We start from the raw sequence: 56,773 nt of genomic DNA, 5'->3' as shown, positions 1-56,773 counted from the left end.
TGCTGTTCTATTCCGGGGACGACGCTGCGGCTAAGGCCGAGGTGCACGCGCTCATCGACGCGATGGGCTTTGCGCCGGTGGACCTCGGATCGCTCGATGTCGGCGGGACGCTTGCATCGCTGCCTTTCGGCTCGCTTTCTGCCCAGAACTTCGTAAAGCTTTGACCACAAGGCGCCAGGTTGCGGGTGGATGGAACCTCTGTTCCATCCACCCGCACTGCTTTTGCAACCGATGAAGAGCGGCTAACACCACGTAGCGAGCAGTCGTCAGTGGGTGTGAACGGCGCGCTCCGAACCGGCGTGTACGCGTGGACTATGCCGCACCGAGCACCGAGCACCGAGCACCGGCCGCGCCCGCCTGGCGGTGAGCATGGTCGTTTTTTAGCTGCGCTAAAGTCAAAGCGGGAATGCTCAAGCCTCTGGTCGCTTGGCGCACGCCTTGTCACGAAGGTGCGCGGTGCTGCGCTTCGCTCTTTCCAACACCTTAGCCAGCACTCGCTAATGGCGCTGTGCTGGCATGCGATGCCCCCAATGAGCGGCATCTCAGCGCACGAGTAACACCATCTTGGTCAATTCCCCTCTATACGCGGCACGGATAGGAGGCGAATGATCGCTCCATATCGTGTGCGCTATGTCTTATGCGTACCGACTTGGAGTTGGCCTACAGCGGCATCCGCAACGATGACGGATCAACGCCCACATCCGCTCCACATCGGTGTAAAGGATGCTTGACACGCCCCAAATCTGCGCGCACTCTGCGTGTCAAGGGAACTTGACACAGGGGTGTGGGGTGAACAGCAGCGCAAACATGTCGCCGGTGCACGCATTGCCTTGCAGTGCTGTGATGCTCAAGGAATCTGCTTGTACTGCCATGCAGTGCACAGCGATCCACGCGCAGGCGGCCACGACATCGCTGGGCGCACCATGAGCGCCAAGACAGTGGCGCTGCGTGTACTGCCGGTCTGCAGCGTTGTCCTGATTCTGCTGGGTGCCTTGCGGCGCTGGCTGCCATGGCAGGTGAGCGATTACGCCCAGGGGCTGCTGATCGGCGTCGGCCTGGGCGGCTTGCTGGTGGCGCTGATGCTGCACGTCTCGTGCGGCAGCTTTCGCGACAGTGCGCCACCTGCGTTGGTCCGCCGGTATCACACGGAGCTTGCGCCGCCGATGCTGGCCTACGTCGTGGTCATGCTGTGTTGGCGGCATCTGCTGGCCAGTGTGGACGCCAACTGGATGCGTGTGCTGATTGCGCTGCTGCCTGCCTTGCTGCTGATGTTCGTGGTCCGTGCGGTGGCGCGTTTTGTACATGATTCGGATGAAATGCAACGCCGCATCGAGCTGGAATCGATCGCCATTGCCGCAGGTCTGGTGAGCCTGGCGTACATGACCGCCGGCTTCCTGCAATCGGCGCAGCTGATCGCGGTGCCGGCAGCGGCGGCGATGATCTGGGTGTTTCCGGTGCTGTGCATCACCTATGGCTTCACCAAGGCCATCAATGCACGCCGCTATCAATGAAGAGTCGGGTACGTGCATTGCGCGAAGCCAGCGGCTGGTCGCAAGGCGAGTTGGCCGAGCAGCTGGGCGTGTCGCGGCAAACCATCAATGCGCTGGAGACCGGCAAGTACGATCCCAGCCTGCCATTGGCGTTTCGCATTGCACGCTTGTTCGGCGAACCGATCGAGCACGTGTTTCTGTATGACGATGATCAGTAGTTGCGGTGGTCACAACCGACCGTCGGCAACGTCAGGGAATGGGCACTAGGAGAGGATGGACATGCTGAAGCAACTGAATGTGGCCGCCGCCATGCTGGCCGCGCTGCTGGCCGCAGGATGCCAACGCGCAGAGATGCCTGCTGCAGGCAACGCCGGCGCATCCGGGCCGGGCAAAACGCAGCCGCGCGCTGCAAAAACGCATCAAGACACTGCGACCGGCAATCGCTATGGCAGCCTGCAATTCGCACCATGCACGCTGAGTTCCGGCAGCGCGGCAGGCAATATCGAAGCGCAGTGCGCACAGCTGAAAGTGCCGGAAAATCCGGCTGCGCCACATGGGCGCATGCTCGACTTGAAGATCGCCTGGCTGGAAAGCAATGCTGGCGCGGGCAGCACTCCGGACCCGGTGTTCTTCATTGCCGGTGGCCCAGGCCAGTCGGCCACGCAGGTGGCTGCGATCGTGGACATGGGCTTGCGCGAGGTGCGCAAACAGCGCGATCTTTTTCTGGTCGATCAGCGCGGCACCGGTGGGTCGCATCCGCTGCAATGCCGCGATGGCGCCGGTAAGCCATTGGAGATGCCAGGTGGCGCCGCCGCCAGCGTGACACAGCTCACCGACTATGCGCGGCAGTGCGCGGACGGCTTGCGCAACGACGCCGACCCACGCTACTTCACGACGACCGAGGCCATCGCCGATCTGGATGCGGTACGCGCGGCCTTGGGTGTGCAGCAGCTCAATCTGATCGGCGGCTCCTACGGCACGCGCGTGGCGCAGCAGTACGCGATGCATTATCCGCAGCACACCCGCAGCGTGGTGCTCGATGGCGTGGCGCCCAACGATCTGGTGATCGGCGGCGAATTTGCGCGCACCTTCGAAGATGCGATTGCGCTGCAGGCCAAGCAATGCGCGTCCACGCCGGCATGCGCCAAACGCTTCACGGTCGATACCCGCACCCAGCTGCGGCAGGTGGTCGAGCGTTTGCGGCAGGCGCCGGTGGCAGTGGACTACCGCGACCCGCGCACCGGCGCGCTGCGCCACGAACAGGTGACCGCCGATACGGTGGTGGGGCTGGCGTTTGGATTTTCGTATGCACCGGAAACCGCCTCCCTGCTGCCGTTGGTGCTGGACGAAGCCGCCGCAGGCCGCTATGCGTCGTTGATGGCGTTGGCGCAGATGAGTGCGTCGGACATGTCCGATCAGATGAATCGCGCGATGCAATGGTCGGTGTTGTGCAGCGAGGACGCCGGGCGTTACCGCGCACCCACGGACAAGGACACCACGCTGCTGGGCAATGAGGTGGCCGAGATGTTCTTCGCCCCGTGCAAGGTCTGGCCCGCCAAGCCGGCACCGGCCGATGCAGCCAAGCCGTTCACATCGACGCTGCCGGTGCTGCTGCTGTCGGGCGAGCTCGATCCGGTGACACCGCCGCGCTACGCGCAACGCGTGTTGCAGGGTCTGCCCAACGGCCGCCACATCATCGCGCCGGGGCAGGGGCATGGCGTGTTCCGGCTCGGCTGCATGCCCAAGGTGCTGAGCCAGTTTCTGCAGACCACCGACGCCAAGGCGCTGGATGCCAGCTGCGTGGCCAGCCTCAACAACGTGCCAGCGTTTACCTCGTTCAACGGATGGGAACCATGAGCCGCATCGACCACGCCACGGAGGCGCACGCATGATCGTCGTCGAGAATCTGCACAAATCGTTCAAGACCAAGACCGGGCTGGTCAATGCGGTCGATGGAGTCAGTTTCAGCGCCGCCGACGGCCAGATCACCGGCTTGCTCGGCCCAAATGGCGCCGGCAAGACCACCACCTTGCGCATGCTCTACACCTTGATGTCGCCGGACCAGGGGCGCGTCACCGTGGATGGCGTGGACGCCGCGCGCGACCCGGTCACGGTACGCCGTGCGCTGGGCGTGTTGCCGGATGCGCGCGGCGTGTACAAGCGCTTGAGCGCACGCGAAAACATCGCCTATTTCGGCGAGTTGCACGGCATGTCGCGCAGCCAGATCGCCGAGCGCACGCGCGTGTTGTCCAGCGCATTGGACATGGACGATATTCTCGATCGCCAGACCGAAGGCTTCAGCCAGGGCCAGCGCACCAAGACCGCGATTGCACGCGCGCTGGTGCACGACCCGCGCAACGTGATTCTGGACGAGCCCACCAATGGCCTGGATGTGATGACCACGCGCGCGATGCGTGGCTTCCTGCAGCAGCTGCGTGCGGAAGGGCGCTGCGTGATCTTTTCCAGTCACATCATGCAAGAGGTGGCGGCGCTGTGCGATCGCATCGTCATCATCGCCAAGGGCACGGTGGTGGCGTCCGGCAGCGCCGACGAACTGCGTGCCGCCACCGGTGAAGACAACCTGGAAGACGCCTTCGTCAAGTCGATCGGCTCGGAAGAAGGACTGCACGCATGAGCAAGCGTTCCCTGTTGGCCACTTGGTGGACGGTGCTGCGCAAGGAACTGCGCGACATCTCGCGCGACCGCCGCACCCTGGCATTGGCGTTGCTGCTGTCGCCATTGCTGTATCCGATCCTGATCCTGGGCATGGGCGCCTTGAGCGAAAGCCGCGTGCGCACACAGATCGACAAGCCGCTGGACATCCCCACGCTCGGCCGCGAACACGCACCCAATCTGGTGCGGTTTCTCGCCGCGCAGGGACTCAACGCCGTGGACGCGCCAGCCGACCTGACGACGGCCATTCGCAACCAGGATGTGGACGTGGCGCTGCGCATCAGCGACAGCTATGCCGACGATTGGCGCGAAGGCCGTCCGGCGCTGGTGGAAATCATCAAGGACAGCACCCGCCGCGAGGCCGACGTGCCCAGCCTGCGCTTGCAGGCAGCATTGAGCGGCTACAGCCAGCAGGTCGGCGCATTGCGTCTGTTGGCGCGTGGCATCGATGCGCAGGTGAGCCGGCCACTGGAAATCGCCGCGCAGGACCTGGCCACTGCCGAAGCCAAGCGCGGACAGATGATGGCGATGCTGTTGCCGGTGCTGCTTGTGATCACCTCGTTCCTTGGGGGCGCGTCGTTGATTCTGGACGCCACTGCCGGCGAGCGTGAGCGGCAGTCGCTGGAACCGCTGCTGGCAACGCCCGCACCACGCAGTGCGATTGTCAGCGGCAAGATCGCCGCCGCCTGCGTGATCGGCATGGTGTCGTTGTTGCTGACCTTGCTGGCCTTCAAGTTGAGCGCGCAGTTGTCCTCGTCCAATCTGGGGCGCCAGCTCAATGTGGGTTTCGTGCCGATGCTGCAGATGCTCTTCATCTTGGTGCCGATGCTGTTTGTCGGCACCTCGCTGCTGACCTATCTGGCCGCCGCGGCCAAAAGCATGAAGGAAGCGCAGGCGCACATGACCTGGTTGCTGCTGCTGCCGATGCTGCCCGGCTACGCATTGATGGCGTATCCGCTGAAGACGCAGCTATGGCATTTTGCGGTGCCGTTTTTGGCGCAGAACCAGATGTTGCTCAAAGTGATCCGCCACGAAACCATCAACGCGCAGACCTGGGCGGTGTATCTGCTGGCCGGCTTCGGCGTGGCTGGGCTGTTGTGGTACGCGGCGGTACGTCGTTATCACCAGGAGCGCTTGGCGATTTCGGGGTAAGTGGCTCGACAAGCGGGCAGTGGCAGCGATGGTCTGCGCGCCGCGCGTTTGGCTTAGAGCGGCGAATACAACTACGGCGTGGCCACCAGGCGGGCGCGGCCGGTGGCCGGAATCGGGACGGGCTAGTCGCATACTCCGGTTATGGGCGGGCCGTCCGCACCCGCCTGACGGCTGTTCGTTACGTTTTGTTGGTCGCTCTTGGTGTGTCGTGCGTAGCGAGTGGATGACGGCACGCACATGATGGCGAACGACTGGCTGTTCGGCGGGCATGGTTGGTGAGGTTGCTGATCGGCTGGCCGCTGCGTGGATTTGGTGACACCGTACCCTCACCCCAACCCCTCTCCCGACGGGAGAGGGGCATGGGCGGTCACGTGATCGGTGGCTTGCGATGGCAGGCGCGGCGTTTCTGATCGAGCCAAGCAGTTTCCTCTGTCATCGAAAGGTGCTGCTTCGTTCTCACATTGAACGAAGCAGCTCTCTTCTCACACAAAGCCAAGCAGCTCTCTTCTCCCATCGAACGAAGCAGCTCCCTTCTCCCATCGGGAGAAGGTGGCGCGTAGCGCCGGATGAGGGTACGGCCAGCACGCCCCAGTAACGCTCTCGATGATTGACGTCGCTGTCGCATATCCACGTGCAGTCACGCACGCTCCACAACGCAAAAGCCCGCATCGCTGCGGGCTTTTGCATTTCCAATAGTTGTTGCTTCAATCAGCAGCGGCGAAGTGCGGAAGCGCGCGCCGGTTGCAGTCCTATACGCCTGTGATCCAGGTGCGGGCGATCTCCGATCCCGCAACGTCCCGTGCCGATACCGGCGCGCTCCTAGTGCAGCGCGCCGGTATCGAGGGGCGTGGGATCCAGGGTGGCGTCGGCAAGCAGCGACGCCTTCCCCAGCGCGGGCTCAACCGCCCGGATTGAACGACAGCGTGCGGCGGGTGGTGACCGGTGCGGCAACCGGCTCGAAGCGCCAGCGCTTCACGGCGTTGAGCGCTTCGCGATCGAACACGCGCGGAGGGTTGGCGCGCAGCACGCGGGAGGCGGTGATCGAGCCATCCGTGCCCACGGTGAGCTCCACCAGCACTTCGCCGGAGGTGCCGGCGCGCAGCGCTTCGGGTGGGTAGCGCGGTGCCGGGGTGCTGATCGGACGCAGCGACTGTGCAGCGGGCGCTGCTGCTGCGGCGGCTGCCGGTGCCGGGCGTGGTGCGGCCGGGGCCGGGGCCTCCGCCTGACGACGGGCAGCGGCCTGGCGCTCGGCTTCGGCGGTCTGCTGGCGGGCGGCTTCCTGCTGGGCGGCAATCTGCTGGGCAGCGGCGGCTTCGCGGGTCTGCTGTTCGGCCAGACGCTTCTGCTCGGCGGCCTGCTTGGCCTTGTCCTCGACCAGCTTCTTGGCCTGCTCGGCATCCTGCTCGGAGCGGTTGGCGGCGGTCTTCATGCCCGTCTCCAGGCCCGACTTCAGGCGCGGCAGTGCCGGTGCCTTGGGGTCGACCTTTTCGATCAGTGCGATCAGGCGCTGTGCCTCGGGGAACTCTTCGCGGCTGATGCCTTGTTCGGCGGCGATCAGCGTGTACGGCAGCAGGTCGGTCAGCGCGCTGTTGACGGTGGCGTCCTGCGGCTGCTTCTCACGCAGGGCCAGGTAGTACTCCACCGCGTTGTCGCCAACCGGGGCGTACATGCGGTTGTCCTGCAGCGCCTTGGTGGCCGATTCGCGCAACTGATCGGCGGCCATCGATTGCACCTGCGGCGACACCGCGGTGGCGGGCGTCGGTGCCGCAGCCGATGCTGCCGGCGTAGCGCCGGTGGCTGGCGCGGTGGTTGCGGCCTTGTCTTCCTGCTTGGAGCAGGCAGCCAGGCCAACCAGCAAAATGACCGGCGCGATCCGGCGTGCCATACGGCCCTGTGTCAGATCCAACATGCGTCCCCCTTACCCCGAGTGCGAAAGATAACGTTGCTACGGCGAGCGCCGCCCATTGTTCCCGCAATGGACGGCAATGCCGCAATCTAGCATTGCTGGGGCGGTGTAAGCCAAGGGTTGCCGCAGCCGGATGCGAAATTCATCCTGCCGGGGCCGCCAGCGCCGCATCGGACGGCGCGCGGGCGGCCGGGTTGGGCAGCGGCGGGGCCGGGCAGTGGTGACGCAGGAAGTCCGCATGCGGCGGCAACGTGGCCACGGTCGCGTCCACGCGCTGGCGGATGCTCTCCAGAAAATGGCGCAGCTCCGCATCGCCCATCAGGTCGGCGACCGGGTGGTGCTGCTGGGGGGTGATGCCCTGGCCCAGCATCACCTGCACCCAGGAGTTCTCTGCAAACAACTCGTTGCCCTGATGGAACACGCGCCCGCTCTGGCGGAACAGCTCCATGCGGTGGCGTAGCGAGTCGGGAATGTCCATCGCTGCGCAGTCGCGCCAGAACGGCGTGTCGCGGCGATCGGTGGCGTGGTAATGCAGGATCACGAAATCGCGGATATGCGCGATTTCATCGGCCGCCTGGCGGTTGTACTCGGCGATGTCGACCGCGTTGATCGTCTGCGGAAAGGTCTGCAGCAAGCGGACGATGCCGCGCTGGATCAGATGGATATTGGTCGACTCGATCGGCTCCAGAAACCCGCTGGCCAGCCCCAAGGCGACGCAGTTCTTTTCCCACACGCGGTGGCGCTGATTGGGTGTGAAGCGCAGCGCCCGCGGTTCGGTCAGCGCACGTCCTTGCAGGTTGCGCTCCAGCACCGCTCGGGCGCTGTCCTGATCGGTATACCGGCTGGAATACACGATGCCGTTGCCCACGCGGTGCTGCAGCGGAATGCGCCACATCCAGCCCGATTGATCCGCGCGCGACCGCGTATAGGTCACCGGCGGGCCCACCGATTCGGTCTGCACCGCCAGTGCGCTGTCGGCAAACAACCAGCGCGACCAATCGTCGCTGCCCACGCCCAGCGTCTTGCCGATCAGCAACCCCGCAAAACCGGTGCAATCGATGAACAGGTCGCCTTCCACGCGCGTGCCGTCCTGCAGCGTCAGCGCGGTGAGATAGCCGCTGTCCGGGTCGGTCTGCACCTCGCCGATGCGCCCTTCGATGCGCTGCACCCCAAAGCCTTCGCTGAAGCGGCGCAGGAAGCGCGCATACAGGCCCGCATCCAGGTGGTAGGCGTAGTTCATGCCACCGTTGGGCAGATGCGCAAAGCGGCCTTCCTGGGCGGCGCGCAACTCCAGACAGTAGTCGCCGAAGTCGCGTGCCACACCGCGCTGGCGGCCTTTCAACCAGAAGTGGTGAAACCCCGCGCTCCAGTGATCGGTGCCGGTGTGGCCGAAGGAGTGGATGTAGTGCTTGTCCACATCGCGCCAATGCTCGAAGCCGATGCCGAGTTTGAAGGTGGCCTGGGTGGCGGCCATGAACGCCGCTTCGTCGATCTCCAGCAGCCGATGGAAGGTAACCAGGCTGGGGATGGTGGCTTCGCCCACGCCGACCGTGCCGATCTCATCCGACTCCACCAGGGTGATCTGCAACTGCCGGCCCAGCAGCTTGGACAGTGCGGCGGCAGCCATCCAGCCGGCGGTGCCGCCACCGGCGATGACCACGCGCCGCACCGGGCGCTGCTGGGGATCCAAGGGGGCGGTGTACGACATGCGTCAATCCTCAGCGGTTCAAGCGTTGCAGCAAGCGTGCACGCAGGCTGCGGGCACGGTTGTCGTCCATCGGGGCCAGCACACCGCGTGCCGCGTCGGGCACGTGCGCGGCAGTGCTCTCATCGGCTTCGAACACGTAATGCCGGAACACCTCCTGCCAGGTGGCGCGTTGTTCCGGCGGCAGGTCGCGCATGGTGAGCAACGCCAGCATCAGCGCGTTCATCGGCGAATCCATGTAGGCCGGGCTTTGCCGCCACCAGAAATTGACCAGCACGTTGAAGCTTTCCAGCGCTTCTACGTGGTGCCACCACATGCTGGGAATGAACAGCGCATCGCCCGGTTCCAGCTCGGCGACCACGGCATGTTCCAGCGCCTGCGCATAGTGCGGAAAGCGCTGCAGATCCGGCGCGGCGATATCCACCAGGCTGACCGGCTGCCCGGCCGGGGTCAGATCCAGCGGGCCGATGTACAGATTGCTCAACTGCTCGGGCGGAAACAGCATAAAGCGGCGGCGCCCGGCGACCACGCAGGCCAGGTTGTCCGGCAGGTCCTGATGCGCGGCGATCCGCGTGCGGTTGCCGATCCAGATGCTGGCCAGCGGCTCTGCCTGCGGTAGCGCGATGGGATTGGCCGCGCGCAGGCCGGGTAGGTAGGTGTCCAGCGTGGTGGAGCCGACATAGATCGCCGGCGGCTGCGCGTTGTGCAGGTCGCGCAACAAAGTGTCCAGCACCACCGCCAGCGGCACGCGCTCGGGGCGGAAGTTGAAGCCGCTCATGTCCGCGTTGTAGAAGAACCGCCCGCCGATCTCCGGTGGCCCGACTTGCGCCACCACCGCTTCGCCGCGATCGAATCCACGCAGATACGCGGCGGCCGCCTGCGCGGACTGCGCACCGGCTTGCGCCAACGGCCAGTCGCGCACCAGCCCGCGCAGGACCAGCGGCGTGGTCGAACGCAGCAGCGCAGGATCCAGCTGTTGCGGATCCAGGCCGTGGCGTTCGTCGATGGCGCGCGGCTCAGCCGGCATGGCGGCGATTCAGGCGTTCGAGCAGGTGGCGGAATTGCGCGACCGAAGCCACCGCCATGTACAGCGGCTCCAGATCGCCATGCCGGTGCAGGTCCAGCAGCGCCGTCTTGCCGAGCGCGCGCAGGCGTTCTTCGTGCACGGTGTGCAGGCCGGCCAGCCGGCAGTCCAGGCCGTTATCCAGGGTGGCTTCGAACACGAACGGTTCCAGCAACTCGTAGCGCAGCAGGCGCTCGACGAAGGCGTCGCTCGCCGCCAGCCCATCGTGCAGCGTGCGCAGCAATTGGCTGATGTGATACAGAAAATCGGTGGTGCCGCCGTGTTCGCGGAACAGCAGTTCGCCGTCCTGGGTGCTGATGCGTGGGCTGTCCAGGTCCACGTGCACCATCGGCCCTTCCGGTTGCTGGCCGATCAGAAACGGTTGGCGCTGGATCGCCATTGGCACATACGGCGCATCCCAGCGCGCGCCATCCAGAAACAGGTTTTCGCCCAGGCGTAATCCCAGCAGGGCCAGCGGTTGAAACCGCCCGCTGTCGTTGCGGTGGAACACGATCGGGTATTGGCCTTGCAGCTGGCGGAATTCCTGCGGAAACGTCGCCGCCGACATCACGTCATCGCCATAGGCGGCGCCATAGGCGGTGATCACGCGCAGATCGCGGTGATCGAGATTGTTCAACAACACAGCATTGGTCATGGGGGTCGCCACATCACGCGGGGGCGCGTGGCCCATGCTTGGACAGTTACCCCTCGCGCGGCAAGTGCCGCTGTCGTGCTGCACCTGTCGCAGGAAGGTCGTGCAAGCGTCCCGGCAGACGCGCTGCCGGGACGCTCGGTACCGCAATTACATCACCAGAACTTGTAGCGCAGGCCCAGCATGTAGCGCGGTCCGGTCTGGGTGGCATAGACGATCTGGTTCTTCTGCCGGCCGTGCTGACGCTGCACTTCGTCGGTGAGGTTGATCGCCTCCAGGCTCAGCGACAGGTTCTCGTTCCACTGGTAGCCGATGCTCAGATCCAGCTGGCCGTAGGCTTCGGTGTAGACCGGGTTGGGCTGGCCGCTGCCGTCGAAACGCGCGGCCAGGAATTCGTCGCGCCAGTTGTAGGCCGCACGCACCTGCCACTTGTCCTTGTCGTAGAAGCCGACCACGTTGGCCGAATCGCTCAGGCCTTCCAGCGCGAACTGCTCGCCGATCACCGCGTTGTTGTAGGTCAACCCGGAGTCGACCATGGTGTAGTTGGCCGACACGCCGAAACCGCTGACGCCGAACATGTGCTGCAGGTTGAATTCCCAACCGTCCAGCGACGCCGAGCGCTGGTTGGCCGGCGCGGTAATGGCGAAGTTGGCCACCGGGTCGCCCGGCTGCCCGCTGATCACGCCGGTGGCGTTGCCGTTGGCATCGTCGGCTCCGCGCACCACGCCGGGCGCGCCGCCGCGGTTGCGGAAGATGTAGTTGCGGATACAGGTCAGGTCGGCCGAGGCGCAGCCGTTGCCCAGCGCTTCGTTCCAGTACGCACCGCCCACCGGGGTGTTCAATCCCAGCGCGGTGTCGTTGCGCGTGGTCACACCGATGTAGTTGTCGATGTTCTTGCGGAAGAAGCCCACCGAGGCGTAGCTGGCATCGCTGTAGTACCACTCCAGCGAAACATCGATGTTGTGCGAGAGCAGCGGCTTCAGGCCGGGGTTGCCTTCCTGGCCGGTGCCGCCTTCCAGGCGTGCGATCTGGTTGAGCGTCTGCCCGCCCTGAATGTCGCCCCAGCCGGGACGGCCGATGGTTTCGCCGTAGCTGCCGCGCAGCACCAGGTCGTCGGTGAGCTTGAAGCTCAGGTCCAGGCTGGGCAGCCAGTATTCGTACTTGCCGCTGCCGCCGGCGAAGGCCGAGTCGGCCAGACGGATCGGCAACTCGTTGTTGGCGACCCAATCGATGCCGACCGCCACCGGCACCAGTGCCTGCGCGTCCACCTTGGTTTCTTCGTAACGCACACCGGCGGCCAGGCTGATCGGCACGCGCAGATCGTCCCAGCTGTTATTCCACTGCAGATAGGCGTTCTTGGATTTTTCAGTCACGCGGCGGTCGGTGTTGAACACCGGCGAGATGCGGTACAGCGCGTCATCGCCCGCAGCTTGCGCGGCGGCCTGACGTGCGCGCTCGAAGTCGAACAGGAACAACTGGTTGAACTGCGCCGGGTTGCCGCTGCCGCCGATCGCATCGAAATACTGTGCGAACGAGCTCGGAATCCACAGATCGTCCGGATAATCAGCCGCGGTGCCGTTGCCGCCCCAGGTATCGCGCTGCACGTTGGAGAACGCCGAACGATTCTTCACTTCGGTGCTGCCGATACCGAACTTCAACTGCGAATAATTTTCGAACGTGAAGTCACCGTTGACCTGCGCCTGGTCGATCTCCGACTTCATGTAGCTGTTGCGGAACGCCGAGCCGGTGACCAGCGTGCGCGAGGGGTCAAGCCCGTTCAGGCCAAAGCCCAGCTGCTGCTGCAACACCGGGAAGTCCTTGCTGAAATCCACCACCGAGGTGCCGCGGTAGAAGCCGGACACGCCCAGCGAATTGCTCGACCCGTACGGGCTGTCCGCGCCGGCTTCGGCGGTGGAGCGGTGGATATCGAAGTTGAGCTTGAACTGATCGTTCACCGCCCAATCCACGTTGAAGCCCAGCGACTTGTTCTGGTTGCGAGTCGCAGCGTTGGAGCCGGCGGTAGCCAGATCGCTGGTAGCCGGGTTGACGATTTCCGAGTAGGTGATCGGACCTGCCACCGGACCATTGGTCCAGGCGCTGGCCGAGGGGCCGTAGTTGAACCACACCGACATTTCGTTGCGCTGCTGCTGGATCTTGTTTTCCGAGTACGTGTAATCCAGCGTGGTGGTGATGTTGTCCAGCGGCTTGTACTGCAGCACCAGCTGGCCATTGGTGCGCTGGCGCTCAACGCCGACCACGCGGTAGTTGAGGTTCTGCGGCACCGAGTAGATATCGTTCGGGCCGGGGCGGTTGACGATGTTCTCCGAGCCCGGCGTGCCCGGCTGCGGGATGGTGCCGTAGGCGGTGGAATCGCCACGGAACGAGCGCCAGCCGTTGGGCACGCCGACCTGGCTGTAGCCAAAGTCGCGTTCCTGGTAGCTGCCGCTCAAGGACACGCCAAAGCGTCCATCGGCCGAGGTGGTGCTGAAGATGCCGGAGATTTCCGGCGTCAGCGAATCGCCCTGCAGGCGGCCGGGCAGGTTCTCGTTGGACGCATCGTGCACGCCCTTGAGGCCCACGTTGGCATGCATGCCCGGGTTGTCCAGCGGCCGGGCCGTCTTGATGTTGATGGTGGCACCGATGCCGCCGGTGGGCGTGCTGGCGCGGCTGGTCTTGAACACCTCGATGCCGGAGATCGACTCGGACGCCAGGTTGGCGAAGTCGAACGCACGCGAGTTGGAGGCATTGGATTCTTCGATGCTGGCGCCCGGCATCTGCCGGCCGTTCAACAGCACCAGGTTGAAGTCGGGGCCGACGCCACGCACGGTGACGCGCGAGCCTTCGCCCAGCGAACGGTCGATCGACACGCCGCTGATGCGCTGCAGCGACTCGGCCAGGTTGGTATCGGGGAACTTGCCGATGTCCTCGGCCACGATGCCGTCGACGATGCCCTGCGCGTCGCGCTTGACGTTCATCGACGAGGTGAGGCTGCCGCGGATACCGCTGACCTGCACGGTATCGAGCGTGGCAGGGTCGGCCTGGCTGGAGCCGGGGACGGTCGAGGCCGACTGCGGCGCCGGCGCGGTTTGCGCTGCCAGCGGCGTCGACAATGCGAACAACAAGGCAGACGTCAAGCGCCGCGTGCGCGGCAGGGTGCGTAGCTCTCTCACGATGATTCCATCCCCAAGCAAAGAAAGCCGGCCCCAAGCGGGACAGGCAAAGGTCGAACAGCAATCGCGCATTTGTTAGTGCCGGCTTAACAAAGTCAATTTGCAGTGCAGCATCGGCCGCAAGCCAATGGCGTCACACATCGTTCCAATACGCGCATCGCTTGATGCAGCCGCACTCGATCGCTTGGTCGTACCATCGGGCGTCGATGACACAGTGGCAGCTATTCCAGGGCGACCGACGTGGCGACTGCGCACATCCAGCCGAGCGGAGTTGGCGCGTAGGTTCGGCATGGCGGGGGCGGGTGGCGACCTCGGCGCCTTGCAGGCCTGCCGACCACTTGCCTGCCGTGGTCCCATCGTCAGTCGCGCTGCTCACCCTTTACGCACCGGAGCGAACCAATGATCGATCTGTACTACTGGCCCACCCCCAACGGCCACAAAGTCACCTTGTTCCTGGAAGAGGCCGGGCTGGACTACACGCTCAAGCCGGTCAACATCGGCAAGGGCGACCAGTTCGAGCCGGCATTCTTGAAGATTTCGCCCAACAACAAGATGCCGGCCATCGTCGACCATGCCCCGGCCGATGGCGGCGCGCCGCAGGCGGTGTTCGAGTCCGGCGCGATCCTGCTGTATCTGGCCGAGAAGACCGGCCGCTTCTTGCCGCGCGACGCCCGCGGCCGCATCGCCGCACTGGAGTGGTTGTTCTGGCAGATGGGCGGGTTGGGCCCGATGACCGGCCAGATGGGCCACTTCAACGTCTACGCACCCGAAAAGATTGCCTACGCCATCGATCGCTACAACGCCGAAGTCCGCCGCCTGCATGGCGTGCTCGACAAGCGCCTGGCCGAGCATGCGTTTTTGGCCGGCAACGATTACGGCATCGCCGACATGGCCAGCTATCCCTGGCTGCAGGTGTATGGCGACCTCAAGCCCGACTTCGAAGCGTTTCCGAATCTGCACCGCTGGCACACCGCCATCGCCGCCCGCCCGGCCACCCAACGTGCGTATGCGCTCAAGGAGCAGGTCAACCCCAACGCCGGCAAGCCGCTCAGCGACGAAGAGCGCAAGCACCTGTTCGGCAAGCGCTGAGGCAACGCGGTAGCAGCAGTTGCGCAGCAGTACGCGTGGCGATCGCGGCGACTGTTGCAACTGCGCAGCAACAGCAAACGCAAGCAGCATCAGCAAACAACGACAGCAAGCAGCAAGAGCTAGCAGCAAGAGCTAGCAGCAAGAGCTAGCAGCAAGAGCAAGCAGCAAGAGCAAGCAGCAAGAGCAAGCAGCAAGAGCAAGCAGCAGCAAGAGTTAGCAGCGGCATTCGCGCACATCAACCGCACGCGACAAATCGAACGCGGCTGATCGAGCCCCTCTCCCCCCGGGAGAGGGGTTGGGGTGAGGGTACGCAGTTAGCGGCAGACCTACCGCGCGCCGCAATCTGCTTCGCATGCAATGCGCATGCACCATCGGCAGCGCGCCAACTTCAACCGCCAGCCCAAACACACTCCTGCTCGCCCAAAGCAGAACGATCACACCCCCCAGCACAGCCCTGCAGCACACGCACACAACCACGCGCGCACCATCCCGTGGCGAGCACACACCATCGCCACGCTTCTCAAACACCCCACGTGCCCGCATCCTGTGCGCTGTCTTCAGACAGGATCTTCGATGCGCGCCCTGTTCGCCGCCCTTGCCCTCATGCTCAGCACCGTCCCCATGGCCCACGCCGAAAAACTTACCCTGGAGGCCATCACCGGCCCGTTGCCGCTGTCGGGGCCGACATTGCTCAAGCCCAAGGTGGCCCCGGACGGCTCGCGCGTGACCTTCCTGCGCGGCAAGGACAGCGACCGCAACCAGCTGGATCTGTGGGAATACGACATCGCCAGCCGCCAGACCCGCCTGCTGGTCGATTCCAAAGTGGTGTTGCCCGGCACCGAAACGCTCAGCGATGTGGAAAAGGCCCGCCGCGAGCGCCAACGCATCGCCGCGCTCACCGGCATCGTCGATTACCAATGGGCGCCGGATGCGCAGGCGCTGTTGTTCCCGCTGGGTGGCGAGTTGTATCTGTACGACCTGCGCAAGACCGGCGCCGCCGCAGTGCGCCAGCTGACCCACGGCGAAGGCTTCACCACCGACGCCAAGCTCTCGCCCAAGGGCGGTTTTGTCAGCTTCGTGCGCGAGCGCAACCTGTGGGTGATCGACCTGGCCAGCGGTAAACAGCTGCAGCTCACTCGCGACGGCAGCGAGACCATCGGCAACGGCGTGGCCGAATTCGTCGCAGACGAAGAAATGGATCGCCACACCGGTTACTGGTGGGCGCCGGACGATTCGGCGATCGCCTTCGCGCGCATCGACGAAGCGCAGGTGCCGGTGCAAAAACGCCCGGAGGTCTATGCCGACCACACCGGGGTGATCAGTCAGCGCTACCCGCAGGCCGGGCAACCGAACGTCGCCGTGCAGCTGGGCGTGATCGCACCGCGCGCCGCCGCCGTACCGACGTGGATCGATCTGGGCAAGCAGCCGGACATCTACCTGGCACGCGTGGATTGGCGCGATGCGCAGCGGCTGACCTTTCAGCGTCAATCGCGCGATCAAAAAAGGCTCGAGCTGATTGAAACCACGTTGGCCAGCGGCAAGCAACGCACGCTGATCACCGAGAGCTCGCCGACCTGGGTGCCGCTCACCAACGATCTGCGTTTTCTCAAGGACGGCCGCTTTGTCTGGAATTCCGAGCGCAGTGGTTACGAACATCTGTACCTCGCCTCCGAAGACGGCGCCACGCTCACGCCGCTAACGTCCGGCACCTGGGTGGTGGACGCGCTGCTGGCCGTCGACGAGCAGGCTGGCCTGGTGTACTTCGCCGGCAGCAAGGACTCGCCCACGCAGACCCAGCTCTATGCAGTGCCGCTAGCCGGCGGCGCCATCGAAAAACGCTCGACATCCAATGGCACGCATGCGGCCAGCTTCGCCAACAACGCCAGCGTGTATGTCGACACCTGGTCCAACACCACCATACCGCCGCAGATCGAGCTGTTTCGCGCCAATGGCGAAAAAATCGCCACCTTGCTCAAGAACGACTTGGCCGATCCGCACCATCCGTATGCCAAGTACCGCGACGCGCAGCGCCTGATCGATTTCGGCACGCTCACCGCCGCCGATGGCAAGACACCCTTGCACTACCGGCTGACCAAGCCGGACAACTTCGATGCGAGCAAGCGTTACCCGGTCATCGTCTATGTCTATGGCGGCCCCGCTGCACAAACCGTGCTCGATGCGTGGCCCAGCCGTGGCGATGCGTTGTTCGATCAATATCTTGCGCAGCGCGGCTACGTGGTGTTTTCGCTGGATAACCGCGGCACCCCGCGACGCGGCCGCGACTTCGGTGGCGCGCTGTACGGCAAGCAGGGCACGGTGGAAGTGGACGACCAGCTGCAAGGCGTTGCCTGGCTCAAGACCCAGCGCTGGGTGGATCCGGCGCGCATCGGCGTGCAGGGCTGGTCCAACGGCGGCTACATGACGCTGATGCTGCTGGCCAAACACAGCGACGCCTATGCCTGCGGCGTAGCCGGTGCACCGGTGACCGATTGGGGTCTGTACGACACCCACTACACCGAGCGTTACATGGACCTGCCGGCCGGCAACGCCGATGGCTATCGCAACGCGCGCGTCACCACCCACCTGGATGGCCTGCACGCCAAGCTGCTGCTGATCCACGGCATGGCCGACGACAATGTGCTGTTCACCAATTCCACCGCGTTGATGAGCGAGCTGCAGCAGCGCGGTAGGCCGTTCGAGTTGATGACGTACCCAGGCGCAAAGCACGGTCTGTCCGGCAGCACTGCATTGCACCGTTACAAGACCGCCGAGGCGTTTTTGCAGCGCTGCCTGATGCCGTCGCAGCAGTAGACGGTTGCCGCTGCGTTAGACGTATCGCCTGTCGGTTTCCCTTGCGTTCGCACACGGAGTGCCATGTCGCTGCCGCCGCCCATTCCCGTTGTATCGCCGCATCGTTTGCGCTCTGTCGAGTTCTGGAGCCGGCATTGGAAGTGGGTCGTTCCCGGCATCGGCCTGGCGCTATTCCTGCTGCTGGCATTGGTGATCGGCGCGTTGATCTACGTGATTACCGCGGCAGTGAAATCCAGCGATGTGTACCGCGACGCGCTGCGCATCGCCAAGGCCGACACGCATGTCGTGCAGACCCTAGGCACTCCCATCACCGAAGCGTTTCTGCCCGATGGCAGCATCAGTTATGTCGGCGACATCGGCGAGGCGCATTTCAGCGTGGGCCTGCACGGGCCGCGCGGTAGCGGCAACGTGCAAGTAGATGCCACGCGCAGCCACGGCCGTTGGACCTACCAGACCCTGACGTTTGCCGGTCCACACGGCGACCCGATCAACCTGTCGCCAGCGACGTCTGCAACTCCCGCGCAGCCGCAGCCCCGTACGCCATGACTTAAGGCGGATTGCCGCCGCCGCTGCGGATGCGTAGGGTCGCGCTACTCAATTCGCGGATCTGCCTCATGAAGCCACTCGTTCTCGCCGTTGCGCTGGCGCTCGGTTCTTCGTTGCCGTTGCAGGCACAGACCGGCAAGACCGCGCCCACACAACCCGCCAGCCCGGCCTGGGTGCAGACCAGCAACGGATATGCGCAGATCCTGCTCAATGCGCAGGCGCCGTTCCAGCCCGAATACGCCAGCTTCTTCGGGGTGCCCGGCTACGACGATCAGGTTGTCGACCTGGGGCCGGACAACGCCGCGCGTTATCGCGATGCCATGCGCAAGGCGCGCGCCACGCTGCAAACCAAGCTCGCCACCGAGCGCGATGCCAATGTGCGCCAGGACCTGCAGATCATGATCGGCGCTGCCGAGCAGAACATCGAAGGCAGCGAACTCAACGAGCGTTATCTGCTGCCCTGGAGCGACGCGCCTGAGGCGGTCTTCAGTGGCCTCAACGGTCTGCTGTCCGACCAGACCGTGCCCGAGCGCCGCGCCAAAGCGCTGGACCGCCTCAAGCGTTATGTCGGCCTGGCGCCGGGGAGTACGCCCACTACCACGCTAGCGCGGCAGCGCTACGAGGAAAAGCTGAGCAACAAGGCGTTGCTGCAGCCCACCCAGCGCGAAGTGGAACAGGCGCTGGCCAACGTGGACACCTACATCGCAGGCATCGGCGAGTTGTTCGCCAAGTACAAGATCGCTGGCACCGACGAAGCGCTCAAGGCCATGTCCACCCAGCTCAAGGATTACGCCAGCTGGACCCGCACCAACGTGCTGCCCAAGGCGCGCAAGGACACTCGCCTGCCCGAGCCGCTGTATGCGTTTCAGCTCAAGCAGGTCGGCATCGATATCGCCCCGCAGGTGCTGATCCAGCGCGCGCAGCTGGAATTCATGGAAACGCGCTCGGCCATGCGCCAGCTCGCCCCGCTGGTGGCCAAGGCCAAGGGCGTGCAGGGTAGCGATTATGTGCAGGTGATCCGTGCGCTCAAGGGCAACACCATCGCCGACGACCAACTGGAAACCTACTACCGCGGCGTGATCGACCAGATCGATCCGATCATTCGTCAGCAGCGCATCGTCGATGTGCCCAACCGCCCGATGCAGATGCGCCTGGGCAGTGCCGCCGAAAGCGCTGCGCAACCGGCACCGCACTTCCTGCCCGCACCGCTGATCGGCAACACCGGCCAGCAAGGCCAGTTCGTGCTGCCGTTGGGCAACCCGGCCGCCGACGGCGGCAAGAAGGAGCAGTACGACGACTTCAACTTCGGCTCGGCCGCCTGGACGCTCAGCGCCCACGAAGGCCGTCCCGGTCACGAGCTGCAATTCACCGCCATGGTCGAACGCGGCGTCTCGCTGGCGCGCAGCATGTTCGCGTTCAACTCGGTCAACGTCGAAGGCTGGGCGCTGTATGCCGAAGCCGAAATGGTCCCGTACGAGCCCCTCGACGGGCAGCTGATCGCCCTGCAGTTCCGCCTGCTGCGCGCCGCCCGCGCCATGCTTGACCCCATGCTCAACCTGGGCCTGATCGACCGCGAACGCGCGCGCCAGGTACTGGAAGACGACGTCGGCCTCTCGCCCGCCATGACTCGCCAGGAACTGGACCGCTACACCGTCCGCGCCCCCGGCCAGGCCGGTAGTTACTTCTACGGCTACACCCGCATCCTCGAACTGCGCATGCGCACCGAACTGGCGCTAGGCAAAAAGTTCGACCGCCTGGCCTTCAACAACTTCCTGCTCGACCAAGGTCTGCTGCCACCGGATCAGCTAGCCAAGGCGGTGGAGACGCAGTTCGTTCCGGCACAGCAGAACAAGCGCTGAGCACAAGGCGCACACAGGCATGCGGCAGCGGTCGTCAGCCGCCTCATGCCTGCGTTGTTTAAAGCCGTTGGACGATTAGCGCGCTGGAGGTGGTGCGTCCGGCATGGCGCCAGTTTCGGCCCCCGCCGGCACCCAGATCGCCATACCGGCCGCGCGCTTTTGCGTGGTCGGTATGCCGATCCCCAAACCGCCGCCGACGCGGCCGCCGTAGCTGCCACCGCCTACCGACAGGCCGCCGCCGGAGCGCTCGGAGCCGACGCCGACGATGACCACGCCGTTGGCGCCAAGTTTGGCGGCTTCGCGTTTGAGCCGTTGCACGGCGGCATCGGTCTGGCCCTGGGTGCCGAAGCCGGCGGCGCTGGTGGATTCGAGCTGGGCGATCTCCATCGAGCCGACCGGAGCGTGCGAATAGACCTGCACCTTGGTGGGGTCGATCGGCGCGCGCGCCTGGCCGAGCATCACCTTGGAGCTGCTGGCGCAGCCGGCCAGCAGCAGGGCCAGTGCAGCGCCGACGACGAAATGCCTGTTCATGATGTGGCCCCCTGAATGTTGGTGATGACGGCGATGATCCGGCGCCCGGACTGAAGAGTGGCTAACACGAGGTAACAAACCGCCGTCAGATGGGTGCTGGCGACGCGGACGAACCACTGTGTACGGGCGGTCCAGTCCGCACCGAGCGCCCGCCGCGGCACCTGGCGGCGGCTGCCCAATGGGTTTGTCAGTCGCACTGGATCGCTCCGTGCCTCGTCACACCCTAGCCACGCCCATGTGAGGCTGCTGCCAAGCCGCCATTGGTCAGGGTGACCACCCGCCCACGGCGTGTTGGCAGCCGCCCCGTTAAGCTCGGTGTTTCTTCGATAGACGAGGTGGCACGTGGGATTGATTAGCCTGCTCTGGGGCATTGTGGCGCTGCTGTGGATGGTGCTGGCCTTCATCCCGTTGCTGGGATGGGGTAACTGGTTCCTGATTCCGTTCGCGGCAATGGGTGCGCTGATCGCGGCGATCGCGCTGTTGTTCACCTCGGCCGGCAACCGCGGCCGGGCCAAGACCGGCTTGCTGCTCAACGGGTTGGTGATCGTGGTTGGAGTGATCCGCCTGAGCCTGGGTGGCGGGGTGATCTAGGGCGCTTTCGACAAGGCGCTGATGCACATGTGCGTCGGCGTGTGTGTCGACGCACGCATCGGGCAGGGTTTGCATCCCCAGCCTTGGCAGCGCTGCCCGACCTGCAGATAGGCCGCGCCGATAGCGGCCTGCCATGCCGTTGCAGCGCTGCGACACTGCGTCGCAGCGCGTCCTGCGCGCGATTGCGGGCGTAAACTGACGCGCTATCTCAAGGAGCCGCGTCATGGCCCATCCGCACTATCGCCCCCGTCGCATGCGCCACGATGCGTTTTCGCGTCGGTTGATGCGCGAAAACACGCTGACAACCGATGACCTGATCTGGCCGGTGTTCGTGCATGAATTATCCGGCCGCGCGCCCATCGCCTCGATGCCGGGCGTGGAGCGGCTGTCGCTGGACGAGCTGCTGCGTGAGGCGGAAAACGCGCTGGAACTGGGCATTCCGGTGATCGATCTGTTCCCGGTGATCGACCCGGCGGGCAAGAGTCTGGATGCCGCCGAAGCCTGGAATCCGGACGGTCTGGCGCAGCGTGCGGTGCGCGCGCTCAAATCGCGCTTTCCGGAGCTGGGGATCATGACCGACGTGGCGCTGGACCCGTACACCACGCACGGCCAGGACGGCATCATCGATCACACCGGCTATGTGCTCAACGAGATCACCGTCGAGGCGCTGGTTAAGCAATCGCTGTCGCATGCGCAGGCCGGCGTAGACATCATTTCGCCCTCGGACATGATGGATGGCCGCATCGGCGCGATTCGCCGCGCGCTCGATGCCGACGACCATCTCAACGTACGCATCATGGCGTATTCGGCCAAGTACGCCTCGGCGTTCTACGGCCCGTTCCGCGATGCGGTGGGCAGCGCCGGCAACCTGGGCAAGGCGGACAAGACCACCTATCAGATGGACCCGGCCAATAGCGACGAGGCCATGCGCGAGATCGCGCTGGACCTGGAAGAAGGCGCGGACATGGTGATGGTCAAGCCGGGCATGCCGTACCTGGATGTGGTGCGCCGGGTGAAGGAAGAATTCCGCGTGCCGACCTTTGCGTATCAGGTCAGCGGCGAGTACGCGATGCTCAAGGCGGCCGCCGCCAACGGCTGGCTGGACGAACGCAAGTGCGTGCTGGAAGCGCTGATGGCTTTCAAGCGCGCCGGCGCCGATGGCGTGCTGACGTACTTCGCGCCGCAAGTGGCGCGCTGGTTGCGCGAAGGCTGAGCGCGTCCAGACGTGCTGCGTGGAGCGGCGCTGTGGTGGCATCTTTCGTGGATGCCGCTGCAGGTGGGTGCGATGTAGTGAAGCCGGCATTCGATGGTTTTGGTCGGAGCTTCCGCGTGTTTGCACGGACCGGTACGGCCGGCCCGCTTCGCGCTGCAGCGATTTGATCTGATTCCATGCGATCAACTGCCGCTATCTGACACATCGCCGGCCTGGAGCCGCAGGCCAACAACCAGGCGTCTGATTGCGATGCGAAAGCATCGCGATCTCGGCCAGGCTTGCCTACGAGACCACGCAACCGCGATCGAACCAAGTGCGTCATCTGCGATAACGATTCTCATCTACAATGGCGAGCCCTGCTGCTTCAGGTTGTTCGCGCGTGTTCAAGACGGTTCTGTTCCAACTGCACTGGCTGCTCGGCATCACCGCCGGTCTGGTGCTGTCGGTGATGGGCGTGACCGGCGCGCTGATGTCCTTCGAGAACGAAATCGTGCGGCTGGCCAACCCGGCCATCGCGCAGTTGGCGGTGCGGCATGCCGCCGGCGAGCGTGCGTTGCCGGTGGATGTGTTGCTGCAGCGCCTCGACCTGCTGCCGCGCGACGCAGGAAAACAGCAGGCGGTGACACGCATGCTGATCGACCCCACCGGCGCGCGGCCATCCACCGCACGTCTGGCGGGCAAGGGCGGCGGGCGCGTGTACTTCGATCCTTACACCGGCGCGCGTGTCGCCGCACCGCGCCTGAGCGGGGCGTTTGCGTTTATCGAGGACCTGCACCGCAATCTGACCGCGGGTAAGCGCGGCCAGGCAGTGACCGGGGCGTGCGCCTTGATCCTGCTGTTTTTCTGCGCGTCCGGGCTGTATCTGCGTTGGCCGCGGCGCTGGTGGAGCCTGCGGACCTGGTGGGTGGTGGAATGGCGGCGGCAGGGGCGCAGTTTTCTGTGGAGCCTGCACGCGGTGTTCGGCACCTGGTGTCTGCTGGTCTATCTGCTGGTCGCGCTGACCGGGCTGACCTGGTCCTACGATTGGTACCGCGACGGCATGGTGGCCTTGCTCGGCAAGGAGCCGGCCATGCGCGGCGACGGGGGCGACCATCGGCCGGCGACGGTGGATTTCGCACGTGTGCAGCGCACCTTGGACGGTATCCCTGGGACCTATCACGCCGCGCTGGATCTGCGGGTGCCCACCCGTGCCGGGCAGCCGATGAGCGTGCGATTTTTGCCGGATCGGCCCGACCACGACCGCGCCTACGACAATCTGGAAATCGACGCGGCCAGCGGCGCCTTGCTGCAGCGCCAGGACTACGCGCGGTTGCCGCGCGGCCAGCAATGGCTGGTGAGCATGTTTCCTCTGCATTCGGGCAGTTTCTTCGGCTTGCCGGGGCGCATCGTGGTGATGCTGGCGAGCCTCGGCATGTCGGTGTTCTTCATCAGCGGCTGGATGCTGTACCTGGATCGCCGCCGCAAGAAGCGCGAGCTGCGCGCCGCACGCGTGGTGCTGCAGAACGCACCGCCGGCCTCGCAGGCCGAGCCATGGTTGATCGCTTTCGCCAGCCAGAGCGGCTTTGCCGAACGGCTGGCCTGGCAGGCGGCCGGGCACCTGCAAGCGGCCGGCCTGCCGGTGCAGGTGCGCGCACTGGCGCAGGTGGATGTGCAGCAACTGCAGGCCACCCGGCACGCCTTGCTGGTGATCAGCACGTTCGGCGATGGCGAGCCGCCGGATGCGGCGCGTGGGTTCGAGCGCGAACTGATGCGCCAACGCATCGGCTTGCCGCAGCTGGCCTACGCGGTGCTGGCATTGGGCGACCGCCAATATGCGCAGTTTTGCGGGTTTTCGCGGCGCATCGAGCAGTGGTTGGACGCGCAGGGTGCACGCGCGTTGTTTCCCACAGTGGAAATGGACAACGCCGATCCGCAGGCGCTGGCGCAATGGCATACGCAGCTGGCGCAGATTGCCGGCGCGCCGCTGGCCGCGGTTGCGTTGACGCGTCCGCGCCTGAGCCAGTGGGCGCTGTCGTCGCGCACCCATCTCAACCCGGGCAGCGAGGGCGCGCCGATCTGGCGCATCGACCTGCAGCCACCGCTTGAGGCGCACTGGCAGGCGGGCGATATCCTCGAAGTACAGCCTGCGCACGCCGATGCGCAGGTGCGTGCGTGTCTGGCAGCGTGGGGCCTGTCGTCCGATGCGTTGGTGCATGTCGATGCGCAGTTGCTGCCGCTACATCAGGCCGCTGCCGAGCGTGTGCTGCCGCCCGCGCCCGCGACGCCGCCCGCGCCGTGTCCGGATCCACAGGCCTGGCTGGATGCCTGCGACTGGTTGCCCACGCGCGACTACTCGCTGGCCAGCGTGCCGGCCGATGGCGTGGCCACGGCGGTGGTGCGCCTGACCACCCGTAGCGATGGCAGTCCAGGGCTGGGCTCGGGCTGGTTGATCTGTCATGCGCCGATTGGGGCGGCAGTGCGCGCGCGGCTGCGCACCAATCCCGGCTTCCATCGCATCGAAGCGGCGCCGATGGTGTTGATCGGCAACGGCACCGGCATCGCCGGGTTGCGCGCCTTGTTGCGCGAGGCCGAGCTGGCCGGCGTACACGGTCATTGGCTGCTGTTCGGCGAACGCCACGCCGCACACGACCGGCTGTTGTCCGACGAACTGCAGGCCTGGCAGGCAAGCGGTCATCTGCAACAACTGGACTGGGTGTTCTCGCGCGATCAGCCGCACAAGCGCTACGTGCAGCATCAATTGCGCGATGCCGGCGACGCGCTACGGCACTGGATCGATCGCGGTGCGGTGATCCATGTCTGCGGCAGCCTGGACAGCATGGCGCGCGCGGTCGACGTCACCTTGCGCGAACTGCTGGGCGACACCCGCGTGGACGCGCTGACGGCAGCGGGCCGCTATCGGCGCGATGTGTACTGAGCACAGTCATGACCACTGCGTCGCAGCCTTGGGGGGGGGGGGCTAACAACACGTCAAAGGCTGGTAGGTCGAGTGCGCGGCGCCCTCACCGCTCGCGGGACACGCCGTGCATCCGTCCGTGGAGGCTGGGTGGCAGCATCCATGCCGCCACACGGTCCCGCACGCGGGGAGGACGCCGCACCAGGGAGTTGCTCAGTGGTCGCGTGAAAAGCCTCTTTCTCGCAAGGTGCATCGGTATTGGGTTGGTACGCCATTATCCAAAATGCATGTCACGCGCTGCTCTTGACCGTGCACACCGACCATCTCGACGTGTCCTTGCCCGCCTACCGGCGCGGGACGGTACGCAGCATGGATACCGCGTAAGCGCTGACAAGGACGTACTTGCAGCGTGTCCCGCGATGGTAGGCGGGTGGGCCCTGCAGCCGAGCTGCAAGTCAGCGCTCTGTAGCCCTGCAGCCGAGCCGCGAGTCAGCGCTCTGTAGCCCTGCAGCCGAGCCGCGAGTCAGCGCTCTGTAGCGCCGCAACCAAGCCGCAAGTCAGCAGCTCTACAACCAGGCCGCAGCGCAGCTGCCCTGCATTGAAGACCCACAATCCTCTTCTTTGAAATAGACCAGCGCGAGGTGCTTTGCCAGCCGCTCTTAGTTTGACTTCGCGCATCCATCCACCCTCAGCGGCAGCTGGTATCGCCCTCTATCGCCGGCGCCTTCATCCGGTAGAGATCCAGCTGGCCCGCGCGTGGTGCACGTGCGCTGCCGGTCACCAGCAGTTCGCCCGGTTTGGATGCATCCACCACCGCCGCAAACGTGCGCTCCTGCGGCCCGTTGAACGACAGCGGCAACGGCTGGCCCTGGGCGTAGTGCCCGTTGTTGCATGCGGCCAGCAGCAACTGGCTGGGGCCATCGACTGCGCCGCGTGCCCACACCAGGCCACGCCCGTCGCCGAGCCAGGCCGCATCCAGTTCGTCGGCCGCGGTGTTGATGTCGCGCAGTGGCGCAGGCGCGGTGAATGCGCGCCCGTCCCAGCGCGCCACAAACACGTCCAGGCCGCCGGCACCGCCGTGGCCATCGCTGGCGAACAGCAGGCGCGTGCCGTCCAGCGACAGGCTCGGTGCGCGCTCGTCGTCGCGGCTGTTGATCGCCGCGCCCAGTGATTGCACCGCGCCCAGGCCGCCTTGCGCATCCACCGGCACGCGGTACAGATCGCTGTCACCGGCGCCGCCGGGCCGCGACGAGGCGAACAGCAGCCAGCGTCCATCGGCACTGAACAGCGGCGTGATCTCGTCCTGGGCGGTGTTGAGCGGCAGCGGCTGCGCGTCCTGCCAACGCCCGCCGCGCAGCTGCGCCTGCCACAGGTCCCAACCCCCGGCACCGCCTGCGCGGTCGCTGGCCCAGACGATGCGCTGCCCGTCCGGGCTGAGCGTGGCGTGCGCCTCGTTGGCCGGCGTGGACACCACACCCATCCCTTCGATGCCGAACTCGGCAAGTCCCGACGCGGACGGGACGAAGAGTAAACTCGCCGCCAGCGCGAGCGGCGTCCATCGAAGTTGCATGCGGTGGTCCTGCTCCAAGTCGCGCACAGTCTAGTCAACCAGAGAGCGTTTCATGCCCGTATCCCGTTATGCCGTGTTCGGTCACCCTGTCGCCCATTCGCTGTCGCCGGCCATCCATGCCGACTTCGGCAAGCAGACCGGCATCGCGCTGGACTACACCGCCATCGATGCGCCGCCGGACGCGTTCGCCAGCACGCTGCAGCGCTTCGCCGACGAAGGCGGCAAGGGCGCAAACGTCACCCTGCCGTTGAAGGAGGCCGCCTTTGCGCTGGCCGCCAGCCTGAGCGATCGCGCGCAGCTGGCCGGAGCGGTGAACACGCTGGTGCGTAACGACGGCCAATGGCAGGGCGACAACACCGACGGCGTCGGCCTGGTGCGTGACCTCACCGATCGCCACGGCCTGGATCTGCGCGGTCGCCGCGTGTTGCTGCTGGGCGCCGGCGGCGCCGCACGCGGGGTGGCACCGGCGCTGCTGGATGCCGGCATCACCGAGATGGTGGTGGTGAACCGCTCGCCCGAGCGCGCCGATGCGCTGTGCGATGCGCTGGGCGAACCCGGCCGGGTGGTGTCGCGCTACATCGAAGACCTGCGCGAACTGGGCGACTTCGAGCTGATCGTCAACGCCACTGCCGCCGGGCGCGACCGCGACGCCGGTGCGTTCTCGCTGCCGTTGGGCCTGGTCAACAGCCTGACCGCCGCGGTGGATCTCAACTACGGCGAAACCGCCATCGCGTTCCTGGCCTGGGCACGCGCCGCGCACTGTCGTTACGCCATCGACGGCCTGGGCATGCTGGTGGAGCAGGCCGCAGAAAGTTTCGCGTTGTGGCATGGCGTGCGTCCGGACACCGACCCGGTGTACGCGGCGCTGCGCGCGCGCGACGCCGTGCTGGTCAGCGCGGACTGAGCCGTTGCCCATGACCACCACCGACATCCTGCTCAGCCTGATCACCAGCCTGCTGTCGCGGGTGCCGATGCTGATCGCCTTGTTGCTGGGGCTGGTGCTGCTGTGGCGGGCCCCGCACGGGCCGCTGCGGCGTGCCGCGCTGGCCGGGCTGTGGCTGCTGCTGGGCTGTGTGCTGGCCGAGGTGGCCTTGCAGTCGATTCCGATGCTGTTGCTGCAGCAGGGCAACGTGCGCCAGATTGGTCTGGTGATGGGCGTCGGCCGCTTCGTGCTGACCGCCGTGCAAGGCGTCGGCATTGGCGTGCTGGTGTGGACTCTGGCGCGTAGCCTGCAACGGCTGCCGCCTGCTGCGGGTCCGCGCGCATGATCCCGCTCAAGGCGTTGGCGCTCGTCCTGGTCGGGCTGATCTGTGCAGGGCAGGGCGGTTGGACGTTGCTGCATCCGCAGGCGCTGGCCACCGTCAACCGGGGCGGACTGCTGTACGAACGCTTCGGTCCGGCCGGTGTGGGCATCGGCATGCTGGCGATGGGCGTGGCCATGGCCGTGATCGGCGTGGTTTGGGCGCGCTACGCCTGGCCGCGACGCGGTTGATCCAACATTCCACGGAGTCCAGCTGTGGGTTGTCCGCGGCGGTTGCCGGTCTTCGAGCACCGCCAACGCATCTCTGAGTGATCCCAGAAGGACCGGGGTTGATCGAAAGCGGCAAGCGCAGCGTGCACGCAGATCCCGCGTGCAGTATTCGCCGCCATTTGCCGACGTGCGCGCTTGCGTCATCCGCTCCGGACATCGGTCGCCAAACCGTGCAAGGGCATCCGGCAAACAGGTTCAGCTGCCGCGCGTATCGTTCGCAGGCGCTGCGCCGGTCCGTGCGAAAATAGCGCGATGAGTGACCTTGCCCCACCGGCTGCGCCGTCCGCGCCCGTCCCCGCCCAGCGTGTGCTGACCGACCCGATCAAGGCCGGCATCCGCGACGCTTACGCCAAGCTGCAGGCCAATACGCCCGGTTTTGCCACCCGTCGCGCGCAGAGTCAGATGATCGGTCTGGTCTCGCGTGCGCTGGCCACCTCCGGCGGCATCGGCATCGCCGAGGCGCCCACCGGGGTGGGCAAGAGCCTGGGCTATCTCACCGCTGGCGTGCCGATCGCCCTGGCGACCAAGAAGAAGCTGGTGATCAGCACCGGCACCGTGGCGCTGCAGTCGCAGTTGGTGGAGCGCGACATCCCGGCCTTCCTCAAAGCCACCGGGCTGGAAGCGACCGTGGCATTGGCCAAGGGCCGCACCCGCTATCTGTGCACGCGCAATGCCGCCGAGCTGGAAGGCGACACCAGCCAGAACGCCATGTTCGAAGACGAGCAGGCGCTCTACGATCGCCCGCTCAGCCCCGTCGATGCCGATCTGGCCAAACGGCTGGCCAAGGCCTACGCCGCACGCACCTGGAGCGGCGACCTGGACGATGCCCCCGAGCAGGTCTCGGTGCCGTTGCGCATGCGCATCACCACGCCCGCCTCCGGCTGTGCGGGGCGCCGCTGCAGTTATGCCGCGCAATGCCCGGTGCTCAAGGCACGCACCGATGTGCGCGAAGCGCAGATCGTGGTCACCAACCACGCCTTGCTGCTGTCCTCGCTGTCGCTGGGCGATGCCGAAAACGGCCAGCCGCTGATCGCGCCGCCATCGGACATGTTGCTGGTGCTCGACGAAGGCCATCACATCGCCGGCGTGGCCATCGACCAGGGCGCGGCCAATCTGCCGCTGGACGAGATGGCCAAGCGCACTGGCCGCATGCAGATTCTCATTGCCGCCGCGTACCGCGCGGTGGACAAGGACAAGATCGGCAACCTGCTGCCCAACGAAGCCATTGAGGTGGCCGCGCGGGTGTCCAAACTGCTCAAGGCCTTCCATGCCGAAGTCGAGCGCGTGTGGAAGCCCGAGCCTGGCGAGCGCGATCCGTTGTGGCGTGCTGCCAACGGCAAGTTGCCGCCGCAGTGGGGCCCGGCCATCGAAGAACTGGGCGAAGAAACCCGCGCGCTGTTCAACTGGGTACATGCCGCACATGGCGCAGTGGCTAAGGGCAAGCAGGACGATGCCGCACGCGAACGCCTGCAACGCAACCTGGGCCTGGCGCTGGAAATGGCCGAGCAGCAACACAATCTGTGGAGCGGCTGGCGGCGCGAAGACAAGGAAGGCCAGCCGCCGATGGCGCGCTGGATCACCCTCTCGCGCGAGGGTGATCTGATCTGCCACTGCTCTCCCGTGTCGGCCGCGCAAGTGCTGCGCACGATGATCTGGAACGAAGTGGATTCGGTGGTGATGACCTCGGCCACGCTCACCGGCGGTGGCGATTTCCAATCCTTCGCCATCGACAACGGCTTGCCCGATCACGCCGAAATGGCCTCGCTGGCCTCGCCATTCGACCTGCCCAATCAGGCCGAACTGATCGTGCCCAATTTTCCGGTCACCCCGGACGACCGCGAAGGGCATCCCAAGGAAGTGGCCAAGTATCTGGTGCGCGAACTGGATTGGAACGCCAAGGGCAGCATCGTGCTGTTCACCTCGCGCTGGAAGATGGAAAAGGTCGCCGACCTGATGCCGCTGGCGCAGCGCAACCGTGTGCTGGTGCAGGGCGAAGGCAACAAGTCGCAATTGATCACCGAACACATGCGCCGCATTGCTGCTGGCGAAGGCTCGGTGTTGTTCGGTTTGAATTCTTTTGGCGAAGGCCTGGACCTGCCCGGCGATGCCTGCACCACGGTGGTCATCACCCAGGTGCCATTCGCGGTGCCGACCGACCCGCAGACCTCGACCTTGAGCGAGTGGCTGGAAAGCCGCGGCCACAATGCGTTCAACCTGATTGCGATTCCGCATGCGCTACGCACACTCACCCAGTTTGCAGGGCGGCTGATCCGCAGCTCCAATGACCACGGCCGCGTCATCATTCTCGACTCTCGCCTGCTGACGCGTCGCTACGGCAAACGCATCATCGACGCGTTGCCACCGTTCAAGCGGGTGATCGGGCGCTGAGTGCGTCGGCACATGGTGTGCCAATGCAGCGCTCAGTGATCTTGAGCGATCAGCGATGTTGACCGCCTGGTCTCGGTCGACAAGGTTGTACTCGAGCACTGCATAGCGACTGCCACGCATGGCAGCGTCGTCATCCGGCATGCCGCCGCGAGCGATCATGCGCAGCCTGTGTCACCTCATGCATGCGGGCGCAGTTGCTTGTCAGGCATCGCGTTGGTTGCTGCAGATGCAGTGTTTTTTCGCATGGCATCGCCTTGCAGTGCAGCATCGGTCTACGTGTTTCGGTAATGACGTCATGCGATGCGAATGCAGACGAGACGCTTGAAGCCGAAACAGTCGCGTTATCTGCAACACGCTGCCACACGAAAAGCGATGCATATCACGCAACGCAGTCATCATCATGTTCGCCTATCGCTGCGATCATAACTAATGACTTTTCACACTTCGGCCCGCTCGCCATGATTCAGGTCCTTCAACACGAGCTGACGCCATGCGCCCTGGATCCCTCATGGTGCTAGCCCTGCTAGCCCCCACGCTGATCGCTCCGCCGGTCTTCGCCCAATCTGTACTGACCCGCGACAACGGCGCCAAGGTTGGCGACAACCAGAATTCGCAGACGGCAGGTGCCAACGGCCCGACCTTGCTGCAGGACGTGCAGCTGATCCAGAAGCTGCAGCGCTTCGATCGCGAGCGCATTCCCGAGCGCGTCGTGCATGCGCGCGGTACCGGCGTCAAAGGCGAGTTCACCGCCACTGCCGATCTGTCCACCCTGACCAAGGCCAAGGTATTCAGCGCCGGCGAAAAGACTCCGGTGTTCGTGCGCTTTTCGTCCGTTGTGCATGGCAATCACTCGCCTGAAACGCTGCGCGACCCGCACGGGTTCGCCACCAAGTTCTACACCAGCGAAGGCAACTGGGATCTGGTCGGCAACAACTTCCCCACCTTCTTCATCCGCGATGCGATCAAGTTCCCCGACATGGTCCACGCATTCAAGCCGGACCCGCGCACCAATCTTGACGACGACTCGCGTCGCTTCGATTTCTTCTCGCACGTGCCCGAAGGTACGCGCACGCTGACGCTGCTGTACTCCAACGAAGGCACGCCTGCCGGCTATCGCTTCATGGATGGCAACGGCGTGCACGCCTACAAGCTGGTCAACGCGCAGGGCGAAGTGCACTACGTCAAGTTCCATTGGAAAACGCTGCAAGGCATTAAGAACCTCGATCCCAAGCAGGTTGCCGCCGTCCAGTCCAAGGACTACAGCCACCTGACCAACGATCTGGTCGGCGCGATCAAGAAGGGCGATTACCCGAAGTGGGACCTGTATGTGCAGGTGCTCAAGCCGGAAGACCTGGCCAAGTTCGATTTCGACCCGCTCGATGCCACCAAGATCTGGCCGGACGTGCCGGAACAGAAGGTCGGCCAGATGGTGTTGAACAAGAACGTCGACAACTTCTTCCAGGAGACCGAGCAGGTCGCGATGGCGCCGGCCAATTTGGTGCCGGGTATCGAACCGTCTGAAGACCGCCTGTTGCAGGGCCGTATCTTCTCCTACGCCGACACCCAGTTGTATCGCATCGGTGCCAACGGCCTGAGCCTGCCGGTCAACCGCCCACGCGTAGCCGTCAATAACGGCAACCAGGATGGTCAGGGCAACATCGGTCAGACCAGCAGTGGCGTGAACTACGAGCCGAGCCGCCTGGAGCCGCGTCCGCAGGACACCGCCGCGCGCTACAGCGAACTGCCGCTGTCCGGTACCACCCAGCAGGCCAAGATCACCCGCGAACAGAACTTCAAGCAGGCCGGTGAGTTGTACCGCTCCTACGGCAAGAAGGATCGTGCAGATCTGGTGCAGAGCTTCGGCGAGTCGCTGTCCAACACCGACACCGAGAGCAAGCACATCATCCTGTCGTTCCTGTACAAAGCCGACCCGGAGTACGGCACTGGTGTGGCCCGTGTTGCCAAGGGCGACCTGGCCCGCGTCAAGCAGCTGGCCTCCAGCCTGCAGGACTGATCCATCCGACGGCATCGCGGCCACGCCGCGGTGCCGTCCCCGTCTTGGGAGAGCGATATGCGCACTCTGCTATTGATCATGCTGAGCGCCCTATGTGCGCCAGCCATCGCTGCCTCGCCGTCTGCCACGCCCGCAGCGACTACCCCATCCACGTCCAGCCCCGAGCAGATCAAGCTGCAGCTACGTGAGTACTTCTTCGATGCCGCGCGCGAAGGCCGCCAGGAGATGCTGGCCGAGTTCATCCGCTCGCATTACGACCTCAACGCCCGCGATGAGAAGGGCTATACCGCGCTGATCCTGGCCGCCTACCACGGCCAACGCCCGGCGGTAGAGCAGCTGCTGAGCGCAGGAGCCGACCCCTGCGCGCAGGACAAACGCGGCAACACTGCGCTGATGGGCGCGATCTTCAAAGGCGAGCTCGGCATCGCCAAGCGTCTGATGCAGGCCGATTGCGCACCCGACCAACGTAACAACGCCGGCCAGACCGCGGCGATGTATGCAGCGCTGTTCCAGCGGACAGACGTGCTCAAGGACCTGGCCGCCAAGGGCGCAGACCTCAGCCTCAAGGACGGGCAGGGCAACGATGTGACCAAGTTGCAGCGCGGCGAATTCGCCACCGCCCCGGCACGCTGAGCGTGTTCGGTGACGTGACCTGCGGCCGTGCATGTTCCGCAAGTTGCGCGCCTGCGTAAGCTGTTCTTGAGAGTGCACCACAGGCCGGAGCGCGCACAGTAGTCCGCAGCAACATTTGCCAGGCGTGTTTTGCCATCACGCTACCAATGCTCCGAACGACAGCGACCTTGGCGCGCGCAAGCGGCCAACAAGGCCATCGCCCAGCCACCGCCGCGAAGCCTTCCAGGCCGGCGCGGCCGGATGCCCCAATTCGGCATCGACCACGCGGACGCTGCGTTAGCTGCGTAGCGTCCGCGTCTACTCGATCCTTGGTCGCTAGCGTTGTCAGCCAGTCATAGGGCTTTCGATAGCGCTCGATGGCCGCGCTCGGCACGCGGTCAACGCATGAGATTACGTAGGCAGGTTTAGCGCAGCTCACCAAACGATGGTGCAGCCGCCAGGCGGCGCGCACGTTGCTCAGCGCGGCGTGGCCACATTCGTCCACTCCGGCTCTGAGCGTGGCGTCCACCCCCACCTGACGACTGCGCGCCAGTGGTGTTAACCGCTCTTGGTCCCCGCGCTTGTTGTGGACAGACCACGAGTAGGGCATCCAGCCCAGAGCACCGACGCGTCCGGATGGCTCCGCATGGCACTGGCCGCGATGTCTCACGGTTCCGGCAAGCGCGCAGACAAGCACGTCTTCGACCGGGCTGCTGCCTGCATCTGGGGGCTGCCCGGCGCGATCACCTCCGTGTGTCGCGCGCAAATCAGCAGGGCAACGACAGCACACGATCGTGACGTAAGCGACCTGGATGCGGCCACGCCAAACCGTGATGGCCATCTCGTCGGTTTTCCGCCACACCTGCGTTGGAAGTCTGGCGGTGGTGATGATTTTTCCGCCATCCCGTCAGGAGATTTCTGACGTCGAAACCCTTGTGCGCCAAGGCTTTGACATAAAACTGAGCGCGCGCTGACTTGCTTAAAATTGGTTCGAAAAAAGCGCAAAAAACAGTTCAAGAACGAGCCAGGAACGCCGATGCTGGAGCTATCGCACCTTGGAACCCCCGGCCATGAAGCTCGATCCCTCCATCCCTTTTCTGATGTCCCTGCTCGCCATGGTGCTGTGCACCGCCACCGCCGTCGTCGCGCTGGTGTTCGGCCAGGTGCATGTACTGGCCACCTCGTGGAGCTTCTATGCGGTGATGGGCACGTCCCTGATCACCCTGGCTGCCTCTTACCACGCCCTCGGCAAGCCGCTGAGCGCCGAAGAGCGTGTGGGCTTCCGCAACCCGTAATCGCACCTACGTCCGGAAACGCGCGCAGCGTTACGCCAGTACCGGATCAAAGAAGCTGCGCTCGTCATTGACGATGCACCGCGTTCGCTCCATATAGGCGAACGCCGACAGACACCCCGCATCCTGCAGCGATGCCACCCGAGAGCGCTCGCACTTGGCGAGCGAGGGAAACGAAAACAGCGCCAACGCGATGTTGTTCGCCCTTTCCGACGGCAGAAAATAGCCGTGATGCTGGCCGCCGAAGCGCGCCACCAGCGGGATCCGCAACCGCGCGTCGTGTTCGAATGCGGCCAGTTGATAGCGGTCGGTCACCTAGCGCAGCAAGCAGGTGATCGTGCGGCCTGGTCCGGCATCACGCTGCATCAGCATGCCAGGCCGCACTGCCGCAGATTCATCGACGCCCGTGTAAGCTATTGATCCTGCTTCGCATTCCAATGGCCGCTCGCTGCGGCCAACCGTCGATGACCGCTTCTGCTGATCGCTACACCGCCTCCCTACGCCTGTCCGTTGCCCCGATGATGGACTGGACCGACCGGCATTGCCGGGTGTTCCACCGCCTGCTGGCGCCGTCCGCACGTTTGTATACCGAGATGGTGCATGCCAACGCGGTGATCCATGGTGATCGCACGCGGCTGATCGGTTTCGATCCAGTCGAGCACCCGCTGGCGCTGCAGCTCGGCGGCAGCGATCCGGCCCTGCTCGCGCAGGCGGCCGGCATCGCGCAGGAATGGGGCTATGACGAAATCAACCTCAACTGCGGCTGCCCGTCCGATCGCGTGCAGGCGGGGCGCTTCGGCGCCTGTCTGATGCGCGAGCCGGCGCTGGTCGCCGAGTGCGTCGCCGCCATGTGCGCGGCCACCCAGCTGCCGATCACGGTCAAATGCCGCCTGGGTGTGGACGATGACGACGACTACGCCGTGTTCGCCCGCTTTGTCGATCAAGTCATCGCGGCCGGCGCGGCGATGGTGGTAGTGCACGCCCGCAATGCCTGGCTCAAGGGCCTGTCGCCGAAGGAAAATCGCGAGGTGCCGCCGCTGCGCTACGACTGGGCATATCGCCTCAGGCAGGAGCGTCCCAACGTGCCGGTGGTGCTCAATGGCGGCATCGCCGCCGTCGACGCCGCGCTGGCGCATCTGCAGCAGACCGATGGCGTGATGCTCGGTCGCGCCGCATATCACGACCCGTATGTCTTGCATCAGCTCGATGCCGCATTGACCCAACGCCCGGTGCAGTCGCGCGAGACGCTGCTACGGGCGCTGCGTCCCTACGTAGAGTCCCAACTGGAGCAGGGGCTTGCGCTGAAGCACATCACCCGGCACGTGCTGGGCCTGTTCCATGGGCAGCCGGGCGGGCGGGCGTTCCGTCAGGTGCTGAGCGAGGGCGCACACCGTCCAGGCGCTGGCTGGGAGCTGGTCGAGCAGGCATTGCAGCGAACCGACAGCCAGCTCTGGCGCGTCGTTGCCTGATTGGCCCGGCGCTTGCATTAGCTGAACAGGCAGGCCAGGACCGTTGTTGATCACGGTCTCGGAGTCCGTCATCGAGCGCGAAAGCCTTGCTGGCAGGGCGTCTGCTCCTTCGTGGCATTCATTTGGCTGAATGGCGTTAACACGAAGCTAAAAAGTTCAGATCGGATTCACCCCCAAAAATCAAGAATTTGGCTCAATTTACGGAACCCAGGCATTGTGTGATGCATGCTCGGTTTTACGAATTTTGAATGTTCCTGAACAACCCGCTAGGATCCAGTTGTGACCCATCCGCTCAGCCGCGTTCGCTATGTCGCCCTGGTCGCCCTCTGGGGTGTCCTGGCCGCGCCGTCGGCGTGGGGTCAGGGGTATCCCATGGTGCAGGGTGGTCGCGAGGGCATGCCGGCATCGGCACGCGGTAACAGCCGCACCTTGTCGGACACCATCCGCCATGTGCAGCGGTCTACCGGTGGACAAATTTTGGCTGCCGAGCGTGTGCCGTACGATGGCGGCAACCTCAATCGGGTCAAGTACATGAAGAACGGGCGCGTCCACACTGTGGACGAGCTAGAGCAGCCGCAGGCCGCTCCACCGCCCAGCGCTGCCCCGCCCGATCCGCCAGCGCCACCACGCAGCGATAACCACTGAACGTAGATAGTTCTGCGTTCAGTCTCATAAATTCCCCGGCTGTTGGCCGATAACGTTACTAGGGAGAGTGCATGCGTATTCTTTTGGTCGAAGACGAAGCTCCGCTGCGCGAGACCCTTGCCGCGCGTCTGAAGCGTGAAGGCTTTGCGGTCGACGCTGCACAAGACGGCGAAGAAGGCCTGTACATGGGCCGCGAAGTGCCGTTCGACGTCGGCATCATCGACCTTGGCCTGCCCAAGATGTCGGGCATGGAGCTGATCAAGGCGCTGCGCGACGAAGGCAAGAAATTCCCGGTGTTGATCCTGACCGCGCGTTCGAGCTGGCAGGACAAGGTCGAAGGCCTCAAGCAGGGCGCCGACGATTATCTGGTCAAGCCGTTCCATGTCGAAGAGCTGCTGGCTCGCGTTAACGCGCTGCTGCGCCGTGCCGCTGGCTGGAGCAAGCCCACGCTGGAATGCGGCCCGGTGGCACTGGATCTGGCCGCGCAGACGGTGAGCGTCAACGGCGCCAACGTCGATCTGACCAGCTATGAGTACAAGGTGCTTGAGTACCTGATGATGCATGCCGGCGAACTGGTCTCCAAGGCCGACCTCACCGAACATATCTATCAGCAGGACTTCGATCGCGACTCCAACGTGCTCGAAGTGTTCATCGGTCGTCTGCGCAAGAAGCTCGACCCGGATGGTGAACTCAAGCCCATCGAGACCGTACGTGGTCGGGGCTACCGCTTCGCCATCCCGCGTACCGAAGGCTGAGTCCGCGCGTCCGTAAACAGGAAGATCAGGTGCCGGGCCGCTCCAAGTGGTACAGACGTTGGCGGCCGCGCTCCCTGCAGGCCCGCCAGCTGTTGGCCGCCAGCCTCAGCTTGGTGGCCTTCCTGGCGTTGGCGGGCTACGCGCTGGATGTCGCCTTTGCCGATACCGCCGAGAAGAACCTGCGTGAGCGGCTGAAGAACTACGCCTCTGCCTACGCCGCCAACATCGACTTTGTCCGCGACGGCTCGATCTACATCGGCGGGCAACCGCCCGACCCGCGCTTCGATGTGCCTGGTGGCGGGTTGTATGTGGAAGTCGTGCGTCCGGACGAAAGCTGGACCTCGATGTCGGCCGAAGGCCCGAATATTCCGCATGGCCGCATGCTTGAGCCGCGCCAGGAAGAATTCATCGGCCCGCTGGAGATGACCCAGATCGATGGCAGCCTGGGCCAGTTGTATCGCTATGGCCTGGGCGTCAGTTACGTCGAACGCGAACACGGCGGCGAGATTCCTTACACCATCTATGTGATGGAAGACGCGCGCTCGATGGGCGCGCAGCTACGTGTTTTCCGTGGCGCGGTGTGGTTTTACCTCGGCAGTGCCGGCGTGGTGTTGTTGGTGCTGCAGGCGTTCATCCTGCAATGGAGCCTGCGCCCGCTGCGGCGCGTGATCAACGAGCTGACCAAGGTGCAGCGCGGCGAAATTCAGCGCATGAGCGAGCAGCATCCACGCGAGCTGGAGCCGCTGACCGACAGCATCAACGCCTTCATCGAGAGCGAGCGCGACAACCTGGAGCGCCAACGCAATACGCTGGCCGATCTGGCGCACAGCCTCAAGACGCCGATCGCGGTGCTGCGCACGCAGCTCGACAGCGGCGCCTCCGAGCACGATCTGCATAAAGAGATGGATGTACAGCTGCGGCGCATGAACGATCTGGTGTCGTATCAGTTGGCGCGTGCGGCCTCCAGCGGTCACAAGTTGTTTGCCGCGCCCTTGCCGATCGAGCCGTCCGCCGAAGAAATTGTGCGCGGGCTGGAGAAGGTGTATTCGATCAAGGGCGTGCTGTGCGAGTTCGATATTTCGCCGGATGCGCGCTTTCATGGCGAGCCGGGCGATCTGCAGGAACTGCTCGGTAATCTGCTGGAAAACGGCTTCAAATGGGCGCGCAGCCGGGTGCTGCTGACCGCACAGCCGGGTCCGACCACCGGCAGCCGGCGTGCCGGCCTGATCCTGTCGGTGGAAGACGACGGCCCCGGCATTGCGCCGGAAGATGTCGCCAAGATTCTGCAGCGTGGTGTGCGTGGCGATGAGCGCGTGCAGGGGCATGGCATCGGCATGTCGATCGTGCAGGATCTGATCAAGGCCTACCGCGGTGAACTGCAGGTGGTGCGCTCGCAGGAACTGGGCGGCGCCCGATTCGATGTGACCCTGCCTCCGGGTCTGTGACACGTCTGCGTGTCCGGATGAACCCGTGGGCAATGGCCTGCGTTGCTCCGACAACCGTTTAACGCCTCGAGCGTTTGCTTGACCATACTGGTCCGGTTGCAGGCAGTTGCGATGGAGAGCCGCATGATCGAGCGCGTTGCACAGGTCTTTTACGCGGAAACGCACCCTTTGCCACGGCGATGGCCGCGCAGGTGGCGCCTTGCGTTGCTGCTTGCCGGTGGTGCGGTTGCTGCCCTGGGCCACGCTGCCGAAGCGCCATTGACGCCGACCCAGACGCGCTGGTTGCAACGTGCCACCTACGGTGTGGATGCCGATGGCGCCGCGCAGTTACAACGGCTTGGCCCCAAGCGCTATGGCGCGCTGCTGCTCCAGCCCAGTGACGACGCTGTGTTACCGTCACCGATCCGCGCGCAGCTGCAGGGCTTCGATGCACTGCACACCCCGCTGGAAACCTTGTTGACGCGTTACGAGGCCGACAAGATCCGGTTGCAGGCCATGCCCGACGGCGATGAGAAAGTCGCCTTGCGCAAGGGCTGGCAAGCGCGCGGCGGACAGATGCTCACCCAGGCGCGTCAGGCGCAATTACTGCGCGCGGTGTACGCGCCGGATCAGCTACGCGAGCAGCTGGTGTGGTTCTGGCTCAATCACTTCAGCGTGTATGCCGACAAAGGCCGCGTGAAGTGGATGGCCGCCGATTACATGGAAAACGCGATCCGCCCCAATGCCACCGGCAAGTTTGCGGATCTTGTCATGGCCACGCTGCAAAGTCCGGCGATGCTCGAATATCTGGACAACGCCAAGAATGCCAAGGGCAAGGTCAATGAAAACTACGCGCGCGAACTGATGGAACTGCACACCCTCGGCGTGCATGGGGGCTACACCCAGCAGGACGTGCAGCAGCTGGCGTTGATCCTTACCGGCGCGGGCCTGGTGCCGATCAAGGCCGCAGGTGCGCCTCCTGTGCCAGCACCCGTGCGTGGCCAGCCGCAGGTGGTGCGCAAGGGAGTGTTCGAATTCAATCCGGCGCGCCATCAACCAGGCGACAAGGTGTTGTTGGGTCAGCAGATTGCCGGCGGTGGGCTGGATGAAATCGAACGTGCCGTGCAACTGTTGGTGCGCCAGCCGGCATGTGCGCGCTTCGTCTCGCAGCGCATGGCCGAGTACTTCGTCAGCGACACGCCGCCGCCGGCACTGGTCGCGCGCATGGCCAGCACCTTCCAGCGCAGCGATGGCGATATCGCCAAGGTCATGCAGACCATGGTGAATTCTGCAGAGTTTGCACAGGCGCAACCGCGCAAGTTCAAGGACCCCAATCGCTTTGTGGTCTCGGCGATGCGGCTGGCCTATGAAGACCAGCCCGTGATCAATGCCGGCCCGATGGCCAGCTGGGTACAGCAACTGGGCGAGCCGCTGTTCGGGCGCATCACCCCGGATGGGTGGTCGCTGCAATCGCAGGCCTGGACAAGCTCCGGGCAACTGGCGCGCAGGTTCGAGGTGGCGCGCGCGCTGGGCGGCGGGCCCAAGCAATTGTTCCGGCGCGATGGCGACAACGACACGCCGATTCCGCCGCTGACGCGCATCGACACGCGCGCGTCCTATCGCTGGATTGCGCCATCGCTGGCGACAGGTACGCAGCAGGCGCTGGAGCAGGCGCGTTCGCCGGCGGAATGGAACGGGTTTTTGTTGGCGTCGCCGGACTTCAACTACCGCTGATTCATATCGCTGATTCACCGATGCTGATCACCGAGTGCGATGCAGGCATCGCCGTGGGAGTACACCATGCAACGACGTCAATTTCTGCTTGCTTCTGCCGCCGCCGCCGCGACGAGTCTGCCCTGGGCTGGTCGCCTGTTTGCCGCGCCACGCGACAGTGCGCGCATGCTGGTGGTGTTCTTGCGCGGCGGCTACGACAGCAACAATCTGTTGGTGCCGCATGCCAGCGATTTTTATTACCAGTCGCGTCCCACGCTGGCGATTGCACGGCCGGATCCGGCCAATCCCGACAGCGCCATCGCGCTGGATGCGCAGTGGGGTCTCAACCCGGTGATGCGCGATGCCTTGCTGCCGTTGTGGCAACGCAATCAACTGGCGTTCGTGCCATTTGCCGGCACCGATGATGTGTCGCGCAGCCACTTCGAAACCCAGGACGATATCGAATCCGGGCAAGCCGGTAAGCACCGCGATTATCGTTCCGGGTTCATGGCGCGGCTGTCGGGTGTTCTCAGTGGCGTGCCGGCGATTGCCTTCACCGATTCGTTGCCGCTGACCTTCCAAGGCGGCGGCGACCTGCCCAACGTCTCGCTGCGGGGCATCGGCAAGGGCGGGTTGGATGCGCGTCAGTCGCAGATCCTGTCGCAGATGTACGACGCCACGCCACTGGCGGCGGCGGCGCGCGAAGGACTCGCGTTGCGCCAGCAGGTTACCGCGCAGTTGCGTGACGAGATGGAGCAGGCCGGCCGTGGCGCCGCCAGCGCACGTACGTTTGCCGATGAAACCCGGCGCATGGCGAGCTTGATGCGCGAGCGGTATCGGCTGGGATTTGTGGATGTTGGCGGTTGGGACACGCATGCCAATCAGGGCAGCGTGGCAGGCGGGCTGGCCAACAACTTGCGCAATCTCGGCGAAGGGCTGGCCGCCTATGCCGATGCGTTGGGCCCGGCCTGGAACGACACCGTGGTGGTGGTGATTTCCGAATTCGGCCGCACCTTCCGCGAGAACGGCAGCAAGGGGACCGATCACGGGCATGGCACCACGTACTGGGTGCTGGGCGGCGGCGTGCGCGGCGGTCGCATCGCCGGCGAGCAGGTTGCGGTGGACCAAGCGCATCTGCTGCAGAACCGCGATTACCCGGTGCTCAGCAATTACCGCAGTTTGTTTGGTGGCGTGTTGCAGCGCTTGTGGGGTTTGTCGCCGACGCAGCTGGAACGCGTGTTTCCAGGCGCGACGCCGCGCGATCTTGGCTTGGTGTAAGCACGATCAATCACGCCTGCTGTGTTCGTGTCGGGCCACTCAGCGTAGTGCGCGGTATCTGCACCTGCCCATCCGCGCGCTGCATCTTCCTGCACTGCCATGTACACGTGGCGACGACGGTGAGAGGCAAGCACGTCACCGCATCGTGGCACCAACGTTTAACCGTGCGCGCACGCCCAAACACGATCAGATTCATGCGACCGACGCGATGCAAGCCGCGTCGCGCATGCATTCAAACCATGACGCAATGATCGCGCAGCGCCATCAACGTGCCGCCTGCGACGCGAACGGCGACGGCCCGTACACGCTGACCAGATGCGCGGCGACCTCCGGCATCACCCGCTGCAGCACTTGCGGCGCCGAGAAGTGATATTCGCTGACCACCGCGAAAAATTCTTCCGGAGCCTCGGCTGCGTACGGGTCGATCTCGGTGTCCTGGCCGGCATCCACGCGTTGGCAGAACGCAGCGAAGGCGTGCTGAAAATCGCGCGCCCAGCGGCGTTGCCGATCGCGCGGCAATGGTGGCGTGCCGTCGAGCGCACCGTCCAGTGCATCGAGCTTGTGCGCCATCTCGTGCACGATCACGTTGCAGCCGGCCTGCGGGTCGTCCAGATCGGCTTGCACATCGGCCCAGCTGACGATCAACGGACCTTGTTCCCAGGCCTCGCCGATCAAGGTGTCGTCCCAGGCATGCATCACCCCGGCCGCATCCATCTGGGTGCGCTGCACGCGGAAGGCGTCCGGGTACACGATCAGTTGCGACCAGCCGCGCCATCCCGCTGCGCCGATTTCCAGCAGCGGCAGGCAGCAGGTGGCAGCCAGCAACACGTGGTCGTGCGGCTGCAGCTGCAATCCATCGATCGGCGAGATGGTTTTTTGGTCCAGAAACTGCGCGGTCAGCGCACGTAGACGTTGCCGACGTTGCGCATCGAGCGCAGCAACCCAGGCGCAGCGGTCACACACCGGCTGCCAAAGCGCATCAGGAATCTCAAGCGGCGGCCGGCGCAGCCAGCGCGTCAACCACTGGATCAGCGGAACATGCCCGGCAGAAAACTGTGCCAGCGCGGCATCATGCGCATGCGAGGAAACAAGCTGTCGCCATCGCTGCCACCACCGCCGGTTGCCGGTGCAGGCTTGTGTTGCGGCGCACGCGTCGGTGCTGCCGCGTCGCCACTTGGGGTTCTGCCGCGTGCGGCCGAGTTGGTGCTGACGCAGCTCTCATGATCGCCGTCGACCAACTGGTCCGATGCCAGTGCGGCAAGCGGAGCCAACAAGAACAGCAGGCAAACAGTGAGTCGGCGCATCGTCCACATCCAGGGCAAGCGGCGTGAGTCGCCGATCATAACGCGGTTTTCACTCCCTCACGCAAGCCGCGCTGGGCGGCCGCGAAGGCTTGGCGCATACTTTCGCGGATCGATTTGGGAACCGTTGCCGTGGATGACCGCGCGTTGCTGGCCAAACTTGCGAGCGGCCGGCTGTCCGGCGATGCGTTGGCGCGCGATGCCGGGTTGACCCGTGCCGCCGTGTGGAAGCGCATCCAGAATTTGCGCGCTGCCGGTGTCGATATCGACGGACGGGCAGGCGATGGCTACCGTCTGGCCGCGCCGCTGGACCTGCTGGATGCCGCGCGGATCCGTGCCGCCATGGCAACCGACGCGGTGGCGGGCCTGGCCGCGCTGGAGGTGGCCTGGACACTGGAATCCACCAACACCACGCTGCTGGCGCGCCCGGCACCGGAACACGGCGTGTCTGTGTTGCTGGCCGAGCGTCAGACCGGCGGGCGCGGCCGCCGCGGCCGCCAGTGGACCTCGCCGCTGGCCGCGCACATCTATCTGTCGGCATCGCGCCGCTTCAGCGGTGGGTTGGGTCAACTGGCCGGGCTGAGCCTGGCGGTGGGCGTGGCAGTGGCCGAAGCCCTGCGCGGGTGCGGGTTTGCCGATGTCGGTCTGAAGTGGCCCAACGACCTGCTGGCGCGCGAGCGCAAACTGGGCGGTCTGCTAATCGAAGGCGGCGGCGAGATGGCCGGCAATGCGCGTGCGGTGATCGGGCTGGGCTTGAACGTGCACATGCCGCCGGCCGCCGCCGCGGCGATCGATCAACCATGGGTGGATCTGGACACCCTGGCCGGGCGCGCGGTGTCGCGCGACAGCGTGGCGGCAGCGGTGCTGTCCAGCCTGCTGCCGGCATTGGATCTGTTCGAAGCGCAGGGGCTGGCGCCGTTTCTGGCGCGCTACGCGGCGCTGGATGTGCTGAGCGGGCGCACCGTGCAGGTTGAAGAAGGCGGCACGCTGCATCGTGGGGTGGCGCTCGGCCTGGCCGCCGATGGTGCATTGCGCGTGCAACTGCGCGAAACGGTGCGCCTGTTCCACTCCGGAGAAGTCAGCGTGAGACCTGCATGAGCGAGTGGTTGTTCGACCTGGGAAATTCGCGCTTCAAGTACGCCCCGCTGCACGGCAACCGTGCCGGCGACGTGCAGGCGTGGGCGCACGGTGCCGAAGCGATGGATGCGGCGGCGTTATCGGCGTTGCCGTCCGGGCGCATTGCGCACGTGGCCAGCGTGGCGGCGCCCGCATTGACGCAGCGGATGATCGCTTGCCTGCAGGAGCGTTTCGAGCAGGTCCGCATCGTGCGGACTGCAGCCGAATGCGCCGGTATCCGCATCGCCTATGCCGACCCGAGCCGCTTTGGGGTGGATCGTTTTCTGGCCTTGCTGGGTGCGCGTGGCGACGCACCGGTGCTGGTGGCCGGGGTGGGCACTGCGCTGACCATCGATGTACTCGGTGCCGATGGGCAGCATCACGGCGGGCGGATCGCCGCCTCGCCCACCACCATGCGCGAAGCGCTGCATGCGCGTGCGGTGCAGTTGCCGCCCAGCGGTGGAGAGTATGTCGAGCTGGCCAACGACACCGACGATGCCTTGACCTCCGGCTGCGACGGCGCGGCGGTGGCGCTGATCGAGCGCAGCCTGCACCACGCGCAGCGCAGCCTTGGCGTGCCGGTGCGGCTGCTGGTGCACGGCGGCGGCGCGCCACCGCTGCTGCCGTTGTTGCCCGATGCCAGCTTTCGCGCGGCCTTGGTGCTGGATGGACTGGCGACCTGGGCGATGCATTCGTCGTCGCCGTAGAGCGTCTTGTGCGGATTGGACGAGAGGCATTGGCCGCCGGCGGTGTGGAGCGGATGCGCTGTGGTGCCGGCTTGGCTGGCTCCGACATTCGGCAGCGGTGTGCTCGGCACACCGGCGTTGTAGAGCCTAGGCAGAGCTGCCTGGTGCACGCGCTGCCGAAGGCCAACGCACGGAAACGACCATCGGGGGCGCCGAGACTGCGTTGCGCGCCTTGTCCCGTCACGGCACCGGACGCTTCGCACTCCCCCCAAGCCCCATGACAGGCTCTAAAATCGGCGCATGTACGTACGCGCGCTCATCGTTGTCCTGATCATCCTCAATGCCGGGGTGGCACTGTGGTGGGCGTTGCAGCCACCGTCGGCGCCGCCTGCCGCACCACCGCAACCGCCCGGTGTTGCCCGATTGGACGTGCTGCCGATGTTGCCGACCAAGGCGACAGCAGCGGTGCCGCGTCCCGAAGTCACAACCGCTGCAACGCCGGATGCCGGTGCAACGGTTGCATCCAATGCGCCGGCCCCTGCGCCGACTGCAGCGACGACGCCTGTGCCGAAGCCAGTGCCAGCGGTGGTCGAGACGGCACCCCGTCCGGCCGAGCCTGCAGCGGCAGCGAAGGCCGCTTCCACATCGGTTGATGAAGCCACCGCCGCCGCAACGCCTGCAGCAGTGCCGTCGCCGGCGCCGCCGGCCGCCCCGGAGCGCTGTGTCAGCGTCGGGCCGTATGCGGCACGCAACGATGCCGATGCAGCGCTGGCGCGCGTTCGCGGCCAGGCCAGCCGCGCCAGCGTGCGCGAGGACGCCGACGCCGGGATCAGCACGTTCCGGGTGATGTTGCCCAACGTGGGCGACCGCGCCACGGCGCAGGCCTTGGTCAAACGCATTGCTGCCGCCGGCATCGGCGACTATTACGTGATTGCCCAGGGCGAAGACAACACTGTTGCGCTGGGGCAGTACCAGAGCCGCGAGCGCGCCGAGCGGCGTCAGGCCAGTCTGGTGAGCGCGGGCTTTCCCGCGCAGTTGGTGCCCAGCGGCAGCGGCCAATCGCGCTGGTGGGTCGATATGCGCAGTACGGCGACGGCCGCTGCGTTGCAGAGCGCCGCAAGCGCAACGCGGCAACGATCGCTAGATTGCTCCGCGCTGCGCTAGAATGCGCACCGGCGCGCACCGGCGCGCAACGCGCCTGCCTTTGCCGGCATAGCTCAGTTGGTAGAGCAACCGCCTTGTAACTTGGACGCGGTTGTTGTGGCAGCCGAACCTAAAGCTAAGCGTGGCATAGCTTTACGCCGGCTAGCGCGTAGACTGTGGGACGAGCCGGACACGGTTTGAGCAAGAGAAGTACGACATCGCCGCTTTAGCTCAGTCGGTAGAGCAACTGATTTGTAATCAGTAGGTCGTCCGTTCGATTCGGACAAGCGGCACCATCTCCCGTAGTCAGCGCCCCCTCATGCTGCTCTTCCTGGACTTCGGTTGCAGCTTAACTGCGCGTTGCTCCAGATACTCGCTCAGGAGCCCAAGCGGCGGCACGCCGATGGCCTCTGCGAACTCAACCAGTTCCACTGCGTCTATGCGTCGCTCCCCCCGCTCGCACTTGGACACAAAGGTCTGGGTGTTGCCCAGCCGTTCGGCCAGATCGACTTGCGACACACCTGCCCGCTTGCGTGCCGCCTTCAGGACGGTCAGCAGTAGCTGGTAGTCGGGGTTGTGGGTCGATTGGGCCATCGCGCGGTGACAGGCAGATCACCGCACGTTAGAGTCCGTAATGGATTAGTCCAAAATAGACTATTTACTGACTTTGCTTAGGGGAAGTGCATGAAGCGGATAGGGGTTCTTCTGTTAGTCCTGGTGGCCCTGGCCTTTGCCATGACGAGAATCGGGGCACAGGTGGTGCCGCGCAGCGAGTCCGCGGCGGCTAAGACTAAGGCGAAGCATTCCATGACGGCTGCAGAGAACAAGGCACAGCAGGAGAAGTGGTTCGGTGCCGAGACGACAGTCGCAGCAGAGCGCGCAGTGAGGAGCGAACTGAAGGACCCCGACGCCGCGCAGTTCCGGGACGTGCGCGCCAACTACACCGAGAAATTCGGCGTGGTCGCCTGCGGCCGGGTCAATGCCAGGAACGAGTTGGGCGGATACGCCGGCTTCCGGCGTTTCGTATCGGGCGGCAAGAGCGTCATCCTTGAGGGACGGGACAATATCGCTGATGCTTGGGCGGGTGCATGCAACTAGTTGAGCCTGGCCAGGCGCGTTACTTGCTTTGTAATCAGTAGGTTGTCAGTCGATTCGGACAAGCGGCACCAAATTTAGTAAGGGCGTCCAGCAAGCTGCCCTTCTTAACGTACGCAAGCTTGATCGCCCTCGACCTTGGGGGCCCCGGCATCTACCATTGTGATGGAGATGCCGGAGAACGAAATGAGCGTGTCGGACGAGAAGAAAGCGGAGCTTCTAGCAGCTTTTGAAAAATTGACGCCTGCTCAGCAGGCGAGAGTGATGCGAACAGCTACTGCACTTGGTGGTCAGAAGCAGTTCTGGCGAAACGAAAGTTCCGACATCGTCACGGAGACCGTGCTGAACGCCTTAGGCGATCGCTTGGTTGATCATCATTCCGGAAGCAATCAGGCGCTCAGCAAGGATCGATTCGAGCACGCTTTCGAGTCTGCCCTTAACGAAGCCGGTACGCCTGCCGAGCTTGTGAAAAGTCGGACGAATCGCGGGCACGACATGTCGGTGCGAGACGTTCCGGTCAACCTTAAAACGGAAGCGGCCGCCGGAATCAAAGAGGATTTGATTCACGTCAGCAAGTGGATGGAGCTAGGGAAAGGTGAGTGGGACATAGAGTTCCAACGCAGGCAATTCCTTGGCCATCTTGCTAACTACGAGCGCATCCTTACGCTCAGGCGTCTGAAAGCACCAGAAGGGGCGCATTCTTATGAGCTGGTCGAGATTCCTAAGGCGTTGTTACTCGAGTCCGCAACGGCACCTATCGAGCTAGCTGCGAGCACTTCGCAAACCTCCACTCCTGGATACGTGAGGGTCAGGGATAAGGAGTACAACCTTAAGTTCGCCCTCTATTTTGACGCAGGGTCCGAGCGGAAGTTGCAAGTAAAGCACTTGAAGAAATCTCTTTGCCACGTGCATGCGACTTGGAAATTTGGAAATGGCGTTGGGGAAACATCGTAGCTCCCGAAATTTGGGGCTTGCGACATAGTTGGCGAGTCTTGCAGCTTTGGAAGGTGAGTTTGTGATTAAGAAGTTGGGAGTAGTGGATCTTTTCTCGGGCGCCGGCGGCATGTCCTGCGGCTTTAAGCGTCATGGCGCTTTTCGTCTTATTGGTGCGGCTGATCTTGAGGTGGCGAAGCCGAGCCACGGAGTGGGTGCGACAAATTGCAATGCTACCTACGAGCGGAATCATGGGCTTCGGCCCGCAAACGTCAACTTGGCGATAACTGGGCCGGAAGAGTTGGCGGAGCACTTTGGCTTCTCTGCCAGCGACGTGGATGTGCTGATCTCGTGTGCACCTTGCACAGGCTTCAGCCAGAAGCAGTCGAGGAATCACGTCAACGATGACGCGCGCAATCAGCTTGTTCGTCGCACTTCACTTTTTGCCGCAGCCTGGCGCCCACGCTACATTCTCATCGAGAATGTAAAGGAATTGCTGGTAGGAAAGCATCGGCACCACTTTGAAGGGCTGCATCGCGATCTGTCCGATCTTGGCTATAAGATCCATGCGGAAGTGCATGACCTTTCCAACTTCGGACTTCCGCAGCGTCGTCTGCGAGCACTAGTTGTGGCGAAGCTTGGCGATGCGTTCGTGCCGGATCTGCCTCGGATCAGGAAGGTGCGAACAGTACGGGATGCCATCGGTCACTTGCCTGCGATTGAGGCCGGCGAGACGCACCCGTCAGACCCGATGCATGTGTGCCCGACTATGGGCGACGTTACGCGAGCTCGAATGCGGGCGATTCCGAGAGACGGAGGCAGTTGGATCGATATCCCTGAAGAAGTGGCGCACTTGCGTATTCCGAGTATGAATGTGAGCAAGCCTGGATCTTTCCCCGACGTTTATGGCCGCCTTGCTTGGGACAGGCCAGGGCCAACAGTCACTCGCGAGTGCAGTTCCCCCGGCAATGGGCGATACACACACCCCGATCAAGATCGCCTGCTGTCAGTTAGGGAAATGTCGCTCCTACAGGGTTATCCACCCGATTACGTTTTTCTTGGCCCTCTTTCGTCCCGCTACAGGCAGATCGGCGACGCCGTACCGCCTCTTGTGAGTGCTCTTCTTGCGGACGCAGTGGCCGAAGATGCATCGCTCGAGGTAGGCCACATGCGCCCGGCGGCGCGCGTAAAGGAACAGTTTAGGCTGGCCGTCTAGACGACTTGGGAAGTCTCGTGGCAAGAACCAAGCCACGCAGCTTGATCCTTATCGCATTTAGGCGCGTCGGTCGGCGCTGAGCCGCCCGGACCTGGCCGGACCTCCTAGACTCACTAGAGTCACCGGGGCGACCTTACAAACGTTGGCATATTCGCACGCCGGCTTGTTGCATCATGTGTCGTGTCGGGGGCATCAAGCGCCGACGCGGCCAGGTTTTCGGTGGCCCAAACAGCCGAGGCCCGCCCCGCCGACTGAGGGGAATTACGGGTCCATCTCTGCGACGCACAGCAGGCAGTCCCGACGCGGCACATCGCCGCGCCGGGAGCCTACCCAGAGTCACAAGAGATGGAAAAGAACCTGCTCGCGGAGCTGCACTCGCTGCCCGATGAAGTGCTGCTCACCGCCGACGAGGCCGCGCAGTTCCTGCGCCTCAAGTACACGACGCTCGCCTGGTACAGGTGTCAGAGCGTCGGCCCGAATTTCTCCCGCGTCGGCCCGAAGCTGATCCGATACCGCGTGGGGGACCTGCGCGAGTACGCCAGCGGCCAGGCGATGGGGGACGGCGTACAGCGCGCCGCCCAGGCCGCGCTCGCCGGCCGCCGCCGCGCCGCCAGCCTACGCATGAAGTCGGAGGGCTGACCGATGGTAGTGATAAGAGAAAACGCCCGCGTGCAAGGCGGGCGTGAAGTGACCAGCGAGGAGGTGGGGCTGTCCAAGGCTCACTGGAACAATGATGCCGCTGGGATCTCCGTGCGGAAGCCATCATTCGACGTCGAGGGCCTTATCCGCGCGGGCCTCACGCTGATCCCCCTGCACCGCTGGAACGCGAAGGACGCGAGGGGGCGAAGCCGCGGCAAGACGCCCCGCGATGGAGCTTGGACGTCCCGCGATTACGAAAGTCGTGAGGTGCTGGAGCAGGCGAGGCGTGACGGCCTGAACTTGGGCGTGCGACTGCCGCCGACGTGGATGGTGCTCGACGTGGACCCGCGCAACTTCGGGGGCAAGGACGACCCCGGCAACGCCGCGGGACGCGACCCGCTGGCCGAGCTGGCGCGAGACGCGCGGCTCGACCTTTCGGCGTGCCCCCACACCGTCACCGGATCGGGCGGGCACCACTACTGGTTCCGCAAGCCCGCGGACGTGCAGGTGCTCGACAGCCTGGAGGACTACCCCGGCGTGGAGTTCAAGAGCCACGGCCGGCAGGTCGTCGCGCCGGGGTCGATCCACCCGAACGGCAGGCGGTACGAGTGGGACGACTTCGCGCCGTTCCCAGACGAGGCGCCACAGGCGCCCGACACGCTGCTGCGGCTGATCCGCCGACCGACGCGGGCGCACGGCGAGGCCGCGGGGTTCGGCGAGCTGACCCCCGAGATGCTGGCTAAGACGCTGGAGCAGCTCGACACTGAGCAGTTCCAGGACCACGACAGGTGGCGCGACCTGATGATGGCGTGCCACCACGCCACCGCGGGCGAGGCGCGGCAGGAATTCATCGACTGGTCCACGCAGGACCCGAGGTACCTGGACGACGCCTGGATCATCGGCAGGCGCTGGGATTCCCTGCACGCCACAGCAAGCAGGGGCGGACGCCCGATCACGGCGCGGCTGCTGCACAAGGAGGTTCAGGTGGCGGGCGGCGAGGTCGCGCGGACCGACGCGGCCGACGACTTCGACGCCTACGAGGACCCGGACGAACTCGGCCGGGGCGTGGACGACGCGGCATTGCGCGAGCCGCCGAAGGTGACGGGAATCGAGGCCGTGATCGACGAGCTCAACGAGAAGCACTGCGTCGTGATGGAGGGCGGCAAGTTCAGGGTGTTCACCGAGATGTTCGACCCGGTCCTCAGACGCCCATTCTTCCAGCGGTCCACCAAGGAGGACTTCCAGAACCTCTACCTCAACCAGCTAGTCGAGCGCTCCAACGAGAAGCCGCAGCCCAAGGCGCACTTCTGGCTGAAGAACCCTAGGCGGCGCCAGTACCACGGCGTGATCTTCGACCCAAGCCAGGAGCACACCGGCTGGCTCAACCTGTGGCGCGGGTGGGCCGTGCAGCCCAAGAAGGGCGACTGGTCGCTGCTGCGCCAGCTCATCCTCGACGTGCTGGTGGACGGTGACCGGGAGCACTTCGACTACGTCATGGACTGGATGGCGCACATGGTGCAGCGCCCCGCGGAGGTGGCCGAGGTCGCGCTCTGTTTCAAGGGGAGGAAGGGCACGGGCAAGGGCACGCTCGGCCGGGCACTTGCCGCGCTGGCAGGGTCGAATGGTCTCCACATCAGTTCGCCCGAGCATTTGGTGGGGCGCTTCAACTCGCACCTCCAGAACTGCGTCTGCCTGTTCGCCGACGAGGCGTTCTGGGCGGGCGACAAGGCAGGCGAGTCCAAGCTGAAGCAGCTGGTCACCGAGCCGACCATCGCGTATGAGGGCAAGGGCCGCGACGCCGTGATGGGCAAGAACCTGGTCCACATCGTCATGGCGTCCAACAACGACTGGGTTGTCCCCGCGGGCCTCGGAGACGAGCGCCGCTTCGCGGTGTTCGAGGTCAACGACGCCCGCCGCGGCGACAAGCCGTTCTTCGACGCGCTGAACCGCCAGCTCCGCGAGGGCGGACTTGCCGCCATGCTTCACGACCTGCTGCTTCGGGACATTGGGGACTGGGCCCCGCGCGACGACGTGCCGAGCAGCGCCGCGCTGGCAGACCAGAAGATCCGCGGCCTGGATCTGGAGCACGAGTGGTGGCTGTCCCTGCTCCAGTCGGGCGAGCGGCCGTCAGACGACCTGGAGGGAGTGCCCGCCGAAGAGCTAACCGGTGGGCCGACTGCCTGGGGCTGCGAGCCTGCCCGCGTGCTCTGCTCGACGCTTCGCGACTCCTACCAAGCCTACGCCAAGAACAAGCGGCGCTCCTGGAAGTCAAACGACTCACTCGGCAAGTTCATCGCGGGCATGGGGGTGGCGAGGGAACAGGTCGGCACGAAGCGCTACCGCGGAAAGTGGTGCTACGTAATTCCTCCAATCGGCCAGGCGCTGCACATGATGGCGAACGCGCTTGGCGTCACGGTCGAGAGGCTCAGTAGCTAGGGAGAGCGGCCATGAGCGCGGCTGCCTTCGATAGGAAGACAGCCGGCTCCGCGCGTCCCGCCTCCTCCCCCCATGGACCCGCAGCTGCGGGGAACTGCTGCGCTACGTCCAGACCTGGGCGCTGCGGACGGCATCCTGCGATCCGTTGCGGAGGCATTCAAGCAGGGCTGATGCTGCCACGGCGTAGGCAGGATGTACCCGCGCACCGAGGGATAATGCGAGCCGCAACCGGGCGTCGGTTGCGGTTTTTTCTTTGCACGGCAAGCACCTAGGGTCGATGTAACTGCTGCACTCAGAGAATCGACTCTGGAATCGTCACCGTAAATCGTCGTGATGTTCCCCCGCAAAGCACGCCTTGACTCAATCTAACTTTCATCTTTTTCTCATTCTTTTTTTAAGTAGTTGCAGTAATTACAATAGTTGCATAGCAAATAAGATATTTATTTAAAAATACTTTTCTAGTGCTTAACGCAACCGAGGAGGAGGTTTCGCAATCGGCCTGCCGGCTGCATGGTCCTCGGAAGGCCTCCGGCCCTAACAACCGTGGCCGACCTCACTGGCGTGGCGACCGACGCGGGAAAATGCGTCGACGTGTCCTTCCGACCGTGAGTGCCGTGTCCCTCGCGCGCGAAGTGAGCAGTCCGAGCATTCCGCCAATGCACGCCATCTAATCGCGCATCGGATGTTCCGAGGGGTCCAAGCCGCTGATCCGACTGCTTGAACGACGGCGTGCCTGCGCGCGTAAGCACGACAAGATCACGCCGTAAGCCAATTTGTCATGGAGACGGCGACGTGCAGTCCATCCCGAACACCTTTACGCCCGAGCGGCGCGAACTGTTCTTCCAGGTGCTGGAGGACACGTGCTCGCCCAAGCAGGCCGCAGCGGCGGCGGGCATCAGCAGGCAAACGGCCTTCTATCACAAGGCTAACGACATCGAGTTCCGCACGCGGTGGGAGAAGGCGGTCGATGTGGCCCTCGACGCGCTGCTCGACGAGGCGTACAGGCGCGCCGCGCTCGGGTACGACGAGCCCGTGATCCACCAGGGGCGACTCGCCACCACCGCCGACCCGGCGACCGGCGAGGAGAGGCCGCTCACGGTGCGCAAGCACAGCGACAGGCTGCTGGAGGTGCTGCTCAAGTTCCGCTACGGCGACCAGATGGCGGACAGACTGCGCGTCAAGGTCGAGGACACCGGCCTGTCCGCCGACGCGCTGCTCCAGATGCCCGCCGACGAGCGCGCGCAGCTCGTCGCGCTGCTCTCCAAGTACAACGCGGCACGGCCGCGGGAGGAGGAAGACCATGAGTGAGAAGTTGTCGGTCACCGAGGCCCTTGCCAAGGCGCAGCAGATCGACATGATGCTGGGTGCGATCCAAGCGACGGCTCCCAAGTCGGTGGCTGCGATGGGTGGGCGCGACGCCCTGGCCCGGCAAAGCGAGATGACCTGCATCGGGCCGGTGCCGCGGCTGGATGTCGCGGAGTGGGAGCGCATGTCGCTGGAGTACGAGGACAGGCGCGAGCATGGCAGCGTCAACCGAGGGCGCTAGCGCCCTCGATTGATTTTAATAAGCCTTAAGCCCCTGCTTTCTTCACCTTGGGCGCGGCGACCTTGGTAACTTTCTTGGTGCCTTTCTTCGCTGCTTTTTTCGCAACCTTTTTTGCTGCGATCTCGTCGAAAAACGCGAGCAGCTCTGTCCAGCTCACCTGGATGCCGTTACCTGACTTGGTTCTGCCCTTACACCATTCGACCTTGCCCCGGCCCAGACGCAAGTCGCCCAAGAAAGTTTCGTCGTTGCCGTAGACGTCAAAGGTGACGCCATTGTTACCTAGCTCCATCGTGACGCTCAGATCCTTGATGCTTACCTTCATTCCATTATCCCCTTGAGTGTTGTTCAGAAAGCCTAACACTTGATTGGAGGGCGGGGCGACGCCAAGCCCATAAATCGCAAGCCGCACTGATGGCGTCAGCACCTGGGGAAACACATCCGGAGAACGATGGCGTTCGGTGCCCACGCGCACCGACACATTGAACGCATCCGGTCAGCGCATTGGCGCGCAGACCACCCCGCGGCTGGGGACGCGCTCGTGACAGGCGGCCGGAGGACCACAACTCACCGGAGCACACGAGCCATGAAGATCACCCTCAGCGACACCCAGCTACTCAGCCCGCAGCAGATCGGCGAGCTCGCGTCCAACTTGGACGCCATCCACACCCGCGTCCTGAAGGCCATCGAGCGCCTCAACAAGGACGTCGCCACCAGGAAGAACGAGATCGCCTCGCGCTGGAAGAACGCGCCGGGCGTCGGCGCTGGTGAGCTGGTGCGCTTCGCGCAGAACGAAACCCTCGCGGCCGTTCGTCAGATCAGGGACAACAGTAAGGCCGAGCTGGATGGCCTGCTAAAGCAGTCGGGCGCCCCGCACGCCCAGCTCATTGCGCAGAAGCAGTATTACGACTCCCCTGCGAAGGTCCTGGCCCGCGCCGCGCTCGGCGACGAGCGTCGCACCGCCTACCTCCAGCAGCTCCAGCACGCCGGCCCTGCCGAGCTCGGCCACATGGCCCAGGTCGCAGTTGGCACGCGGAACCTGCCCCTAGCCTCGGCGGTGCTGTCCCTGATCGACCGCATGCCGTCAAAGGACCGCGCTGTAGGCCCGGTGGAGCTGGCAACCGCCATGCGCATGGACGAATTTCTCAAGGTCCAGGAGTACATCAAGCTGGGCGACGCACGTCTCCAGGGTATCCTGGTCAACATCCGCGCCTGGAACGCCGGCAAGGCCAACCCCATCAGTTCGATCCAGCTTGCGATGCGCGAGCGGGACATCGACAACGAGCTGATCGGGGGCCACGATGAATAAGCAGGCCGACTACGCGGCCGACCACCCGGTGGTGATCGCGCTCTCCGGGATGGTCTGTGCATTACAGACCGGCCGCGACCTCCTGTCTTCGCTCGCACAGGCGGCCGAGGCTAAGGGTGTCCGACCTTACTCCGATGACTTCGACGAGGCTGCACGTCTGGCGGGAATACCCTACTGCCGCGCCCTGGATTTGTACGTGGATCGCGAGACCATGCGACGGGCCGACCGTCTCGGCTATCAGCATGCCCACCTAGCGCTCTGCTCGGCCTGACCGAGCAAACCCGGCCGGGTTGGTTAGGTGCGTAGAGTGCAACGGGTGGCCCGGCCGTGTTTCGGAGGGGGTGTCCAGCGGGGCATCCCCTTCTTTTCATGCGCTTAGGAACCCAAGGCTTCCCAATTGCCAGTTAGATGGCTGTTGCGAATCCGTGGCCGTCCAAGTGCGCGACTGCCAACCTGCTGTCAGAGATCGTCTCGTCGTACCGCTCCACGAACTTGGCGAACTTGCCTGGATCGTTGTTGTAGCTCTCTATCCAGCGAGCCTGAGCCTGAGCGAAAGCCTGCACTAGCCCGAGGAAGTCGAAGTAGTAGACCCCTCCAACATCGCGCGGGATTTCTGGGGCAGCTCCAATTCTGAAAGATATTCGGCGAACCTGGCTCTTTCGCACCTTGGACGAACTGAGATTCGTCATATGGAGCAGGCCGTTCCTAAGTTCCCATAACTCCGCGGCGGTTATGCCCAGTGGTGTTAAGTCGCAATACGCCTCCATCCATTTCACGAAGGCCCCTCGATCGTCTCCGTACTCGATATACGCCAAGCTGTCGATGCAGCAGACAAGAAGTTTCATTGCAGAGACATAGTGGCCCGCGTTGAAGTTCAACTTAATCGCCAGGAAGTAGTCATCGTGGATGAGCTGGGAGAAGTTGATTCCTTCGTTACTGGTGTACTTTCGCAGCCAGTCCACCATGATGCCGGGTTCTCCCAACTTTTCCGAAACATCGTTCACATCCAGGTCGCCATGCTCGGAACTGTAGTTGAAGTGAGCATTCCCATTTAGAACGGGCGTGGATACGAAAAGTGGGGACGCGCCGGCGCCCACTTGTACGAACAACTCGTCGTAAAGGGAATGCCCCTCCCCAAATCGGCATCTTGCGTTGTACTCGGACCTTGTGAAGGGTTTCGACAAGGACACCTTCTGAGCTTTGCCGAGGTCCGCGTCCACACGTGCCCTCAAGAAGTCTATTCCTTCCTGATCCGATCCCTCATGCACATGAGCTGTGTAGCCAGCCACGGAGCATATGTCCTTGGCGTCAAAGAAAAGAA

The 56,773-nt window shown here is 64.6% G+C and carries 52 protein-coding genes, 2 tRNA genes and 3 other RNA genes (1 of these 57 cut by a window edge); 42 read left to right on the top strand and 15 right to left on the bottom strand.

Annotated elements, in window-relative coordinates:
• Positions 1-164: the end of an NAD(P)-binding domain-containing protein gene (locus RQH86_RS21505; protein WP_311239332.1), read on the top strand. Its footprint begins 481 nt before the window's first position; 164 of the gene's 645 nt are visible here — the last part of the coding sequence; the start codon falls outside the window, past its left edge; the stop codon is at positions 162-164.
• 76 nt (positions 165-240) lie between these two features.
• Here the strand turns inward: RQH86_RS21505 and RQH86_RS21500 are convergent.
• Positions 241-316, bottom strand: a non-coding RNA gene (locus RQH86_RS21500) — sX9 sRNA.
• 607 nt (positions 317-923) lie between these two features.
• On the opposite strand from RQH86_RS21500, the gene RQH86_RS21495 reads away from it, so the two are divergent.
• From RQH86_RS21495 to RQH86_RS21470, 6 genes are all read left to right on the top strand, one after another.
• Positions 924-1,511: a hypothetical protein gene (locus RQH86_RS21495; RefSeq protein WP_311239331.1), complete on the top strand. Its 588-nt coding sequence runs from the start codon at positions 924-926 to the stop codon at positions 1,509-1,511.
• The gene (locus RQH86_RS21490; RefSeq protein ID WP_055847119.1) at positions 1,508-1,708 is read left to right on the top strand and encodes a helix-turn-helix transcriptional regulator; all 201 of its coding nucleotides are present in this window, start codon (positions 1,508-1,510) and stop codon (positions 1,706-1,708) included. Before RQH86_RS21495 ends, RQH86_RS21490 begins: the two co-directional genes overlap by 4 nt.
• Before the next feature lie 55 nt (positions 1,709-1,763).
• A complete protein-coding gene (locus tag RQH86_RS21485) occupies positions 1,764-3,347 on the top strand; it encodes an alpha/beta hydrolase (protein WP_311239330.1) in 1,584 nt (527 codons plus the stop codon).
• A 31-nt stretch (positions 3,348-3,378) separates the two neighbouring features.
• Entirely contained in the window at positions 3,379-4,125 is a 747-nt protein-coding gene (locus RQH86_RS21480) for an ATP-binding cassette domain-containing protein (RefSeq protein WP_311239329.1), read from the top strand.
• Positions 4,122-5,315 (top strand): ABC transporter permease, encoded by a 1,194-nt coding sequence (locus tag RQH86_RS21475; protein ID WP_311239328.1) that lies wholly within the window; start codon positions 4,122-4,124, stop codon positions 5,313-5,315. Before RQH86_RS21480 ends, RQH86_RS21475 begins: the two co-directional genes overlap by 4 nt.
• Positions 5,316-5,432: 117 nt before the next feature.
• Positions 5,433-5,509, top strand: a non-coding RNA gene (locus tag RQH86_RS21470) — sX9 sRNA.
• A gap of 704 nt (positions 5,510-6,213) precedes the next feature.
• Here RQH86_RS21470 and RQH86_RS21465 read toward each other — a convergent pair.
• The 5 genes from RQH86_RS21465 to RQH86_RS21445 form a co-directional block, all read right to left on the bottom strand.
• Positions 6,214-7,224: an energy transducer TonB gene (locus RQH86_RS21465; RefSeq protein ID WP_311239327.1), complete on the bottom strand. Its 1,011-nt coding sequence runs from the start codon at positions 7,222-7,224 to the stop codon at positions 6,214-6,216.
• Between the two features lie 139 nt (positions 7,225-7,363).
• Complete coding sequence (locus RQH86_RS21460) at positions 7,364-8,929, bottom strand: tryptophan halogenase family protein (protein ID WP_311239326.1); 1,566 nt, start codon at positions 8,927-8,929, stop codon at positions 7,364-7,366.
• A gap of 10 nt (positions 8,930-8,939) precedes the next feature.
• Entirely contained in the window at positions 8,940-9,953 is a 1,014-nt protein-coding gene (locus tag RQH86_RS21455; protein WP_311239325.1) for a cupin-like domain-containing protein, read from the bottom strand.
• On the bottom strand, positions 9,943-10,644 hold the full coding sequence (locus RQH86_RS21450; RefSeq protein WP_055847138.1) for a SapC family protein: 702 nt from the start codon (positions 10,642-10,644) through the stop codon (positions 9,943-9,945). Before RQH86_RS21450 ends, RQH86_RS21455 begins: the two co-directional genes overlap by 11 nt.
• A gap of 152 nt (positions 10,645-10,796) precedes the next feature.
• Positions 10,797-13,811, bottom strand: coding sequence for a TonB-dependent receptor (locus tag RQH86_RS21445; RefSeq protein ID WP_311239324.1), 3,015 nt, complete (start codon positions 13,809-13,811; stop codon positions 10,797-10,799).
• Positions 13,812-14,210: 399 nt separating this feature from the next.
• Between RQH86_RS21445 and RQH86_RS21440 the strand changes: the two genes are divergently transcribed.
• The 4 genes from RQH86_RS21440 (at position 14,211) to RQH86_RS21425 (ending at position 20,116) form a co-directional block, all read left to right on the top strand.
• Positions 14,211-14,900 (top strand): glutathione binding-like protein, encoded by a 690-nt coding sequence (locus RQH86_RS21440; protein WP_115514187.1) that lies wholly within the window; start codon positions 14,211-14,213, stop codon positions 14,898-14,900.
• 573 nt (positions 14,901-15,473) lie between these two features.
• The gene (locus RQH86_RS21435) at positions 15,474-17,711 is read left to right on the top strand and encodes a S9 family peptidase (protein WP_311239323.1); all 2,238 of its coding nucleotides are present in this window, start codon (positions 15,474-15,476) and stop codon (positions 17,709-17,711) included.
• A 63-nt stretch (positions 17,712-17,774) separates the two neighbouring features.
• Positions 17,775-18,257, top strand: coding sequence for a cytochrome c oxidase assembly factor Coa1 family protein (locus RQH86_RS21430; protein WP_311239322.1), 483 nt, complete (start codon positions 17,775-17,777; stop codon positions 18,255-18,257).
• Positions 18,258-18,325: 68 nt separating this feature from the next.
• The gene (locus RQH86_RS21425) at positions 18,326-20,116 is read left to right on the top strand and encodes a DUF885 domain-containing protein (RefSeq protein WP_311239321.1); all 1,791 of its coding nucleotides are present in this window, start codon (positions 18,326-18,328) and stop codon (positions 20,114-20,116) included.
• 75 nt (positions 20,117-20,191) lie between these two features.
• Here RQH86_RS21425 and RQH86_RS21420 read toward each other — a convergent pair whose 3' ends face one another.
• Entirely contained in the window at positions 20,192-20,647 is a 456-nt protein-coding gene (locus tag RQH86_RS21420; protein ID WP_115514183.1) for a hypothetical protein, read from the bottom strand.
• 59 nt (positions 20,648-20,706) lie between these two features.
• Positions 20,707-20,782, bottom strand: a non-coding RNA gene (locus tag RQH86_RS21415) — sX9 sRNA.
• A gap of 213 nt (positions 20,783-20,995) precedes the next feature.
• On the opposite strand from RQH86_RS21415, the gene RQH86_RS21410 reads away from it, so the two are divergent.
• The 3 genes from RQH86_RS21410 (at position 20,996) to RQH86_RS21400 (ending at position 25,365) form a co-directional block, all read left to right on the top strand.
• Positions 20,996-21,238, top strand: a complete 243-nt coding sequence (locus RQH86_RS21410; RefSeq protein ID WP_311239350.1) for a hypothetical protein — start codon at positions 20,996-20,998, stop codon at positions 21,236-21,238.
• Positions 21,239-21,461: 223 nt separating this feature from the next.
• Positions 21,462-22,451: a porphobilinogen synthase gene (gene hemB, locus RQH86_RS21405; protein ID WP_228323301.1), complete on the top strand. Its 990-nt coding sequence runs from the start codon at positions 21,462-21,464 to the stop codon at positions 22,449-22,451.
• Positions 22,452-22,830: 379 nt separating this feature from the next.
• Positions 22,831-25,365 (top strand): sulfite reductase flavoprotein subunit alpha, encoded by a 2,535-nt coding sequence (locus tag RQH86_RS21400; RefSeq protein ID WP_311239320.1) that lies wholly within the window; start codon positions 22,831-22,833, stop codon positions 25,363-25,365.
• Positions 25,366-26,032: 667 nt separating this feature from the next.
• Here RQH86_RS21400 and RQH86_RS21395 read toward each other — a convergent pair.
• On the bottom strand, positions 26,033-26,914 hold the full coding sequence (locus RQH86_RS21395; protein WP_311239319.1) for a TolB-like protein: 882 nt from the start codon (positions 26,912-26,914) through the stop codon (positions 26,033-26,035).
• A gap of 52 nt (positions 26,915-26,966) precedes the next feature.
• Here RQH86_RS21395 and aroE point away from each other — a divergent pair, with 52 nt between their 5' ends.
• The 8 genes from aroE to RQH86_RS21355 all read left to right on the top strand — a co-directional run bounded on the left by aroE (position 26,967) and on the right by RQH86_RS21355 (position 34,754).
• A complete protein-coding gene (gene aroE / locus RQH86_RS21390; protein ID WP_055847161.1) occupies positions 26,967-27,818 on the top strand; it encodes a shikimate dehydrogenase in 852 nt (283 codons plus the stop codon).
• Between the two features lie 10 nt (positions 27,819-27,828).
• Entirely contained in the window at positions 27,829-28,182 is a 354-nt protein-coding gene (locus RQH86_RS21385) for a hypothetical protein (RefSeq protein ID WP_311239318.1), read from the top strand.
• Positions 28,179-28,406 (top strand): hypothetical protein, encoded by a 228-nt coding sequence (locus RQH86_RS21380; protein ID WP_055847167.1) that lies wholly within the window; start codon positions 28,179-28,181, stop codon positions 28,404-28,406. Before RQH86_RS21385 ends, RQH86_RS21380 begins: the two co-directional genes overlap by 4 nt.
• Positions 28,407-28,697: 291 nt before the next feature.
• Positions 28,698-30,833, top strand: coding sequence for an ATP-dependent DNA helicase DinG (gene dinG / locus RQH86_RS21375; protein WP_311239317.1), 2,136 nt, complete (start codon positions 28,698-28,700; stop codon positions 30,831-30,833).
• A gap of 508 nt (positions 30,834-31,341) precedes the next feature.
• Positions 31,342-32,847 carry a catalase KatB gene (gene katB / locus RQH86_RS21370; RefSeq protein ID WP_193552479.1) on the top strand — a complete coding sequence of 502 codons (1,506 nt, stop codon included), beginning with the start codon at positions 31,342-31,344 and terminating at the stop codon, positions 32,845-32,847.
• 57 nt (positions 32,848-32,904) lie between these two features.
• Positions 32,905-33,480: an ankyrin repeat domain-containing protein gene (locus RQH86_RS21365; protein WP_055847175.1), complete on the top strand. Its 576-nt coding sequence runs from the start codon at positions 32,905-32,907 to the stop codon at positions 33,478-33,480.
• Positions 33,481-34,105: 625 nt separating this feature from the next.
• Entirely contained in the window at positions 34,106-34,381 is a 276-nt protein-coding gene (locus RQH86_RS21360; RefSeq protein WP_311239316.1) for a hypothetical protein, read from the top strand.
• Positions 34,382-34,529: 148 nt separating this feature from the next.
• Positions 34,530-34,754 carry a hypothetical protein gene (locus RQH86_RS21355; protein ID WP_055847177.1) on the top strand — a complete coding sequence of 75 codons (225 nt, stop codon included), beginning with the start codon at positions 34,530-34,532 and terminating at the stop codon, positions 34,752-34,754.
• A 30-nt stretch (positions 34,755-34,784) separates the two neighbouring features.
• Here the strand turns inward: RQH86_RS21355 and RQH86_RS21350 are convergent, their stop codons facing one another.
• Positions 34,785-35,066 carry an NIPSNAP family protein gene (locus RQH86_RS21350; RefSeq protein WP_311239315.1) on the bottom strand — a complete coding sequence of 94 codons (282 nt, stop codon included), beginning with the start codon at positions 35,064-35,066 and terminating at the stop codon, positions 34,785-34,787.
• Positions 35,067-35,215: 149 nt separating this feature from the next.
• Between RQH86_RS21350 and dusA the strand changes: the two genes are divergently transcribed.
• The 6 genes from dusA to RQH86_RS21320 all read left to right on the top strand — a co-directional run bounded on the left by dusA (position 35,216) and on the right by RQH86_RS21320 (position 42,035).
• Positions 35,216-36,220: a tRNA dihydrouridine(20/20a) synthase DusA gene (gene dusA / locus RQH86_RS21345; protein ID WP_311239314.1), complete on the top strand. Its 1,005-nt coding sequence runs from the start codon at positions 35,216-35,218 to the stop codon at positions 36,218-36,220.
• A gap of 336 nt (positions 36,221-36,556) precedes the next feature.
• A complete protein-coding gene (locus RQH86_RS21340; protein ID WP_055850192.1) occupies positions 36,557-36,865 on the top strand; it encodes a hypothetical protein in 309 nt (102 codons plus the stop codon).
• Positions 36,866-36,936: 71 nt separating this feature from the next.
• Positions 36,937-37,620: a response regulator transcription factor gene (locus RQH86_RS21335; protein WP_002808458.1), complete on the top strand. Its 684-nt coding sequence runs from the start codon at positions 36,937-36,939 to the stop codon at positions 37,618-37,620.
• A gap of 74 nt (positions 37,621-37,694) precedes the next feature.
• On the top strand, positions 37,695-39,065 hold the full coding sequence (locus tag RQH86_RS21330) for a sensor histidine kinase (RefSeq protein WP_172797239.1): 1,371 nt from the start codon (positions 37,695-37,697) through the stop codon (positions 39,063-39,065).
• A gap of 111 nt (positions 39,066-39,176) precedes the next feature.
• Positions 39,177-40,778 carry a DUF1800 domain-containing protein gene (locus RQH86_RS21325; RefSeq protein WP_311239349.1) on the top strand — a complete coding sequence of 534 codons (1,602 nt, stop codon included), beginning with the start codon at positions 39,177-39,179 and terminating at the stop codon, positions 40,776-40,778.
• A 66-nt stretch (positions 40,779-40,844) separates the two neighbouring features.
• Positions 40,845-42,035, top strand: a complete 1,191-nt coding sequence (locus tag RQH86_RS21320) for a DUF1501 domain-containing protein (RefSeq protein ID WP_311239313.1) — start codon at positions 40,845-40,847, stop codon at positions 42,033-42,035.
• A 264-nt stretch (positions 42,036-42,299) separates the two neighbouring features.
• On the opposite strand, the gene RQH86_RS21315 is transcribed toward RQH86_RS21320, so the two are convergent.
• Together RQH86_RS21315 and RQH86_RS21310 are read right to left on the bottom strand one after the other, a co-directional pair.
• A complete protein-coding gene (locus RQH86_RS21315; protein ID WP_311239312.1) occupies positions 42,300-43,055 on the bottom strand; it encodes a zinc-dependent peptidase in 756 nt (251 codons plus the stop codon).
• A gap of 8 nt (positions 43,056-43,063) precedes the next feature.
• Entirely contained in the window at positions 43,064-43,378 is a 315-nt protein-coding gene (locus tag RQH86_RS21310; RefSeq protein ID WP_311239311.1) for a hypothetical protein, read from the bottom strand.
• 75 nt (positions 43,379-43,453) lie between these two features.
• Between RQH86_RS21310 and birA the strand changes: the two genes are divergently transcribed.
• From birA to RQH86_RS21285, 5 genes are all read left to right on the top strand, one after another.
• A complete protein-coding gene (gene birA, locus RQH86_RS21305; RefSeq protein WP_311239310.1) occupies positions 43,454-44,434 on the top strand; it encodes a bifunctional biotin--[acetyl-CoA-carboxylase] ligase/biotin operon repressor BirA in 981 nt (326 codons plus the stop codon).
• Positions 44,431-45,159, top strand: a complete 729-nt coding sequence (locus tag RQH86_RS21300; protein ID WP_311239309.1) for a type III pantothenate kinase — start codon at positions 44,431-44,433, stop codon at positions 45,157-45,159. Before birA ends, RQH86_RS21300 begins: the two co-directional genes overlap by 4 nt.
• Before the next feature lie 279 nt (positions 45,160-45,438).
• Complete coding sequence (locus tag RQH86_RS21295; protein WP_311239308.1) at positions 45,439-46,302, top strand: SPOR domain-containing protein; 864 nt, start codon at positions 45,439-45,441, stop codon at positions 46,300-46,302.
• A gap of 42 nt (positions 46,303-46,344) precedes the next feature.
• Positions 46,345-46,445 (top strand) — tRNA-OTHER (locus RQH86_RS21290).
• 56 nt (positions 46,446-46,501) lie between these two features.
• A tRNA-Thr gene (locus RQH86_RS21285) sits at positions 46,502-46,577 on the top strand.
• Positions 46,578-46,587: 10 nt separating this feature from the next.
• Here the strand turns inward: RQH86_RS21285 and RQH86_RS21280 are convergent.
• Complete coding sequence (locus RQH86_RS21280) at positions 46,588-46,875, bottom strand: helix-turn-helix transcriptional regulator (RefSeq protein ID WP_311239307.1); 288 nt, start codon at positions 46,873-46,875, stop codon at positions 46,588-46,590.
• Between the two features lie 90 nt (positions 46,876-46,965).
• Here RQH86_RS21280 and RQH86_RS21275 point away from each other — a divergent pair, with 90 nt between their 5' ends.
• The 7 genes from RQH86_RS21275 (at position 46,966) to RQH86_RS21245 (ending at position 54,146) form a co-directional block, all read left to right on the top strand.
• A complete protein-coding gene (locus tag RQH86_RS21275) occupies positions 46,966-47,379 on the top strand; it encodes a hypothetical protein (protein ID WP_311239306.1) in 414 nt (137 codons plus the stop codon).
• 183 nt (positions 47,380-47,562) lie between these two features.
• Positions 47,563-48,330 carry a hypothetical protein gene (locus RQH86_RS21270; protein ID WP_311239305.1) on the top strand — a complete coding sequence of 256 codons (768 nt, stop codon included), beginning with the start codon at positions 47,563-47,565 and terminating at the stop codon, positions 48,328-48,330.
• Between the two features lie 61 nt (positions 48,331-48,391).
• On the top strand, positions 48,392-49,525 hold the full coding sequence (locus tag RQH86_RS21265) for a DNA cytosine methyltransferase (RefSeq protein WP_311239304.1): 1,134 nt from the start codon (positions 48,392-48,394) through the stop codon (positions 49,523-49,525).
• 345 nt (positions 49,526-49,870) lie between these two features.
• On the top strand, positions 49,871-50,164 hold the full coding sequence (locus tag RQH86_RS21260) for a DNA-binding protein (protein WP_311239303.1): 294 nt from the start codon (positions 49,871-49,873) through the stop codon (positions 50,162-50,164).
• A gap of 3 nt (positions 50,165-50,167) precedes the next feature.
• The gene (locus tag RQH86_RS21255; RefSeq protein WP_311239302.1) at positions 50,168-52,600 is read left to right on the top strand and encodes a bifunctional DNA primase/polymerase; all 2,433 of its coding nucleotides are present in this window, start codon (positions 50,168-50,170) and stop codon (positions 52,598-52,600) included.
• A gap of 792 nt (positions 52,601-53,392) precedes the next feature.
• Complete coding sequence (locus RQH86_RS21250) at positions 53,393-53,908, top strand: hypothetical protein (RefSeq protein ID WP_311239301.1); 516 nt, start codon at positions 53,393-53,395, stop codon at positions 53,906-53,908.
• Positions 53,901-54,146 (top strand): hypothetical protein, encoded by a 246-nt coding sequence (locus RQH86_RS21245; RefSeq protein WP_311239300.1) that lies wholly within the window; start codon positions 53,901-53,903, stop codon positions 54,144-54,146. Before RQH86_RS21250 ends, RQH86_RS21245 begins: the two co-directional genes overlap by 8 nt.
• A 25-nt stretch (positions 54,147-54,171) precedes the next feature.
• On the opposite strand, the gene RQH86_RS21240 is transcribed toward RQH86_RS21245, so the two are convergent.
• Entirely contained in the window at positions 54,172-54,624 is a 453-nt protein-coding gene (locus RQH86_RS21240; protein WP_311239299.1) for a hypothetical protein, read from the bottom strand.
• Between the two features lie 105 nt (positions 54,625-54,729).
• Here RQH86_RS21240 and RQH86_RS21235 point away from each other — a divergent pair, with 105 nt between their 5' ends.
• A complete protein-coding gene (locus RQH86_RS21235) occupies positions 54,730-55,452 on the top strand; it encodes a hypothetical protein (RefSeq protein ID WP_311239298.1) in 723 nt (240 codons plus the stop codon).
• Entirely contained in the window at positions 55,445-55,723 is a 279-nt protein-coding gene (locus tag RQH86_RS21230; RefSeq protein ID WP_227972016.1) for a hypothetical protein, read from the top strand. The genes RQH86_RS21235 and RQH86_RS21230 overlap by 8 nt, the downstream gene beginning before the upstream one ends.
• 133 nt (positions 55,724-55,856) lie before the next feature.
• Here RQH86_RS21230 and RQH86_RS21225 read toward each other — a convergent pair.
• The coding region (locus RQH86_RS21225; protein WP_311260738.1) for a hypothetical protein at positions 55,857-56,773 on the bottom strand (917 nt) is incomplete at its 5' end.

Source organism: Xanthomonas sp. WCS2018Noco2-27, assembly GCF_031843525.1.
Lineage (GTDB): Bacteria > Pseudomonadota > Gammaproteobacteria > Xanthomonadales > Xanthomonadaceae > Xanthomonas.
The sequence above is the reverse complement of the archived record's forward strand: the minus strand, read 5'-3'. Positions and strand labels throughout refer to the sequence as shown.

Bases quoted from the DNA above. Each gene is read 5' to 3' on its own strand.
- RQH86_RS21365 (WP_055847175.1), top strand. From the start codon at position 32,905: ATGCGCACTCTGCTATTGATCATGCTGAGCGCCCTATGTGCGCCAGCC.
- RQH86_RS21295 (WP_311239308.1), top strand. From the start codon at position 45,439: ATGTACGTACGCGCGCTCATCGTTGTCCTGATCATCCTCAATGCCGGG.
- RQH86_RS21230 (WP_227972016.1), top strand. From the start codon at position 55,445: ATGAATAAGCAGGCCGACTACGCGGCCGACCACCCGGTGGTGATCGCG.
- RQH86_RS21270 (WP_311239305.1), top strand. From the start codon at position 47,563: ATGAGCGTGTCGGACGAGAAGAAAGCGGAGCTTCTAGCAGCTTTTGAA.
- RQH86_RS21325 (WP_311239349.1), top strand. From the start codon at position 39,177: ATGGAGAGCCGCATGATCGAGCGCGTTGCACAGGTCTTTTACGCGGAA.
- dinG (WP_311239317.1), top strand. From the start codon at position 28,698: ATGAGTGACCTTGCCCCACCGGCTGCGCCGTCCGCGCCCGTCCCCGCC.
- RQH86_RS21430 (WP_311239322.1), top strand. From the start codon at position 17,775: ATGTCGCTGCCGCCGCCCATTCCCGTTGTATCGCCGCATCGTTTGCGC.
- RQH86_RS21425 (WP_311239321.1), top strand. From the start codon at position 18,326: ATGAAGCCACTCGTTCTCGCCGTTGCGCTGGCGCTCGGTTCTTCGTTG.
- RQH86_RS21490 (WP_055847119.1), top strand. From the start codon at position 1,508: ATGAAGAGTCGGGTACGTGCATTGCGCGAAGCCAGCGGCTGGTCGCAA.
- RQH86_RS21420 (WP_115514183.1), bottom strand. From the start codon at position 20,647: ATGAACAGGCATTTCGTCGTCGGCGCTGCACTGGCCCTGCTGCTGGCC.
- RQH86_RS21485 (WP_311239330.1), top strand. From the start codon at position 1,764: ATGGACATGCTGAAGCAACTGAATGTGGCCGCCGCCATGCTGGCCGCG.
- RQH86_RS21450 (WP_055847138.1), bottom strand. From the start codon at position 10,644: ATGACCAATGCTGTGTTGTTGAACAATCTCGATCACCGCGATCTGCGC.
- RQH86_RS21480 (WP_311239329.1), top strand. From the start codon at position 3,379: ATGATCGTCGTCGAGAATCTGCACAAATCGTTCAAGACCAAGACCGGG.
- RQH86_RS21435 (WP_311239323.1), top strand. From the start codon at position 15,474: ATGCGCGCCCTGTTCGCCGCCCTTGCCCTCATGCTCAGCACCGTCCCC.
- RQH86_RS21385 (WP_311239318.1), top strand. From the start codon at position 27,829: ATGACCACCACCGACATCCTGCTCAGCCTGATCACCAGCCTGCTGTCG.
- hemB (WP_228323301.1), top strand. From the start codon at position 21,462: ATGGCCCATCCGCACTATCGCCCCCGTCGCATGCGCCACGATGCGTTT.
- RQH86_RS21360 (WP_311239316.1), top strand. From the start codon at position 34,106: ATGGCACTGGCCGCGATGTCTCACGGTTCCGGCAAGCGCGCAGACAAG.
- RQH86_RS21465 (WP_311239327.1), bottom strand. From the start codon at position 7,224: ATGTTGGATCTGACACAGGGCCGTATGGCACGCCGGATCGCGCCGGTC.
- RQH86_RS21495 (WP_311239331.1), top strand. From the start codon at position 924: ATGAGCGCCAAGACAGTGGCGCTGCGTGTACTGCCGGTCTGCAGCGTT.
- RQH86_RS21245 (WP_311239300.1), top strand. From the start codon at position 53,901: ATGAGTGAGAAGTTGTCGGTCACCGAGGCCCTTGCCAAGGCGCAGCAG.
- RQH86_RS21260 (WP_311239303.1), top strand. From the start codon at position 49,871: ATGGAAAAGAACCTGCTCGCGGAGCTGCACTCGCTGCCCGATGAAGTG.
- RQH86_RS21320 (WP_311239313.1), top strand. From the start codon at position 40,845: ATGCAACGACGTCAATTTCTGCTTGCTTCTGCCGCCGCCGCCGCGACG.
- RQH86_RS21235 (WP_311239298.1), top strand. From the start codon at position 54,730: ATGAAGATCACCCTCAGCGACACCCAGCTACTCAGCCCGCAGCAGATC.
- aroE (WP_055847161.1), top strand. From the start codon at position 26,967: ATGCCCGTATCCCGTTATGCCGTGTTCGGTCACCCTGTCGCCCATTCG.
- RQH86_RS21275 (WP_311239306.1), top strand. From the start codon at position 46,966: ATGAAGCGGATAGGGGTTCTTCTGTTAGTCCTGGTGGCCCTGGCCTTT.
- dusA (WP_311239314.1), top strand. From the start codon at position 35,216: ATGACCGCTTCTGCTGATCGCTACACCGCCTCCCTACGCCTGTCCGTT.
- RQH86_RS21355 (WP_055847177.1), top strand. From the start codon at position 34,530: ATGAAGCTCGATCCCTCCATCCCTTTTCTGATGTCCCTGCTCGCCATG.
- RQH86_RS21255 (WP_311239302.1), top strand. From the start codon at position 50,168: ATGGTAGTGATAAGAGAAAACGCCCGCGTGCAAGGCGGGCGTGAAGTG.
- RQH86_RS21475 (WP_311239328.1), top strand. From the start codon at position 4,122: ATGAGCAAGCGTTCCCTGTTGGCCACTTGGTGGACGGTGCTGCGCAAG.
- RQH86_RS21440 (WP_115514187.1), top strand. From the start codon at position 14,211: ATGATCGATCTGTACTACTGGCCCACCCCCAACGGCCACAAAGTCACC.
- RQH86_RS21300 (WP_311239309.1), top strand. From the start codon at position 44,431: ATGAGCGAGTGGTTGTTCGACCTGGGAAATTCGCGCTTCAAGTACGCC.
- RQH86_RS21280 (WP_311239307.1), bottom strand. From the start codon at position 46,875: ATGGCCCAATCGACCCACAACCCCGACTACCAGCTACTGCTGACCGTC.
- RQH86_RS21335 (WP_002808458.1), top strand. From the start codon at position 36,937: ATGCGTATTCTTTTGGTCGAAGACGAAGCTCCGCTGCGCGAGACCCTT.
- RQH86_RS21380 (WP_055847167.1), top strand. From the start codon at position 28,179: ATGATCCCGCTCAAGGCGTTGGCGCTCGTCCTGGTCGGGCTGATCTGT.
- katB (WP_193552479.1), top strand. From the start codon at position 31,342: ATGGTGCTAGCCCTGCTAGCCCCCACGCTGATCGCTCCGCCGGTCTTC.
- RQH86_RS21395 (WP_311239319.1), bottom strand. From the start codon at position 26,914: ATGCAACTTCGATGGACGCCGCTCGCGCTGGCGGCGAGTTTACTCTTC.
- RQH86_RS21460 (WP_311239326.1), bottom strand. From the start codon at position 8,929: ATGTCGTACACCGCCCCCTTGGATCCCCAGCAGCGCCCGGTGCGGCGC.
- RQH86_RS21455 (WP_311239325.1), bottom strand. From the start codon at position 9,953: ATGCCGGCTGAGCCGCGCGCCATCGACGAACGCCACGGCCTGGATCCG.
- RQH86_RS21310 (WP_311239311.1), bottom strand. From the start codon at position 43,378: ATGATCGGCGACTCACGCCGCTTGCCCTGGATGTGGACGATGCGCCGA.